Source organism: Xanthomonas theicola (genome assembly GCF_014236795.1).
GTDB classification, from domain to species: Bacteria; Pseudomonadota; Gammaproteobacteria; order Xanthomonadales; family Xanthomonadaceae; genus Xanthomonas_A; species Xanthomonas_A theicola.
Genome location: NZ_CP049017.1, coordinates 2,376,287 through 2,431,727, shown reverse-complemented (window position 1 = coordinate 2,431,727; position 55,441 = coordinate 2,376,287). Strand labels below are relative to the sequence as shown.

At 68.2% G+C, this 55,441-nt stretch carries 51 protein-coding genes and 7 pseudogenes (2 of these 58 cut by a window edge); 36 read left to right on the top strand and 22 right to left on the bottom strand.

The window, feature by feature from the left end:
• The 4 genes from dnaK to G4Q83_RS11290 form a co-directional block, all read left to right on the top strand.
• Window positions 1-1,764, top strand: partial view of a molecular chaperone DnaK gene (gene dnaK / locus G4Q83_RS11305; protein ID WP_128419476.1) — the 3' portion only. Its footprint begins 165 nt before the window's first position; the window shows 1,764 of its 1,929 coding nt (coding positions 166-1,929); the start codon falls outside the window, past its left edge; the stop codon is at window positions 1,762-1,764.
• A 167-nt stretch (window positions 1,765-1,931) separates the two neighbouring features.
• The gene (dnaJ, locus tag G4Q83_RS11300; RefSeq protein ID WP_128419477.1) at window positions 1,932-3,062 is read left to right on the top strand and encodes a molecular chaperone DnaJ; all 1,131 of its coding nucleotides are present in this window, start codon (window positions 1,932-1,934) and stop codon (window positions 3,060-3,062) included.
• A 237-nt stretch (window positions 3,063-3,299) separates the two neighbouring features.
• Window positions 3,300-4,208 (top strand): pyridoxal kinase, encoded by a 909-nt coding sequence (gene pdxY, locus G4Q83_RS11295; protein ID WP_128419478.1) that lies wholly within the window; start codon window positions 3,300-3,302, stop codon window positions 4,206-4,208.
• Entirely contained in the window at window positions 4,205-5,317 is a 1,113-nt protein-coding gene (locus tag G4Q83_RS11290; RefSeq protein ID WP_128419479.1) for a prephenate dehydrogenase, read from the top strand. Before pdxY ends, G4Q83_RS11290 begins: the two co-directional genes overlap by 4 nt.
• A 225-nt stretch (window positions 5,318-5,542) precedes the next feature.
• Here G4Q83_RS11290 and G4Q83_RS11285 read toward each other — a convergent pair whose 3' ends face one another.
• The 5 genes from G4Q83_RS11285 to G4Q83_RS11265 all read right to left on the bottom strand — a co-directional run bounded on the left by G4Q83_RS11285 (window position 5,543) and on the right by G4Q83_RS11265 (window position 9,785).
• Window positions 5,543-5,755 (bottom strand): hypothetical protein, encoded by a 213-nt coding sequence (locus tag G4Q83_RS11285; protein WP_128419480.1) that lies wholly within the window; start codon window positions 5,753-5,755, stop codon window positions 5,543-5,545.
• A 107-nt stretch (window positions 5,756-5,862) separates the two neighbouring features.
• Window positions 5,863-7,629 (bottom strand): ABC transporter transmembrane domain-containing protein, encoded by a 1,767-nt coding sequence (locus tag G4Q83_RS11280; protein ID WP_128419481.1) that lies wholly within the window; start codon window positions 7,627-7,629, stop codon window positions 5,863-5,865.
• Window positions 7,626-8,219, bottom strand: a complete 594-nt coding sequence (locus tag G4Q83_RS11275; RefSeq protein WP_211288266.1) for an IMPACT family protein — start codon at window positions 8,217-8,219, stop codon at window positions 7,626-7,628. The genes G4Q83_RS11280 and G4Q83_RS11275 overlap by 4 nt, the downstream gene beginning before the upstream one ends.
• 91 nt (window positions 8,220-8,310) lie before the next feature.
• Complete coding sequence (locus tag G4Q83_RS11270) at window positions 8,311-9,234, bottom strand: hypothetical protein (protein ID WP_128419483.1); 924 nt, start codon at window positions 9,232-9,234, stop codon at window positions 8,311-8,313.
• Window positions 9,231-9,785: an RNA polymerase sigma factor gene (locus tag G4Q83_RS11265; RefSeq protein WP_128419484.1), complete on the bottom strand. Its 555-nt coding sequence runs from the start codon at window positions 9,783-9,785 to the stop codon at window positions 9,231-9,233. Before G4Q83_RS11265 ends, G4Q83_RS11270 begins: the two co-directional genes overlap by 4 nt.
• Window positions 9,786-10,003: 218 nt before the next feature.
• Here G4Q83_RS11265 and G4Q83_RS11260 point away from each other — a divergent pair, with 218 nt between their 5' ends.
• Window positions 10,004-12,877 (top strand): bifunctional diguanylate cyclase/phosphodiesterase, encoded by a 2,874-nt coding sequence (locus G4Q83_RS11260; protein WP_128419506.1) that lies wholly within the window; start codon window positions 10,004-10,006, stop codon window positions 12,875-12,877.
• A gap of 320 nt (window positions 12,878-13,197) precedes the next feature.
• On the opposite strand, the pseudogene G4Q83_RS11255 reads toward G4Q83_RS11260, so the two are convergent.
• The 5 genes and pseudogenes from G4Q83_RS11255 to G4Q83_RS11240 all read right to left on the bottom strand — a co-directional run.
• Window positions 13,198-13,490, bottom strand: a pseudogene (locus G4Q83_RS11255) (transposase); the annotation flags it as partial.
• Between the two features lie 217 nt (window positions 13,491-13,707).
• On the bottom strand, window positions 13,708-13,962 hold the full coding sequence (locus tag G4Q83_RS11250) for a Txe/YoeB family addiction module toxin (RefSeq protein ID WP_128419485.1): 255 nt from the start codon (window positions 13,960-13,962) through the stop codon (window positions 13,708-13,710).
• Entirely contained in the window at window positions 13,959-14,210 is a 252-nt protein-coding gene (locus tag G4Q83_RS11245) for a type II toxin-antitoxin system Phd/YefM family antitoxin (RefSeq protein WP_128419486.1), read from the bottom strand. Before G4Q83_RS11245 ends, G4Q83_RS11250 begins: the two co-directional genes overlap by 4 nt.
• A gap of 48 nt (window positions 14,211-14,258) precedes the next feature.
• The gene (locus tag G4Q83_RS24630; protein WP_211288267.1) at window positions 14,259-14,438 is read right to left on the bottom strand and encodes a tyrosine-type recombinase/integrase; all 180 of its coding nucleotides are present in this window, start codon (window positions 14,436-14,438) and stop codon (window positions 14,259-14,261) included.
• Window positions 14,372-14,926: a hypothetical protein gene (locus G4Q83_RS11240; protein WP_211288271.1), complete on the bottom strand. Its 555-nt coding sequence runs from the start codon at window positions 14,924-14,926 to the stop codon at window positions 14,372-14,374. Before G4Q83_RS11240 ends, G4Q83_RS24630 begins: the two co-directional genes overlap by 67 nt.
• A 338-nt stretch (window positions 14,927-15,264) precedes the next feature.
• Here G4Q83_RS11240 and G4Q83_RS11235 point away from each other — a divergent pair, with 338 nt between their 5' ends.
• Window positions 15,265-15,807 carry a lipocalin family protein gene (locus tag G4Q83_RS11235; RefSeq protein ID WP_128419487.1) on the top strand — a complete coding sequence of 181 codons (543 nt, stop codon included), beginning with the start codon at window positions 15,265-15,267 and terminating at the stop codon, window positions 15,805-15,807.
• A 46-nt stretch (window positions 15,808-15,853) separates the two neighbouring features.
• On the opposite strand, the gene G4Q83_RS11230 is transcribed toward G4Q83_RS11235, so the two are convergent.
• Genes G4Q83_RS11230 through queG form a run of 3 tightly spaced genes read right to left on the bottom strand, consistent with a single transcriptional unit; the run spans window position 15,854 to window position 18,774 of the window.
• Window positions 15,854-16,255, bottom strand: coding sequence for an antitoxin Xre/MbcA/ParS toxin-binding domain-containing protein (locus G4Q83_RS11230; protein ID WP_128419488.1), 402 nt, complete (start codon window positions 16,253-16,255; stop codon window positions 15,854-15,856).
• A 42-nt stretch (window positions 16,256-16,297) separates the two neighbouring features.
• On the bottom strand, window positions 16,298-17,629 hold the full coding sequence (xseA, locus tag G4Q83_RS11225; protein WP_128419489.1) for an exodeoxyribonuclease VII large subunit: 1,332 nt from the start codon (window positions 17,627-17,629) through the stop codon (window positions 16,298-16,300).
• 8 nt (window positions 17,630-17,637) lie between these two features.
• Window positions 17,638-18,774 carry a tRNA epoxyqueuosine(34) reductase QueG gene (gene queG / locus G4Q83_RS11220; protein WP_128419490.1) on the bottom strand — a complete coding sequence of 379 codons (1,137 nt, stop codon included), beginning with the start codon at window positions 18,772-18,774 and terminating at the stop codon, window positions 17,638-17,640.
• Between the two features lie 22 nt (window positions 18,775-18,796).
• On the opposite strand from queG, the gene G4Q83_RS11215 reads away from it, so the two are divergent.
• The 8 genes from G4Q83_RS11215 (at window position 18,797) to G4Q83_RS11180 (ending at window position 27,464) form a co-directional block, all read left to right on the top strand.
• Window positions 18,797-20,269, top strand: coding sequence for an NAD(P)H-hydrate dehydratase (locus tag G4Q83_RS11215; RefSeq protein WP_128419491.1), 1,473 nt, complete (start codon window positions 18,797-18,799; stop codon window positions 20,267-20,269).
• An 8-nt stretch (window positions 20,270-20,277) separates the two neighbouring features.
• Window positions 20,278-20,757, top strand: coding sequence for a tRNA (adenosine(37)-N6)-threonylcarbamoyltransferase complex ATPase subunit type 1 TsaE (gene tsaE / locus G4Q83_RS11210; RefSeq protein ID WP_128419492.1), 480 nt, complete (start codon window positions 20,278-20,280; stop codon window positions 20,755-20,757).
• Window positions 20,758-20,838: 81 nt separating this feature from the next.
• Entirely contained in the window at window positions 20,839-22,467 is a 1,629-nt protein-coding gene (locus tag G4Q83_RS11205) for an N-acetylmuramoyl-L-alanine amidase (protein ID WP_128419493.1), read from the top strand.
• Window positions 22,468-22,602: 135 nt separating this feature from the next.
• Window positions 22,603-24,453: a DNA mismatch repair endonuclease MutL gene (gene mutL, locus G4Q83_RS11200; RefSeq protein ID WP_128419494.1), complete on the top strand. Its 1,851-nt coding sequence runs from the start codon at window positions 22,603-22,605 to the stop codon at window positions 24,451-24,453.
• Window positions 24,453-25,379: a DUF1684 domain-containing protein gene (locus tag G4Q83_RS11195; RefSeq protein ID WP_128419495.1), complete on the top strand. Its 927-nt coding sequence runs from the start codon at window positions 24,453-24,455 to the stop codon at window positions 25,377-25,379. The genes mutL and G4Q83_RS11195 overlap by 1 nt, the downstream gene beginning before the upstream one ends.
• Window positions 25,380-25,392: 13 nt before the next feature.
• Window positions 25,393-26,355 carry a TraB/GumN family protein gene (locus tag G4Q83_RS11190; RefSeq protein ID WP_128419496.1) on the top strand — a complete coding sequence of 321 codons (963 nt, stop codon included), beginning with the start codon at window positions 25,393-25,395 and terminating at the stop codon, window positions 26,353-26,355.
• A gap of 174 nt (window positions 26,356-26,529) precedes the next feature.
• Entirely contained in the window at window positions 26,530-26,703 is a 174-nt protein-coding gene (locus G4Q83_RS11185) for a hypothetical protein (RefSeq protein ID WP_158254983.1), read from the top strand.
• Window positions 26,703-27,464: an IS5 family transposase gene (locus G4Q83_RS11180; protein ID WP_211288270.1), complete on the top strand. Its 762-nt coding sequence runs from the start codon at window positions 26,703-26,705 to the stop codon at window positions 27,462-27,464. Before G4Q83_RS11185 ends, G4Q83_RS11180 begins: the two co-directional genes overlap by 1 nt.
• Window positions 27,465-27,791: 327 nt before the next feature.
• Here G4Q83_RS11180 and phaR read toward each other — a convergent pair whose 3' ends face one another.
• Window positions 27,792-28,304, bottom strand: coding sequence for a polyhydroxyalkanoate synthesis repressor PhaR (gene phaR, locus G4Q83_RS11175; protein ID WP_128419497.1), 513 nt, complete (start codon window positions 28,302-28,304; stop codon window positions 27,792-27,794).
• A gap of 33 nt (window positions 28,305-28,337) precedes the next feature.
• Between phaR and G4Q83_RS11170 the strand changes: the two genes are divergently transcribed.
• On the top strand, window positions 28,338-28,502 hold the full coding sequence (locus tag G4Q83_RS11170; protein ID WP_158254984.1) for a hypothetical protein: 165 nt from the start codon (window positions 28,338-28,340) through the stop codon (window positions 28,500-28,502).
• Window positions 28,503-28,531: 29 nt separating this feature from the next.
• Here the strand turns inward: G4Q83_RS11170 and phbB are convergent, their stop codons facing one another.
• A complete protein-coding gene (gene phbB, locus G4Q83_RS11165) occupies window positions 28,532-29,272 on the bottom strand; it encodes an acetoacetyl-CoA reductase (protein ID WP_128419498.1) in 741 nt (246 codons plus the stop codon).
• 59 nt (window positions 29,273-29,331) lie between these two features.
• Window positions 29,332-30,240: a tRNA glutamyl-Q(34) synthetase GluQRS gene (gene gluQRS / locus G4Q83_RS11160; protein WP_128419499.1), complete on the bottom strand. Its 909-nt coding sequence runs from the start codon at window positions 30,238-30,240 to the stop codon at window positions 29,332-29,334.
• A gap of 103 nt (window positions 30,241-30,343) precedes the next feature.
• On the opposite strand from gluQRS, the gene htpX reads away from it, so the two are divergent.
• On the top strand, window positions 30,344-31,228 hold the full coding sequence (gene htpX / locus G4Q83_RS11155; RefSeq protein ID WP_128419500.1) for a protease HtpX: 885 nt from the start codon (window positions 30,344-30,346) through the stop codon (window positions 31,226-31,228).
• 111 nt (window positions 31,229-31,339) lie between these two features.
• Here the strand turns inward: htpX and G4Q83_RS11150 are convergent, their stop codons facing one another.
• From G4Q83_RS11150 to G4Q83_RS11140, 3 genes are all read right to left on the bottom strand, one after another.
• Window positions 31,340-33,412 carry an EAL domain-containing response regulator gene (locus G4Q83_RS11150; RefSeq protein ID WP_128419501.1) on the bottom strand — a complete coding sequence of 691 codons (2,073 nt, stop codon included), beginning with the start codon at window positions 33,410-33,412 and terminating at the stop codon, window positions 31,340-31,342.
• Between the two features lie 176 nt (window positions 33,413-33,588).
• Window positions 33,589-34,785 (bottom strand): BaiN/RdsA family NAD(P)/FAD-dependent oxidoreductase, encoded by a 1,197-nt coding sequence (locus tag G4Q83_RS11145; protein ID WP_128419502.1) that lies wholly within the window; start codon window positions 34,783-34,785, stop codon window positions 33,589-33,591.
• Entirely contained in the window at window positions 34,782-35,327 is a 546-nt protein-coding gene (locus tag G4Q83_RS11140) for a YaeQ family protein (protein WP_128419503.1), read from the bottom strand. The genes G4Q83_RS11145 and G4Q83_RS11140 overlap by 4 nt, the downstream gene beginning before the upstream one ends.
• 32 nt (window positions 35,328-35,359) lie before the next feature.
• Between G4Q83_RS11140 and G4Q83_RS11135 the strand changes: the two are divergent.
• From G4Q83_RS11135 to G4Q83_RS11125, 3 genes and pseudogenes are all read left to right on the top strand, one after another.
• Window positions 35,360-35,814, top strand: a pseudogene (locus G4Q83_RS11135) (pseudouridine synthase); the annotation flags it as partial.
• An 866-nt stretch (window positions 35,815-36,680) separates the two neighbouring features.
• A complete protein-coding gene (locus tag G4Q83_RS11130; RefSeq protein WP_003472086.1) occupies window positions 36,681-36,890 on the top strand; it encodes a cold-shock protein in 210 nt (69 codons plus the stop codon).
• Window positions 36,891-37,090: 200 nt separating this feature from the next.
• The gene (locus G4Q83_RS11125) at window positions 37,091-37,777 is read left to right on the top strand and encodes a glutathione S-transferase family protein (protein WP_128419504.1); all 687 of its coding nucleotides are present in this window, start codon (window positions 37,091-37,093) and stop codon (window positions 37,775-37,777) included.
• 56 nt (window positions 37,778-37,833) lie between these two features.
• Here G4Q83_RS11125 and G4Q83_RS11120 read toward each other — a convergent pair whose 3' ends face one another.
• Window positions 37,834-38,730 carry an alpha/beta hydrolase gene (locus tag G4Q83_RS11120; RefSeq protein ID WP_128419505.1) on the bottom strand — a complete coding sequence of 299 codons (897 nt, stop codon included), beginning with the start codon at window positions 38,728-38,730 and terminating at the stop codon, window positions 37,834-37,836.
• A 453-nt stretch (window positions 38,731-39,183) separates the two neighbouring features.
• On the opposite strand from G4Q83_RS11120, the gene G4Q83_RS24625 reads away from it, so the two are divergent.
• The 4 genes and pseudogenes from G4Q83_RS24625 to G4Q83_RS11105 all read left to right on the top strand — a co-directional run.
• Window positions 39,184-39,441 carry a helix-turn-helix domain-containing protein gene (locus tag G4Q83_RS24625; protein ID WP_211288268.1) on the top strand — a complete coding sequence of 86 codons (258 nt, stop codon included), beginning with the start codon at window positions 39,184-39,186 and terminating at the stop codon, window positions 39,439-39,441.
• On the top strand, window positions 39,414-39,815 hold the full coding sequence (locus G4Q83_RS24620) for a hypothetical protein (protein ID WP_211288269.1): 402 nt from the start codon (window positions 39,414-39,416) through the stop codon (window positions 39,813-39,815). Before G4Q83_RS24625 ends, G4Q83_RS24620 begins: the two co-directional genes overlap by 28 nt.
• Window positions 39,748-40,867 (top strand): annotated as a pseudogene (locus G4Q83_RS11110) (hypothetical protein); the annotation flags it as partial. The gene G4Q83_RS24620 and the pseudogene G4Q83_RS11110, both read left to right, overlap by 68 nt.
• Before the next feature lie 64 nt (window positions 40,868-40,931).
• Window positions 40,932-41,404, top strand: a pseudogene (locus G4Q83_RS11105) (transposase); the annotation flags it as partial.
• A 112-nt stretch (window positions 41,405-41,516) separates the two neighbouring features.
• Here G4Q83_RS11105 and G4Q83_RS11100 read toward each other — a convergent pair.
• Window positions 41,517-42,500: an IS5 family transposase gene (locus G4Q83_RS11100; protein WP_185817191.1), complete on the bottom strand. Its 984-nt coding sequence runs from the start codon at window positions 42,498-42,500 to the stop codon at window positions 41,517-41,519.
• A 55-nt stretch (window positions 42,501-42,555) separates the two neighbouring features.
• On the opposite strand from G4Q83_RS11100, the pseudogene G4Q83_RS11095 reads away from it, so the two are divergent.
• The 13 genes and pseudogenes from G4Q83_RS11095 to G4Q83_RS11035 form a co-directional block, all read left to right on the top strand.
• Window positions 42,556-43,253, top strand: a pseudogene (locus G4Q83_RS11095) (IS3 family transposase); the annotation flags it as partial.
• A gap of 20 nt (window positions 43,254-43,273) precedes the next feature.
• Window positions 43,274-43,702, top strand: a pseudogene (locus tag G4Q83_RS11090) (transposase); the annotation flags it as partial.
• 14 nt (window positions 43,703-43,716) lie between these two features.
• The gene (locus tag G4Q83_RS11085; protein WP_128421516.1) at window positions 43,717-43,935 is read left to right on the top strand and encodes a hypothetical protein; all 219 of its coding nucleotides are present in this window, start codon (window positions 43,717-43,719) and stop codon (window positions 43,933-43,935) included.
• Between the two features lie 447 nt (window positions 43,936-44,382).
• Window positions 44,383-45,009: a guanylate kinase gene (gene gmk, locus G4Q83_RS11080; RefSeq protein WP_128421515.1), complete on the top strand. Its 627-nt coding sequence runs from the start codon at window positions 44,383-44,385 to the stop codon at window positions 45,007-45,009.
• Between the two features lie 112 nt (window positions 45,010-45,121).
• Window positions 45,122-45,421 (top strand): DNA-directed RNA polymerase subunit omega, encoded by a 300-nt coding sequence (rpoZ, locus tag G4Q83_RS11075; protein ID WP_010343101.1) that lies wholly within the window; start codon window positions 45,122-45,124, stop codon window positions 45,419-45,421.
• A 91-nt stretch (window positions 45,422-45,512) separates the two neighbouring features.
• Window positions 45,513-47,681, top strand: coding sequence for a RelA/SpoT family protein (locus tag G4Q83_RS11070; RefSeq protein ID WP_128421514.1), 2,169 nt, complete (start codon window positions 45,513-45,515; stop codon window positions 47,679-47,681).
• A gap of 290 nt (window positions 47,682-47,971) precedes the next feature.
• On the top strand, window positions 47,972-48,355 hold the full coding sequence (locus tag G4Q83_RS11065) for a RidA family protein (protein WP_128421513.1): 384 nt from the start codon (window positions 47,972-47,974) through the stop codon (window positions 48,353-48,355).
• A gap of 9 nt (window positions 48,356-48,364) precedes the next feature.
• Window positions 48,365-50,518, top strand: a complete 2,154-nt coding sequence (gene recG / locus G4Q83_RS11060; protein ID WP_128421512.1) for an ATP-dependent DNA helicase RecG — start codon at window positions 48,365-48,367, stop codon at window positions 50,516-50,518.
• Between the two features lie 119 nt (window positions 50,519-50,637).
• Window positions 50,638-51,576, top strand: a complete 939-nt coding sequence (locus tag G4Q83_RS11055; RefSeq protein WP_128421511.1) for a nucleoside hydrolase — start codon at window positions 50,638-50,640, stop codon at window positions 51,574-51,576.
• A gap of 113 nt (window positions 51,577-51,689) precedes the next feature.
• Window positions 51,690-51,932 carry a type B 50S ribosomal protein L31 gene (locus G4Q83_RS11050; RefSeq protein ID WP_128421510.1) on the top strand — a complete coding sequence of 81 codons (243 nt, stop codon included), beginning with the start codon at window positions 51,690-51,692 and terminating at the stop codon, window positions 51,930-51,932.
• Between the two features lie 293 nt (window positions 51,933-52,225).
• Complete coding sequence (locus tag G4Q83_RS11045) at window positions 52,226-53,515, top strand: citrate synthase (protein ID WP_128421509.1); 1,290 nt, start codon at window positions 52,226-52,228, stop codon at window positions 53,513-53,515.
• Between the two features lie 334 nt (window positions 53,516-53,849).
• A pseudogene (gene tnpA, locus G4Q83_RS11040) lies at window positions 53,850-54,281 on the top strand (IS200/IS605 family transposase).
• 69 nt (window positions 54,282-54,350) lie between these two features.
• Window positions 54,351-55,120, top strand: a protein-coding gene (locus G4Q83_RS11035) for an IS5 family transposase (protein ID WP_246432384.1) whose coding sequence is annotated in 2 segments (ribosomal slippage) — window positions 54,351-54,672 and window positions 54,672-55,120 — 771 coding nt in all. Because the reading frame shifts where the segments join, the coding sequence is not laid out codon by codon here.
• Here G4Q83_RS11035 and G4Q83_RS11030 read toward each other — a convergent pair.
• A protein-coding gene (locus tag G4Q83_RS11030) for a hypothetical protein (RefSeq protein ID WP_128421451.1) crosses the window boundary here: on the bottom strand, window positions 55,080-55,441 show its 3' portion. The gene runs 310 nt beyond the window's last position; the window shows 362 of its 672 coding nt (coding positions 311-672); its start codon lies off the right edge, out of view — the gene reads right to left on this strand; it ends in the stop codon at window positions 55,080-55,082. The two genes, G4Q83_RS11035 and G4Q83_RS11030, sit on opposite strands and share 41 nt — an antisense overlap.

The following is a 55,441-nucleotide window of genomic DNA, read 5'->3' as shown; positions in this document are numbered from 1 at the left end:
CGCCAGGCGGTCACCAATCCGAAGAACACCTTCTACGCGGTGAAGCGGCTGATCGGCCGCAAGTTCACCGACGCCGAGGTGCAGAAGGACATCGGCCTGGTCCCGTACGGCATCGTCCAGCACGACAACGGCGATGCGTGGGTGGCCACCGCCGACGGCCGCAAGCTGGCCTCGCAGGAGATCTCCGCGCAGGTGCTGGAGAAGATGAAGAAGACCGCCGAGGCGTTCCTGGGCGAGGCGGTCACCGAGGCGGTCATCACCGTGCCGGCGTACTTCAACGACAGCCAGCGCCAGGCGACCAAGGACGCCGGCCGCATCGCCGGTCTGGACGTCAAGCGCATCATCAACGAGCCGACCGCCGCGGCGCTGGCCTACGGCCTGGACAAGGGCCAGGGCGGCGACCGCAAGATCGCGGTGTACGACCTGGGCGGCGGCACCTTCGACGTGTCGATCATCGAGATCGCCAATGTCGACGGCGAGAAGCAGTTCGAGGTGCTGGCCACCAACGGCGACACCTTCCTGGGCGGCGAAGACTTCGACAAGCGCGTCATCGACTACCTGGTCGAGGAATTCAACAAGGACCAGGGCATCGACCTGCGCAAGGATCCGCTGGCGCTGCAGCGCCTGAAGGATGCGGCCGAGCGCGCCAAGATCGAGCTGTCGTCCTCGCAGCAGACCGAAGTCAACCTGCCGTACGTGACCGCCGACGCGTCGGGCCCCAAGCACCTCAACATCAAGCTGACCCGGGCCAAGCTCGAGGCGCTGGTCGAGGACCTGGTCAAGCGCACCATCGAGCCGTGTCGCACCGCGCTCAACGACGCCGGCCTGCGCGCCAGCGACGTGACCGAGGTGATCCTGGTCGGCGGCCAGACCCGCATGCCCAAGGTGCAGCAGGCGGTGGCCGAGTTCTTCGGCAAGGAACCGCGCAAGGACGTCAACCCCGACGAGGCCGTGGCGCTGGGCGCCGCGATCCAGGGCGGGGTGCTGGCCGGCGACGTCAAGGACGTGCTGCTGCTCGACGTGACCCCGCTGAGCCTGGGCATCGAGACCCTGGGCGGGGTGTTCACCAAGATCATCGAGAAGAACACCACGATCCCGACCAAGGCCTCGCAGACCTTCTCCACCGCCGAGGACAACCAGTCCGCGGTGACCGTGCACGTGCTGCAGGGCGAGCGCGAGCAGGCCCGCTACAACAAGTCGCTGGCCAAGTTCGACCTGTCCGGCATCGAGCCGGCGCCGCGCGGCCTGCCGCAGGTGGAGGTGTCCTTCGACATCGACGCCAACGGCATCCTGCACGTCTCGGCCAAGGACAAGAAGACCAACAAGCAGCAGAAGGTCGAGATCAAGGCCGGTTCCGGCCTGTCGGACGACGAGATCCAGCGGATGGTCGCCGACGCCGAAGCCAACCGCGAGGAAGACAAGAAGTTCCACGAGCTGGTGCAGGCGCGCAACCAGGCCGACGGCCTGATCCACGCCACCCGCAGCGCGATCACCGAGCACGGCAGCAAGGTCGGCGGCGACGTGATCGGCAAGGTCGAGTCGGCGCTGGCGGACCTGGAGACGGCGATGAAGGGCGACGACAAGAGCCAGATCGAGGCCAGGACCAAGGCGCTGGAAGAAGTGGGGCAGTCGCTGTATGCGGCCGCGGCCGCCGGCGGCGAGCCGCCACAACCGGGCGCGGCCCCGGCGGGCGGCGCACAGGCCGCGGCCGGCGACGACGTGGTCGATGCCGAGTTCACCGAAGTCAAGGACGATAAGAAGTAAGGCCGGGACCCGGGACCCGGGACTCGGCAAGGCGACTTGCCGGGTCCCGCTGTTTTCCGGTCCGACGCTGTTTTCCGGTCCTGCCATTGCGCATCGCCTGGAGTAGCTGCTTTGAATCACTCCCATTTCCTGCCGGGTCCCGAGTCCCGAGTCCCGAGTCCCGATCAATGAGCAAACGCGACTACTACGATGTGCTGGGCGTGGCCCGCACCGCCGGCGACGACGAACTCAAGAAGGCGTATCGCCGCTGCGCAATGAAGCACCATCCCGACCGCAATCCGGGCGACCATGCGGCCGAAGCGGCGTTCAAGGAATGCAAAGAAGCCTACGAGGTGCTGTCCGACGGCAACAAGCGGCGCCTGTACGACGCGCACGGCCATGCCGCGTTCGCACACGGCATTGGCGGTCCGGGCGGCGGCGGTCCGGGCGGCCCGGACATGGGCGACATCTTCGGCGACATCTTCGGCAACATCTTCGGCGGTGCCGGCGGCGGCCGTTCGGCGCGGCGCGGCGCCGACATCGGCTACGTGCTGGAGCTGGACCTGGAAGAGGCGGTGGCCGGGATCGAGCGGCGCATCGAGATTCCGACCCTGGGCGAATGCGCGCACTGCCATGGCAGCGGTTCGGAAGACGGCAAGGTCGAGATCTGCGGCACCTGCCAGGGCCGCGGCCAGGTCCGGATCCAGCGCGGCATCTTCGCGATGCAGCAGAGTTGCCCGCATTGCGCCGGCCGCGGCCAGATCGTGCAGAACCCGTGCGGTATCTGCCATGGCGCCGGCCGCGTCGAGGAAGCCAAGGTGCTGTCGGTCAAGATCCCGCCCGGCGTGGACAGCGGCGACCGCATCCGCCTGTCCGGCGAGGGCGAGGCCGGTCCGGCCGGTACCCCGGCCGGCGACCTGTACGTGGAAGTGCGAGTGCGCGAGCACGCGATCTTCCAGCGCGACGGCGACGACCTGCATTGCGAAGTGCCGATCCGCATCTCCCAGGCCGCGCTCGGCGATACCGTGCGCGTGGCCACGCTGGGCGGCGAGGCGGAGATCCGCATTCCCGCCGAGACCCAGACCGGCAAGCTGTTCCGGCTGCGCGGCAAGGGCGTGCGCTCGGTACGCAGCCGCAGCGAGGGCGATCTGTACTGCCGCGTGGTGGTGGAAACGCCGGTCAACCTCACCGCCGATCAACGCAAGCTGCTGGAGCAGTTCGAATCCACCTTCACCGGCGAGGACGCGCGCAAGCATTCGCCGAAGTCGGCCACCTTCATCGATGGCGTCAAGGGCTTCTGGGACCGGATGACGTCGTGAGTGTGGTTCGGTTCGGGACTCGGGACCGGGGGGATGGTCGCCAGTGCGCGGCATCGTCGCTTTTCTGTAGGAGGGGCTAAAGCCTCTCCTACAGAAAAGCGGTTGGGCTGAAGTTGCGAAAAATCCGCTTTTTTTCTTCAAATATCTCGCGCTTTTTTTCATCAAATCGCTCGACAGCGATTTGCGCCGAGACATCATTCTGCCGTCCCGAGTCCCGCCAAGCCTTAGACTACGGCGATGATTCCATTCGCCGAAAGCCACCTGATCCACGGCCGTCGCCAGCGCCCCGATGGGCCGGTTCCGGTCGACGTCGTTTCCGTGCAGTCGCAATTGGTCTACGGCCACGCCGGCAACAGCGCGGCGGTCCCGCCGCTGCGAGCGCTGGGCCTGCGCGTGGCCGAGATTCCAACCACGTTGCTGAGCAATGCGCCGTTCTACGCGACGCTGCGCGGCAAGGTGCTGCCCTGCGACTGGTTCGCCGACCTGCTGCTCGGCGCCAGCGAGCGCGGCCTGCCGCAGCGCGCGCGCATGCTGGTGTCCGGCTACTTCGGCAGCGTCGGCAACGGCGCTGCGTTCGCCGACTGGCTCGACGCCACCCTGCCGCAGTGCCCGGCGCTGCGCTATTGCCTGGATCCAGTGATCGGCGATACGCATACCGGGCCCTACGTCGAGCCGGGGCTGGAGACCGTGTTCGCCGAACGCCTGCTGCCGCATGCGTGGCTGGTCGCGCCGAACGCGTTCGAGCTCGGCCGCCTGACCGGGCTGCCGGCGCTGGCCCAGGACGATGCCGTCGTCGCGGCGCGGGCGCTGCTCGCGCGTGGGCCGCAGTGGGTGTTGGCGCACAGCGTCGGCGGCGACGAAGGGCAACTGCTGACGCTGGCGGTGAGCCGCGAGGCGGTCTACTGCTGGCGCTCGCCGCTGCTGCCGGTGGACGTGGCCGGCACCGGCGACGTGCTGATGTCGCTGCTGGTCGCGTTCCTGTTGCGCGGCGACGCGTTCGAGCTGGCGATCGGCCGCGCCATCGCCGGCGTGCACGCGGCGCTGGAAGCGACCCTGGCCGCGGGCTACGAGGAACTGGACGTGCTCGCCGCCGCGCCGGCGGCGCTGGCCACGCCGCTGCGCTTCGCCGTCGAGCGCCTGGCGTGAGCCTGCGCCCGGTGGTCGGCATCGTCGGCAGCGCCGGCGCCTACGGCTGCTGGCTCAGCCGGTTCTTCCACGAGCGCATGCAACTGCATGTGGTCGGGCACGATCCGGCCGATCCGCAGTCGCTGGATCCGGACGCGTTGCTGCACCGCGCGCAGGTGCTGATCTTCTCCGCGCCGATCCGGCACACGCCGGCGTTGATCGGCGACTACGTGCGCCGCGCCGGCGGCCGCGAATCCGGGCAGCTGTGGCTGGACGTGACCTCGGTCAAGCGCGAGCCGGTGGCGGCGATGCTGGCCTCGCAGGCGGAGGTGGCCGGCCTGCACCCGATGACCGCGCCGCCGAAATCGCCCACCCTGAAGGGCCGCGTGCTGGTGGTGTGCGAGGCGCGGCTGGCGCACTGGCGCGCGTGGCTGCAGCAGCTGTGCGCGGCGCTGGAGGCCGAATGCGTGCGCAGCACGCCCGACCACCACGACCGGGTGATGGCGCTGGTGCAGGCGATGGTGCATGGCAGCCATCTGGCCCAGGCCGGCGTGCTGCGCGAGCATGCGCCGACGCTGGGATCGCTGGAGGCGCTGATGCCGTACCGTTCGGCCTCGTTCGAACTGGACACCGCGATCATCGCGCGCATCTTGGCGTTGAACCCGGCCATCTACGAGGACATCCAGTTCGGCAACCCGCATGTCGGCGGCGTGCTCGACGGATTGATCGCGCAACTGTCGCGGTTGCGCGATCAGGTCGGCCGTGGCGACGACGCGGCGCGCGCGCAGTTCCGCGCCGAGTTCCTCGACGCCAATCGCCAGGCGCTGGGCGAGACCGCGATCGCGCACGGCAACTACCGCTACGAACGGGTCGGCTACCTGCTCGCCGATCTGACCGAGCAGCTGACCCTCAGCGTGTATCTGCCCGAGGACCGCGCCGGTTCGCTGCGCGCCTTGCTGTACGTGTTCGAACGCCACGGCGTCAGCCTGGCCTCGATCCATTCCTCGCGCACGCCGGCCGGTGAGCTGCATTTCCGCATCGGTTTCGATCACGCCATCGTCGCGTCGGCGCTGGATGCGGCCGCCGCCGAGATCGACGCCAGTGGCATCGGCCGGGTATTGCCGTGCTAACCGGTTGTAGGAGCGGCTCCATCGGCTGCGACCGGAAACGCGACTGCGCGTCATCCACAGGTGGTGTGGATGGAATGCGCGCAAACATGTGGATAAGTGCCTGCGCGCCTTGATGGGCGGACGTGTCAAGAGGCTTGGCCAATCATTGACCACTTGCGCCGTGCACTGTCGCACAGGAGGCCGACGCAGCGCGTCGTCTCCTTTGCGCGCATCGCGCATGCGCGCTCACACCGCGGTCAGGGTCAGCTCGCCGCCGGTGGTGGTGAATTGCTGGCCGCGGCGGATCAGCTTGCGGCCATCGGCCAGTTCGTAGCGCAGCGCCGGTCCGCAGGGCGCATCGTGCTGCGCCTGCTGCTGATGCTGAGCTTCGTCCTGGAACTCTGTGATCAGATAGGCCTCGCCGTCGGGACCGAGGGCGGGCAGTTGGCGAAAGGACATGGCGTGTCTCCTGTCGAATGCGACTCATCGCGCTGGAGTGCGCCGCCGGCGATGTCGGCGCCGGGGCGCAGCGGGACCGTAGTCCCGCCAACGTTAGCGCAGCGTGCTCAGTCGATGAATTGCAGCCGTGCCAGTTCTGCGTACAGGCCGCCCTGCGCCAGCAGTTGGGCATGGGTGCCCTGGGCGACGATGCGGCCATGGTCCATCACCACGATGCGGTCGGCCTTGAGCACCGTCGCCAGGCGGTGCGCGATCACCAGCGTGGTGCGCCCGGCCATCAGCCGTTCCAGCGCCTGCTGCACGGCGTATTCGCTCTGGGCGTCCAGCGCACTGGTGGCTTCGTCCAGCAGCAGGATCGGCGCGTCCTTGAGCAGGGCGCGGGCGATGGCGATGCGCTGCTGCTGGCCGCCGGACAGGCGCGCGCCGCGCTCGCCCAGCTCGCTGGCGTAGCCGTGCGGCAATTGGCGGATGAACGTGTCGGCCTCGGCCGCCTGCGCCGCGGCCTCGACCTCGGCGTCGCTGGCCTCGAGCCGGCCGTAGCGGATGTTGTCGGCGGCGCTGGCCGCGAACAGGGTCGGATGCTGCGGCACCAGGCCGATGCGTTCGCGCAGCGCCGCCGGGTCCAGCTCGCGCAGCGCGGCGCCGTCCACCCGCAGTGTGCCCGACTGTGGATCGTGGAAGCGCAGCAGCAGCGACAGCACGGTGCTCTTGCCGGCACCGGAGGGGCCGACCAGGGCCACGCTCTCGCCGGGCCGCACATGCAGATCGAAGCCGTCCAGCGCGGGATGGTCGGGGCGCTGCGGATAGCGGAACACCACGTCCTCGAAGCGCACTTCGCCGTGCAGCGGCTGCGGCAGCGCGCGCGGCAGCGCCGGCGCCACCACCTCGGGGCGTTCGTCGAACAGCTCGGCGATGCGGCCCATGCCGCCGGCCGCGCGCTGCAGGTCGTTCCAGACTTCGGCCAGCGAAGCCACCGAGCCGCCGCCGAACATCGCGTACAGCACGAACTGGCCGAGCGCGCCGGCGCTCAGTTCGCCGGCCGCCACCTCGTGCGCGCCGGACCACAGCACCAGGACGATCGCGCCGAACACCAGCACGATCGCTGCGGCGGTGATCAGCGCCTGCGCGCCGACCCGTCTGCGCGCCACGTCCACCGACAGCGCCAGCGCCTGGCCGAAGCGGCCGCGCTCGTAGGGTTCGCGCGCATGCGCCTGCACCGTGCGCACCGCCCCCAGGGTTTCGGCGGCCAGGGTGTTGGCGTCGGCGACGCGATCCTGGCTGGCACGCGAGATCTTCTGCAGACGCCGCGCGCCGAGCACGATCGGCAGTACCGCCAGCGGGATGCCGAGCAGCGCGTAGGCGGCCAGGTGCGGGCTGGTCGCGAACAGCATCACGACGCTGCCGATCACCGTCACCATGCTGCGCAGCGCCACCGACATGGTGCTGCCGATCACCCCGCGCAGCAGTTCACTGTCGGCCGACAGCCGCGAGACCAACTCGCCGCTGCGGTTGCGGTCGTGGAAGCCGGCGTGCAATCCGAGCAGGTGCGCGTACAGGCGCCCGCGCAGGTCGGCGATCACTCTTTCGCCGAGCAAGGACACGAAATAGAAGCGCATTGCGGTGGCGATCGCCAGCACCACCGCCACCGCGAACAGCAACGCGAAGGACTGGTTGATCTTGTCGCCGTCGCTGAAGCCGTGGTCGATCATCTGCCGCACCGCCACCGGCAGACTCAGCGTCGCGCTGGAGGAGACCGCCAGCGCGGCCAGCCACGCGCCGAACAGGCCGCGTTGGCGCCGCACGAACGGCCACAACGTGCGCAGGCTGCCAAGCTTGCGCAGCGACTTGGCCTGGTCGGCCGACGGATCGTTCATGCGGGGGAGGTTTCCGAGCAGCGGACCCTGTTCCGTGTGGCGTCGCGCAGCCGTGTTTTCAAGGCAGGCAGGCGATCGCTGGGCAGGCGCAGGCGCAGTTCGGCGCCGTGCGCATCGAAGCGTTCGCCGAGTTTCTCCGCGGCGCAGGCGGCCAGTGCCGCGTGCACCGCGCCGAGGTCGTCGAAGCCGCAATGCAGCGTCAACAGGCTCAACGCCAGCAGCGGCTGCCGCGGCGCCAGCCGCAGGCACTCGGCGGCGGTGCCGCCGTAGGCGCGGACCAGGCCGCCGGCGCCGAGCTTGATGCCGCCGTACCAGCGCGCGACCACCACCACGACGCGGTCCAAGCCCTGCCCATCGATCGCCGCCAGGATCGGGCGACCGGCGGTGCCGGACGGTTCGCCGTCGTCGCTGGAGCGGTACTCGTCGCCGTGGCGGTAGGCCCAGCAGTTGTGGGTGGCATCGGCCGCCGCGACCTGTTGCACGAACGCCAGCGCCGCGCCGGCATCGGCGATCGGCGCGGCGTGGGCCAGGAAGCGGCTGTGCTTGATGTCCACGCTGTGGCTGACGGGGCGGGGAAGTGTATCTGGCATCGGCGCCATTCTAGATGAGGCGCAGCGGGCGATCGCGGCTGCGGGTGCAGCAGTGCGACGCCGGCTGCGCCTGGACGACCGGGTGCGTGCGTCAGTCGTTCAGCAGGTCACGCAGATCCTCGGGGATGCGCGCATGCGGATGCTCGCGTTGGAAGCGTTGCAGGCTGGCGCGCGCGGCCGCCGGCGCGCCCGCGTCGCGGCGCGCGCGGATGCGCTCGAGCCAGCGTCGCCGCGACAGCCGGGCGTCGGCCTGGGCGATGGCCGCAAGCGCCGGATCGGCGCCGGCAAGGTGCGCGGAGGGCGACGCTGGGGCCGCGTCCGCCGCGCTCGGCACCGCCGCTGCAGGTGCTGCCGCGATGCCGCCTTGCATGCGCGCGACGGACGCGGGTGCCTGCCGCGCGTGCGCGTCCGCTGCGTCGCTGTCGGCGCGCTCGCCCAAGACCTGGCGGCGTTCCCACAGCATGCGCTGTTGTTGGCGCTGCACTGCGTGCACTTGCGGCGCGCGCGCGGCGGTCTTCGCCAGGGTTGCGTCCGCGTCCGCGGGAGGCGCGGGTGCGGCCGGCGGCGGCGCCACTGGGGACGGCGCGGCGATCGGTACCGGCCCGGGCATGGCGGGTGCATGTGCAGCCGATAGCGGTGCTGCAGGGACCGCGCGCAGCGACCGCGGTGCGCTGCCGGCGGCGGGCGCCGGCGCCGGCAGGCGCACCTGCCAGGCGATGCCGACCGCCAGCGCCAGTGCTGCCGCCAGCCCGGTCAAGGCCGGCCAGCGCATGCCGTGGCGCGGTCTTGCGCTGGAACCGGCATCGTCCGGCGGCAATGGCGCCGTGGCGATCGGCGCCGGCGCGGCATCGGTGGCGTGCAACGGCGGCATGGATGCCAGCCCCGCCGCGACCGCGGCGCGCGCTGCGGCCAGGATCGATGCGTCCAGCGCCGCCGACGGTAGCGCCTGGCGGCTCAGCCGCAGGTGTTCGGCAAGGGCGCGTTCCCGCGGGGTCAGCGGCTCGTCGGCAGTCATTCGCCCAGCCTCGCCCGCAGTTTGTCCAGCGCATAGCGCAGTCGCGATTTGACCGTCTCGCGGCCGACCCCGGTGATCTGCCCGATCTCCTCCAGGCTCAGTTCCTGTTGCAGGCGCAGCAACAGCACGTCGCGTTGCTCCTCCGGCAGGTCGTCGAGCGCCAGTTGCAGATGGCGCCGCTGTTCGAACGCGGACAGCCGCCGCTCCGGCGTATCCGGGTCCGGCACGCTGGCGGTGCGCTGTTCGGCGTCGGCCGGCGCGGCCGGGCGGTGCTTGGCCGCGCGCCAGTGGTCGCCGAGCCGATGGTGGGCGATGCGCAGCAGCCAGGTGCTGAATGCCGCCTGCGGCTGCCATCCCCGGCGCGCGGCGATGACCCGCTGCCATACGTCCTGGAACAGTTCCTCGGCCAGCGCCACGTCGCGCAGCTGGCGCAGCAGGTAGTGGTAGAGGCGGCCGCGGTGGCGCGCGTACAGCGTCTCGAACGCACCGGCGTCGCCGGCCGCATAGGCCAGCATCAGGGCTTCGTCGCTGGCTTCGACCAGGGTGTCCACGGCGGCAAGCCTAAGCGTTTGCCGGTCTCGCGCATAGGGTGGCGCGGGCGCTACGCCGGCGCAGCAGGGCAGCAGGGCATCAGGGCGGCGGGCAGCGACGGCAGTGAACGCGTCAGCGACAGGCGCGGGGTCATCGCGTGACCGTTCACGCAACGGGTATGCTGGCGTCTAAGGGGGAGGCGTGGGGCAGGTCCGACGCCATGCAGGAGTTGTTGTCGATGTCGTTCGAGCCGTCTGCGACCGCCCGCAAGGATCAACCCGACGGCCACGCCCCGATACAGACCGCGGCTGCCTTGTGCGGCTTGTTGCCGCCTGGCAGCCACGTCGCCATCGCCTGCGGCGATGGCGCGGTCGGCCCGCTGTTGGGCGCCACGCCGCATGCGCCGGAATGGTTGCCGGCGCTGGTCCGGCGCCGCCTCGCCGAGACCGTGTCGGCGCCTGCGCCTGCGCTGCTGCACGTGCTCGAGGCGCCGGACGGCGCCTGCGTGGCCGTGGCCGTGCAGCTGGCACAGCCGTTGTCCGAGTCGCAGTGCGCGGCGTGGTTCGAGATGGCGGCCGCGTTCGGCCTGGCGCTGCTGGAAGCGGAGCGGATGCGCGCGCGCGCCGAGAACCTGGAGAAGTCCAAGCAGTTGCAGCAGGCGCTGTACGAGATCGCCGACCTGGCCGGCGCGGATCTGGAAATGGGGCAGATGCTGCAGCACGTGCATTCGGTGCTGGACTCGCTGATGTACGCGGAGAGCTGCTACGTCGTCGAGTACGACGAAGAACAGCAAAGCATGCGCTTTCTGTATTTTTCCGACAGGCACGACGACTTCGTCGCCGACCCGGGACAGTTGTATTTCCTGCGCGAGATGCCCAACAGCCTCACCTTCGCCCTGCTGCGCCATGGCCGGGCGGTGCGCGGGTCGTTGGAGCAGGTGCGCGAGCGCCTGCAGGTGCGCTACGACGCCTTGCACGGCCCGCAGAGCAAGGATTGGCTGGGCGTGCCGATGCTGCGCGAAGGCCGCGTCTGCGGCGCCATCGTGGTGCAGAACTACGACCGTGCGATGCGCTATACCGACGCCGACCGCGCGCTGCTGGCGTATGTCGCCCAGCATGTGCTGACCGCGATGGACGGGCGCCATGCGCAGGTGCAGCTGGAGCGGCGCGTGCAGCTGCGCACCCAGGAGCTGCAGCATGCCAACCACGACCTGCAGAACGAGATCCTGGAGCGCAAGCGCGCGGAAACCCTGCAGCTGGCGTTGTTCCGCATCGCCGAGCTGGCGATCCGTTCGGAGAGCCTGCAGCAGTTCTACGCCGAGGTGCATGCCATCGTCGGCGGGCTGATCGATGCGCGCAACCTGTACATCGCGCTGCTGTCCCAAGACGGGAGGATGCTGGAACTGGTCTACTCGGTGGACGAGTACAGCCCACGGCGGCCGCTGCGGCGGCGCGGCAAGGGACTGACCGAGTACGTGATGCGCAAGCGCCGGCCGATGCTGCTGGAACTGGCGGACATCGAGGCGTTGGTGGCGCAGGGCGAGGTGCAGGAATGCGGCATGTGCTCGCACAGCTGGCTCGGCGTGCCGTTGTTCGACGAGGGCGAGGTGGTCGGCGCGATCGTGGTGCAAAGCTACACCACCCAGGTGCGTTTCACCGAGTACGACCAGCGCCTGCTGACCTTCGTCGCGCACAACGTCGGCGGCGGCCTGGCGCGGCAACGCGCGCAGGAGCGGCTGCGGCTGGCGCATGCCGAGTTGGAGCAGCGGGTGGCCGAGCGCACCCGCGAACTGGCCGAGGTCAACCAGCAGTTGCTGTCCCAGATCGCCGAGCGCTGGCGCGCCGAGCAGCGCCTGACCCACCAGGCCCTGCACGACGCGCTGACCGGGCTGCCCAACCGTTCGCACCTGCTCGACCGGCTCGGCGATGCGATCGACCGCGCACGCAACGGCGACGGCATGGCCTTCGCGGTGCTGTTCCTGGACCTGGACCGGTTCAAGCTGGTCAACGACAGCATCGGCCATGCCGCCGGCGACGAGATGCTGGTGGAGGTGGCCAAGCGCATCGTCTCCACGCTCGGCAGCGACGACGTGGTCGCACGCCTGGGCGGCGACGAATTCGCGATCCTGGTGCAGTGCGAGGACGGCCTGGAGGGGGCGCGCCAACTGGCGCAGCGCCTGCTCGGCGTGCTCGGCCAGCCGATGTGGGTGGCCGGCCGCGAGTTGTTCCCGTCCGGCAGCCTGGGCATCGCCGCCTGGCACCCGCGCTACAGCAATGGCGAGGAGCTGCTGCGCGACGCCGACGCGGCGATGTACCGCGCCAAGGCGCAGTCCCGGGACCGCTGCGCGGTGTTCGACGAGGCGATGCGCGAAGCGGCGCTGCGCAGCCTGGACCTGGAGGCGGACCTGCGCCGGGCGATCAACAATCGCGACTTCCTGCCGTTCTACCAGCCGATCGTGCGCCTGGGCGACGGTCAGGTGGTCGGCCACGAAGCGCTGCTGCGCTGGCGCCACGAAAGCCGCGGCCTCCTGACGCCCAGCCAGTTCATGGACCAGGGCGAGGACAGCGGGCTGATCGAGCAGGTGGATTGGCTGCTGTACGCACAGGTGATCCGGTGCCTGGCCCGGGGCGGCAGCGGCTATGTGTCGGTCAACGTCTCGCCGCGGCATTTCCGCTCGCCGGACTTCACCGAACGGCTGTTCGGCCTGATCGACGCCGCCGGCGCCGATCCGCACCGGTTGCGGGTGGAGATCACCGAGGTGGCGCTGCTCGACGACGCACCGCGGACGCTGGCGATCCTGCAGGCGCTGTGCAAGCGCGGTGTGCTGGCGCAGCTGGACGACTTCGGCACCGGTTTCTCGGCGCTGTCGTACCTGCATCGTTTCCCAATCTCGGCGCTGAAGATCGATCAGAGCTTCGTCGCCGGCCTGCACGGCGACACGGGCGCCGGCAGCTATGCGCTGGTGCGCGGCATCCTGGCCCTGGCCGGCACGCTCGGCATCGAGACCATCGGCGAAGGCGTCGAGACCGGGCAGCAACTGGCCACGCTGCGCGAACTGGGTTGCGACTACGGGCAGGGTTACCTGCTGGGGCGACCTGCGCCGCGCGATTGACGGCGCGCGCGTTGGTTCCTGCTCGCGAGGGATTTGGCATGCGTCTGGCATGCGTCGGGGCCAAGGCGGCGTGGATGGCATCCGATGTCTCCATTCGGAGATCTGGCGCCAAGCTTTGCTTCTGCTCCTGTTATTGCTTAAGGCAAGGCTGATCAATCGCCTGCATCGGCCAGACGGCCTGACGAGATGGCTCAACTGGTCCTGGGGAGGCCATTTCTGGCAGTCTCCGCCCCCGTTTTGGCGCTCCGGGCTGGCTTGGCAGCCCCACCGGGCGCCGCTATGCCGCCCACCGGGCACGCGCCAGGGACAGGTTCGCCAGAGCGCACCTGCTCCCGACGAGCCGGTGCGCTCACCACTTTTTTCGCAGGACGTCCTTGATCACCTCGTTCTCGAGCACCTGCTCGGCCAGCAGTTTCTTCAACCGGCCGTTCTCGGTCTCCAGTTCCTTGAGCCGCTTGGCGTCGGGCACGCGCATGCCGCCGAACTTGCTCCGCCACAGGTAGTACGACGCTTCGCTGAAGCCGTGCTTGCGGCACAACTGCTTGACTGGCAATCCGGCCTCCGCCTCACGCAGGAAGCTGATGATCTGTTCTTCGCTGAAACGCTTCTTCACGTCCAATCTCCTTGGCCTGAGGGATTGGACTCCAAATCAGCCTGCTACTCTAAATAGGGGGGGGACGTCGCACCGGCCGCGGCTGTGGAGAAGGAAATCCTCCAATTCAGATCACGTGTTGCACTTGATTCTTGAGACCGCCCAGTTTCAACGGGATGTGGGAACGTTGAGTTCGTCACCAATACATGAAAAGCCTCGCAAATAGCGGGGTTTCTTGTCAGTAGTGGTATCGAGCTTGTGCAATCATCAACACGTCGCCTTCGACCTTGTAGACGATCCGGTGCTCATCGTTGATGCGCCGCGACCAGTAGCCAGCGAGCGCATGGCGCAGCGGCTCGGGCTTGCCGATGCCTTGGAAGGGATCGCGCTGAATCGCCTTGATCAGCTCGTTGATGCGCTTTAGCAGTTTCTTGTCGGCCTGCTGCCAATAGAGGTAATCCTCCCAGGCGTCATCCGAGAATCGCAGGATCACTCGGCCGGTTCCCGTACCTGCCCGTTCCCAGCTTCAAGCTGCGCGATCGAACGCAGCAGGCGTTGTGCGTTCTTCGGGCTGCGAAGCAGGTAGGCGGTTTCCTCCATCGCCTTGTAGTCCTCCAGGGACAACATGACGACCGATTGCTGACTGTTACGGGTGATGATGACCGGCTCATGGTCGTTGATCACGCGGTCCATCGTGTCCGCCAGCGAGGCGCGAGCGGCGGTGTAGGTGATGGTGTCCATGGGACTCTCCGATGTGTACAGAAAATTGTACGCATCGGGCGGAGCGGGTCAAGTTCCCAGTTTGGCGACGGCCTCTGCCAGCTTGTCCGGATCCAGGTGCGCGTATCGTAGGGTCATGCGGATGTCGGAATGTCCCAGCAGCTCCCGCATCGTGTTGAGGTTTACACCGGCCATGACCAGGCGGGAAGCGAACGAGTGCCGCAGATCGTGGAAGCGGAAGTTGGCCAACTCGGCCGATGCGCACAGCTCTCCCAACTGCTGTTGATGTTGTCCATGCGGCCGCCGGTCTTGGGCGAGGGGAATACCAGGCCGGTTCCGCCGCTCTGGCGCTTCCAGCGCGCGAGTACGTCCAGCGCCTCGGCGTTGAGCGGCAGGTGGCGGGCCTTGCGCGACTTCGCGTTGCCTGGATTTGGGGATGTGCCGCTCAAGCGGGCACCGCCGCTGTGGTGATCATCGTCAGATCGATCGGGATTGCCAGTGAACAGCGGTTTGTTGCGTCTATGCGTATATTGGTCGCCACCTGGAGCGCGGCTGCCGCTTCGGCCGCGGCCAAGCCGGATGCGGCCGCCTACCACGATGGCGGCGCCGAGCCGGCCGCACCGTACATCGAGCAGGTCGGCCCGGGGTGCATGATGGTCACTGTATACCTGCGGCAGCGCGACGGCGGCGTCTTCCAGAAGATGGTCCTGCGCGAGCCGGTGGAATGCAGCCGCCATGGCGACAGCCTTGTCGCGTCCGATCCGTCTCGCCAGGGCGGATCGCCCAGTTCCAAGTAGGCCGCATCGCCGGCGGCCGGCGTGGTCGCATGCCGTGCCCGCGCCATCTCGTCCGCGCCATTGGGGGGCCTACGCCCGTGCCGGGATGCGGAGCCAGGGCAAGCTGCAGGACCACGGGTGAACCCCACGGCCCGACCGGCGGTGGGCTGCCGCACGGCCCGGCGGCGCGGCGGCGGCCGGGCTGGGCCGGCCACCGCCGCAGCATCGTGGCGGTAGCGCTTTACATCGTTCCGCAGCTCCTGCATAAGGCTGGTCTTCTCCTTCGCTGGATCGCTCACATGCGTCAATCACCGATCGCGATGCTGCTGACATGTTTGCTGTGCCTGGCGCAGCCGGCGCAGGCCGTGCAGCCGGTGAGGTCCGTCGCCGAGTTCGATCTCGGGCGTTATGCCGGAGAGTGGCACGAAATCGCGCACTTGCCGGTTTCATTCCAGAAGAAGTGCGTTGCCGATATCACCGCCGCGTATGTGCTGCGCGACGACGGTCTGGTCGGCGTGCGCAACGCCTGCCGTACCGGCAAGGGCGACCTGCTGGCCGTCGAGGGCGTGGCGCGGCGGGTGAGCGGCCATCCCGGACGGCTGCAGGTGCGCTTTGCCCCCGAGTGGCTGGGCTGGGTGCCGCTGGTCTGGGCCGATTACTGGGTCATTGCGTTGGATCCGGATTACCAGTGGGTGCTGATCGGCGAGCCGGATCGCAAGTACCTGTGGGTGCTGTCGCGTTCGCCGCGCATGCAGCGCGCGCTGTTCGAGCGGATCGCGGCCAAGGCGGTGGCGATGGGTTACGACCTCGCGCCGCTACTGGTGGTGGCGCCGCTGGAGTGAACGGCCGTGCCGCTCCGCAGGCAAGGGCCGGGGTGGCATGGCGCCGTTAACCGGTGAAGAAGGCGCGGGTGGCCTCGAGAAGTTGCGCGCTGGCGCCGGTCTGCAGCAGCTGGCGCGGGCTGCTGCCGCCGAGTTGCGCATGCTCTCCGATCAGCCATTGCGCCAGCGCCTGCTGATCGCCGCCGCAGCCGTTCCAGGCGATGCAGATCATCTCGCCGATGTCGACCAACTGCTCGTCCCGCAGTTGCGCCAGCGTGTCCGCGTCGCGCGCCAGGTAATCGATCACGCACTGCGCGTCCGCGGCAGAGCCGTAGGCGACGCCGCCGATCAACGACAGCGTGTCGGTCGTGCGCGACAATCGGCCGGCCTTGTTGCGCTCGGCGCGGCGCATGCCCCGCAGCACGGCCTTGATGCGTTGCTCGTTGGATGCTGGTTTCGGCTTGGGCATGCGCTGACGGTAGCAGGATCGGATGGCGATGCGCCGCGGTGTTCACTCGGCGCGCAGTGTCACCTCGCCATCGGCCAGGCGCGCGCGCAGGCGGTCGCCGGCGGTGACCTGTGCGGTCGAGCGCACCAGCGTGCCGTCCTCGACCCGGGTCAGGATCGCGTAGCCGCGCGTCACCGTGGCCAGCGGGCTGACCGTCTCCAGCGCGCGCGCCAGTGCGCGCAGGCGCTGCGCGTCGGCCTGCAGTTGCCTGGCCATCGCCGCTTGCGGGCGCCTGCCGAGCGCCAGCAGGCGCTCGTGCAACGCGGCCAGGCGACGTCGTGGCTGGGCGGCGCGCAGCACGGCGGCGGCATGGCGCAGGCGTGCGCCGCGGCGCTCGTGCTGCTGCCGCCACAGCGCCAGCAAGCGGCGCGCGGCATCCTGCTGGCGGCGCCGCAGCAATTGCAGTTGCGCCTGCGGACTTTGCGCCTGCAGCCGCAGCAAGGCACGATCGGCGCGCTGCATCGCCTGGCGCAGGCGGTGCTGCTGCCACTGCAGCAGCCGCGCGTGCTGGGCGCGCAGGCGTGCGCCGAGGTCGCGTTGGTCGGGGGCGAGCAGTTCCGCGGCGACCGATGGAGTCGGTGCGCGCAGGTCGGCGGCGAAATCGGCCAGTGTCACGTCGGTCTCATGGCCGACCGCCGACACCACCGGCGTGGCCGAAGCAGCGATCGCCCGCGTCAGACGCTCGTCGTTGAATGCCCACAGGTCTTCCAGCGAGCCACCGCCGCGGGTCAGCAGGATCGCGTCGTAGCGCCCGCTGGCGTCGGCGCGCTGCAGCAGCGAGGTGATCTGCGCGGCGGCGCTGTCGCCTTGCACCAGGCTTGGCAGGATATCCACCTGCAGCAGCGGCAGGCGCCGGCCGAGCACGCTCAGCACATCGCGCACCGCCGCGCCGCTGGGCGAGGTGATCACTGCCAGGCGGCGCACGAAGGCGGGCAAGGTGCGCTTGCGCTCGTTGGCGAACAGGCCTTCGGCGGCGAGCCTGGCCTTGAGTTCCTCGAATGCGTGGCGCAACGCGCCTTCGCCGGCTTCCTCCAGGTGATCGAGCACCAACTGGTAGTCGCCGCGTGCCTCGTACAAGGTCAGCCGGCCGCGGGCGAGCACGCGCAGGCCTTCGCGCGGGACGAACTTCAGCCACTGGCTCTTTGGCTTGAACATCGCGCAGCGCACCTGCGCCCGCGCATCCTTCAGGGTGAAGTATAAATGCCCGGACGAGGGCCGGGTGACGTTGCCCAGCTCGCCCTCCACCCAGGCCAGCGGAAACGCGCTTTCCAGCAGGTCGCGCGCCAGCGTGTTGAGCTGGCTGGGGCTGAGGATCTGGTCGTCGCGATCGGGCATGCGGGCGCCTATCCTCGCACGCCGGCGCGATCGGCCGCTGGCGGGCTGCCGCCGTGATCCGCCGCTGCCGCCGTGCCGGCATGCCGCGCCAGCGCCCATTGCACGTGCTCGCGGACCAGCGGCGAGGCATGCTGCGCGCGCGTGCCGAGCGCGGCCAGCACCTGCGGGGTGGTCGGCGCATTACCCAGCGCCACCGCCAGGTTGCGCAGCCAGCGTTCGTGGCCGCTGCGGCGGATCGCGCTGCCTTCGGTGCGGCGCAGGAACTCGTCCTCGTCCCAGGCGAACAGTTGCGCCAGCGTGGCCCGGTCGAGATCGTTGCGGGCGCGGAAGTCGGGTTCGTCGCTGCGCTTGGCGAACTTGTTCCACGGACACACCAGCTGGCAGTCGTCGCAGCCGAAGATGCGATTGCCGATTGCCGGGCGCAGGGCCTCGGGAATCGCGCCGTCATGCTCGATGGTCAGGTAGGCGATGCAGCGGCGCGCATCCAGCCGGTACGGCGCAACGATGGCCTGGGTCGGGCACACGTCGATGCAGCGCGTGCAGGTGCCGCAGTGCGCACTGGCCGGCGGATCGATCGGCAGCGGCAGGTCCACGTAGATCTCGCCGAGGAAGAACCACGAGCCGCCGCTGCGGTCGATCAGGCAGGTGTGCTTGCCGATCCAGCCCAACCCGGCATCGCGCGCCAGCGCGCGTTCCAGCACCGGCGCCGAATCGACGAACACGCGATGGCCGAAGCGGCCGATCTCGGCCTGGATACGCTCGGCCAGCTTCTGCAGGCGGTTGCGCATCAGCTTGTGGTAGTCGCGACCCAGCGCGTAGCGGGCGACGTAGGCGCGCGCGCCGTTGCGCAGCGTGTCCCAGGCCGAATCGTCGTCGTTGCGTCCGTAGTCCAGGCCGACCGAGATCACCCGCAGCGTGCCCGGAATCAGCTCGGCCGGGCGCGTGCGCTTGTCGCCATGCTGCGCCATCCACTGCATCGTGCCGTACAGGCCCTGCGCCAGCCAGTCGCGCAGATGCGCCTCGTCCTCCTGCAGTTCGATCCCGGCGATGCCACAGCGCTGGAAGCCGAACTCGCGCGCCAGCGCACGGATGCGCGCGGCGGCGGCGCGGGGATCGGCCGGAGTGGCGGTGACGGTGGCAGACATGCCGCAAGTATAGAATCCTCGCATGTCCGATTCGTTCGCTCTCTACGCCACCGCCGCCGCGCGGCGCATCGACGCGCAGGCCACCGCCTTGCTCGGCGGCGATGGCTACACGCTGATGCAGCGTGCCGGCCAGGCCGCCTGGCAGGCGTTGCTGCAGCATTGGCCGCAGACGCAGCGCATCCTGGTGGCCTGCGGCACCGGCAACAACGGTGGCGACGGCTACGTGCTGGCGCGGCTCGCGCATTGCGCCGGACGCCGCGTGCGCGTGCTGCATCTGCCCGGACGCGGGCCGCAAACGCCGCAGGCGCAGCGCGCCTGCACCGACTATATCGGCGTCGGTGGCCGCATCGAGGTATTCGATGCCGCGTTGGATCAGGCCGACGTGGTCGTCGATGCACTGCTCGGCATCGGCCTCAATCGCGCGCCCGACGCCGAACTCGCCGTGCTGCTGGGCGCGCTCGCCGGGCTTGGCGCGCCGGTGCTGGCGCTGGACGTGCCCAGCGGCGTGGACGCCGAGCGCGGCAGCGTGCCCGGCACGGCCTTGCCGGCGACGCTGACCGTGCAGTTCATCGCCGCACATGCCGGGCTGCACACCGGTGCGGCGCTGAACCATGTCGGCGACACTGCGTTGGCGACGCTGGACGTGCCGGCGGCCGCGTTCGACGGCTGCGTGCCGCACGCGCAAGCGTGGACGGCCGCGGCGTTGGCCATGCGGCTGGCGCCGCGCCGGCGCGACAGCCACAAGGGCGACTTCGGGCATGTGTTGTGCATCGGCGGCAACCTCGGCAGCGGCGGCGCGGTGATGCTCAGCGCCGAATCGGCGTTGCGCAGCGGCGCCGGTCTGGTCAGCGTGGCCACGCGCGGCGCGCACGTGGCGCCGCTGCTGGCGCGCTGCCCGGAGGCCATGGCGCATGCGGTCGAGGACGGCGCCGCGCTGGCGCCGCTGCTGCACAAGGCCAGCGTGGTCGCGCTCGGTCCCGGGCTGGGCCAGGACGAATGGGCGCAGGGCCTGTGGCGGCTGGCGCTGGCGGCGGACGTGCCGCTGGTGATCGATGCCGATGCGCTGAACCTGCTGGCGCAGGCGCCGCGTGCGTTGCCGGACGCGGTGCTGACGCCGCATCCGGGCGAGGCCGCGCGCCTGCTCGGCATCGCCGCTGCCGAGGTGCAGCGCGACCGGTTCGCCACCGCCGCGGCGCTGGCCGAACGCTACCAGGCGGCAGTGGTCTTGAAGGGTGCCGGCAGCGTCGTCGCCGCGCCGGGTCAGGCGCCGCGCGTCATCGCCGCCGGCAATCCCGGCATGGCGGTCGGCGGCATGGGCGACCTGTTGACCGGGGTGGTGGCGGCACTGCGCGCGCAAGGCCTGGCCGCGTTCGATGCGGCCAGCACCGGCGCGCTGCTGCATGCAGCGGCCGGCGATCGCGCGGCTGCCGCCGGCCAGCGCGGCCTGCTGCCCTCCGACCTGCTGCCGGCGCTGCGCGAGCTGGTCAATCCGTAACCGAGCCGATGATCCGCCTGCACCTCGACGACAGCGACGCCACCGAGCGCCTTGGCCAGGCATTGGCGGCGACGCGGCCGGCACCGGCGACGCTGCACCTGTACGGCGATCTGGGCGCCGGCAAGTCGACCCTGGCGCGGGCGCTGCTGCGCGCGCTGGGCGTGCAGGGCCCGATCCGCAGCCCGACCTACACCCTGGTCGAGCGCTATCGACTGCCCGACGGCGAGGCCTGGCACCTGGACCTGTACCGCATCGGCGTCGCCGGCGAACTGGATTTCCTGGGGCTCGACGAGGCAGCGGCGACGCTGTGGCTGGTGGAATGGCCGGAACGCGGCGGCGACGTGCTGCCGCCGGCCGACCTGGCCGCGACCCTGGCGCTGCACGGCGCCGGACGCGAAGCGTTGCTGCAGGCCCGCACCCCGGCGGGCGATGCCTGGCTGGCGCGCGCAGTGCAGCGGGAGGACTTGCCGGCTATTTTTGCCGGCTGACACTAGGAAGTGAAGCCAGGTTATGGATTATTAAGGGAAAACGGCTTGCCTTTATCGCGCGCTGGTGCTTGAATCGCTGGCATGCGCCTGGGGATCCGTTTTTTCGCCTGTTCCTTCATCGCCGCAGGCTGGTGCCTGGCGGCGCCATCGGCGTTCGCGGGCCAGGTGCAGGCGGTGTCGCTCGGCAACGGCGCCACCGGCACCCGCGCTGAGATCCGCTTGCAGGGCAGTGGCGGCTTCAGCACGCTGACCCTGGCCAACCCCAACCGGCTGGTCGTCGACCTGCCCGAATCCTCCGCCGTGCAGGGCCTGAAGCTGCCTGCCGGCAACGGCGTGGTCACCGCCGTGCGCACCGGCCGTCCGGTACCTGGCACCTTGCGCATCGTGTTCGACTTGAGCAGCCCGGTGGTGGCGTTCAAGCCGCAGATGCAGACCGTCGGCGGCAGTTCGGTGCTGGTGATCGAATGGCCGGGCGATGCGTCCGCGATCAGGCCGGTGGCCAGCGCCGGCGCGGCAGCGCCGGCATCGGAAACGCCGATGCCGCCCGCATCCACCGCGCAAACCGCGGAAGTGGCCGTGGCCAAACCCGCTACCGATCCGCGCCTGGAAGCGGCGCGCGCGACCGCGGCGCTGACCTCGTCGGTGCTGCAGCGCGCTGCGCCTGCACCTGCGCCGCCGGTACCGTCGCCGCCGCCGACCGTGGTGCTCCACCCGGGCATCTCGCAGGCGCCGGCGGCCACGCCAAATAACGCCGCCATCGCGATGGCGCCGCCGGCCTCCGCTTCCGTCGGCGCGGTCGTGCCGGCGCAGCAGGGCGTAGTCGTCGTGGCGGCATCGACGCTGCCCGACGACAGGCCCGAGGCGGACAAGCTCGACGACGCGGCCGCCGCCGCCGAGGCGCGCCCGGTGATGCCGAGCGCGCCATCGCGGGTGGCGATGAAGCCGGGCATGCGTCCGCTGATCGTGGCCATCGATCCCGGCCATGGCGGCCAGGATCCCGGCGCCATGGGGCCGACCGGCAAGCGCGAGAAGGACGTGACCCTGGCGATCGGCCGCGAGCTGGCGCGGCAGATCAATGCCACGCCGGGCATGAAGGCCTACATGACCCGCAACAGCGACGTGTTCATCCCGCTGCCGATGCGCGCGCAGAAGGCGCGCGCGGCCAAGGCCGACATCTTCATTTCGATCCACGCCGATGCTGCCGAGAACCGCAGCGCGACCGGTTCCTCGGTGTACGTGTTGTCGACCAAGGGCGCATCGTCGCAGCGCGCACGCTGGCTCGCGGACAAGGAAAACGCGGCCGACCTGATCGGTGGCGTGCGCCTGCAGAAGACCGACAGCACCCTGGCCAGCGTGTTGCTGGACCTGGCCCAGAGCGGGCACATGAAGGCCTCCGAAGACGCGGCCGGGCATGTGCTGGGCGGGCTCAAGCGAATCGGCAACAACCACAAGCCGGAGCTGGAGCGCGCCAACTTCGCGGTGCTGCGCACCTCGGACATGCCGGCGATGCTGGTCGAGACCGCCTTCATCTCCAACCCGGACGAAGAGCGCCGGCTGACCGATCCGGGCTACCAACGTCGCCTCGCCGGTGCGGTGCTGGACGGCATCAATACCTTCTTCACCCGGCAGCCGCCGCCGGGCACGCTGTTCGCGGCGCGCGCGCAGGCCGAGGCGGAAGCGGCCAGCACCGTGGCCGGCGGCAGCCGCTGAGGCGCTCGGCTATCATCGCCGGCTGATCCTCATGACGGCGTCCGCGCCGTGAGCCGTGCCGATGTCCCGTCCCCGTTGCCGTCCTCCCGTTTCCGAATCAGGCGCGATCGCGCCGCGCCGTGCGCGGGAGGCGGCATGAGCATCCGCCAATTGCCCGAGATCCTGATCAACCAGATCGCCGCGGGTGAAGTGGTCGAGCGTCCGGCCTCGGTGGTCAAGGAACTGGTCGAGAACGCGCTGGATGCCGGCGCGCGCCGCGTGGACATCGACCTGGAAGAGGGCGGTGTGCGCCTGATCCGGATCCGCGACGACGGCGGCGGCATTCCGCCCGAGGAACTGCCGCTGGCGGTGTCGCGGCACGCGACCAGCAAGATCGCCTCGCTCGACGACCTGGAATCGGTCGGCACGCTCGGGTTCCGCGGCGAAGCGCTGCCGTCGATCGCCTCGGTCAGCCGTTTCACCCTGGTCTCGCGGCGTCCCGGCGACGAACACGGCGCCGCGCTGCAGGTCGACGGCGGCAAGGTCGGGCAGGTGCAGCCGCGCGCGCAGGCGCCGGGCACCACGGTCGAGGTGCGCGAGCTGTTCTACAACGTGCCGGCGCGGCGCAAGTTCCTGCGCGCCGAACGCACCGAGCTGGGCCACATCGAGGAATGGCTGCGCTCGCTGGCGCTGGCGCGCCCGGACGTGGAGCTGCGCGTGTCGCACAACGGCAAGCCGTCGCGGCGCTACAAGCCCGGCGATCTGTACTCGGATGCGCGGCTGGGCCAGACTCTGGGCGAGGAGTTCGCGCGCCAGGCGTTGCGCGTGGACCACAGCGGCGCCGGGCTGCGCCTGCACGGCTGGATCGCGCAGCCGCATTATTCGCGCGCCAGCGCAGACCAGCAGTACCTGTACGTCAACGGCCGTTCGGTGCGCGACCGCAGCGTCGCGCATGCGGTGAAGATGGCCTACGGCGACGTGCTGTTCCATGGCCGGCAGCCGGCCTACGTGCTGTTCCTGGAACTGGAGCCGTCGCGGGTCGACGTCAACGTGCACCCGGCCAAGCACGAGGTGCGCTTTCGCGATGCGCGGCTGATCCACGACTTCGTCTATCGCACGCTGCAGGATGCGCTGGCGCAGACCCGCGCCGGCAGCACGCCGGGCGTGGCCGGCGATGCCGTGCAGGCGCCGCCAGCGTATGCCGGCGCTGCGCTGCCGATGTCCGGCGCTGGTGGTAGCGGCGGTTATGGCGCGCAATGGCGCCCGGCGCAATCGCCGCTCGGCCTGCGGGTCAACGACGCTCCGGCCGCCTATGCGGCGCTGTACGCCGCGCCAGCGGGCGCCGCCGACGCCGCAGCGAACATGCCGCTGCAGGCGCAGGCTGCGGCCGGCGGCCTGCCGCCGACCGCAGCCGACAGCGGCGTGCCGCCGCTGGGCTATGCGATCGCGCAGCTGCACGGCATCTACATCCTGGCCGAGAACGCCGAAGGCCTGATCGTGGTGGACATGCACGCCGCGCACGAGCGCATCGGCTACGAGCGGCTGAAGAGCGCGCACGACGGCATCGGCCTGCATGCGCAGCCGCTGCTGGTGCCGATCACCCTGGCGGTGAGCGAGCGCGACGCCGACACCGCCGAACGCGAGGCGGAGACGCTGGCCGCGCTCGGCTTCGTGGTCACCCGCAGCGGTCCGCAGTCGCTGCACGTGCGCAGCATCCCGGCGCTGCTGGCCCAGGCCGAACCGGAAGCCCTGCTGCGCGACGTGCTGACCGACCTACGCGAGCACGGCCACAGCCGGCGTGTCGCCGGCGCGCGCGACGAACTGCTGTCGACGATGGCCTGCCACGGCGCGGTACGCGCCAACCGGCGCCTCACCGTGCCGGAAATGAACGCGCTGCTGCGCGACATGGAAGCCACCGAGCGGTCCGGGCAGTGCAATCATGGACGCCCGACCTGGGCGCGCTTCTCGCTGGGCGAGATCGATCGCTGGTTCTTACGGGGACGCTGATGGGCATGTGGGGAAGGACGGCGGCGCTGGCAGCGTTGTTCGCGTTGGCCGCATGCGGCAAGCAGGCGCCGGCGCCGGCCGCGCCGGCGGTCGCCGACAAGGCATTCCTGGCCGACCAGCAGCGTTGGCGCGAGCAGCGCAAGCATGAGCTGCAGGCCGCCGACGGCTGGACCAGCCTGGTCGGCCTGCACTGGCTGGAACTGAAGCAGCACTACATCGGCAGCGGCCCCGGCAGCGGCATCCGCCTGGCGGTCGGGCCGGCGCGGATGGCGCTGGTGTCGCAGACGGACGGACAGGTGTTCCTGACCCCCGAACCCGGCGCCGCGCTGAGCGTGGACGGCACGCCGCTGCTGCGAGGCACGCGCCTGTACAGCGACCACGACGCGACGCCGACCGTGATCGATTTCGATGGCGGCAAGGGCAAGCTGAGCCTGATCGAGCGCGGCGGCCGCCATGCGCTGCGGGTCAAGCACGCCGATGCGCCGACCCGGCTCGGCTTCGCCGGGCTGCGCTATTGGCCGGTGGCCGAATCCTGGCGCGTCCGCGGCCGTTTCGTGCCCAATCCGCTGGGCAAGACCCTGCCGATCGTCGACATCATCGGCCTCACCACCGAATCGCCCAACGCCGGCGCGTTGGAGTTCGAGCGCGACGGCAAGCGGTTCCACCTGGAAGCGATCGGCGAACCCGGACGCCCGCTGTTCGTGGTGTTCGCCGACCGTACCAGCGGCCGCGGCAGCTATCCGGCCGGGCGTTTCCTGGACGTGCCGGCGCCCAATGCCGACGGCAGCGTGGTGCTGGACTTCAACCGCGCCTACAACCCGCCGTGCGCGTTCACCCCGTTCGCGACCTGTCCGCTGCCGCCGCCGGAGAACCGCTTGGACCTGGCGGTGGACGCCGGCGAAAAAGCCTACGCCGCCGCCCATTGAACCGAGACTCCCGATGACGCCGATCCAGCGCCTGCTGCGCAGCCTGTTGTTGTGCCTGACCCTGTTCGCCGCCGCGCCGGTGCCGGCGCGCGCGCCGCCTCCCGCCGCCGCGCCCGGTGCGGCGCCGCCGACGCCGTTGCTGTGGAAGGTCGATGGGCCGAGCGGCGCGTTGTACCTGCTGGGCTCGTTCCATCTGCTCAAGCCGCATGACTATCCGTTGGCGCATGAGGTGGATGCGGCGTACGCGGCGTCGCCGCGGCTGCTGTTCGAACTGTCGCCGCAGGATGTGGAATCGCCGCAGTTGGGCGCACAGATGCTGCAGGCCGCGCAGCGCCAGGACGGCAAGCGCCTGCAGGACGACCTGGACGCGGCCACCTGGCAGCGCCTGCGCCGCTACGCCGCCGGCCATGGCCTGCCGCTGGAGCAAATGGGCGGCTTCGAACCCTGGTTCGTCGGCCTGAGCATCAGCATGGCCGAGATGAAGGCGCAGGGCCTGCAGGCGGATGTCGGCCTGGACCGGCATTTCATGGACAAGGCCACGCAGGCCGGCAAGGCCGTCGAGGGCTTGGAAACCGCACAGGCGCAGATCGCGCTGCTCGACGGCATGGACCCGGTCGAACAGCGGCAGATGCTGACTGAGGCGCTGGACGACGCCGAACAGGGCGCGACGCAGACGCAACGCATGCACGCTGCCTGGCGCCGCGGTGACGAGCACCTGCTGTGGCGGGAGATCGGCGTGAAGATGAAACGTGACTATCCGCGCCTGTACCAGCGCATTAACGTCGAGCGCAACCAGGCGTGGGTGCCGCGGCTGGAACAGCGCCTGCGCGACGGCCAGGGCGACACGCTGGTGGTGGTCGGCGCGCTGCATCTGCTCGGCCCGGACGGCGTGGTCCAGGCACTGCGCGCGCGTGGCTATACGGTCGAGCGGCTCTGCTCCGGCTGCCGGCCGGCGCAATCGCCGCGCTCGCGCTGAGCCGAGGGCGCAGCGTCTGCATCGCAGAGCCGATGCAGGGGCGGCGGCCGATGGCGGCCAGCTGCAGTGTCTGGTTGTAGGTGGTGGCATTTGTGGAGCGACTTCCGGGAATCTCTAAAAACCCCCCGATCCTTGGCGCATCATAGTTCCCCAGCCAACCAGGGTCAGAAGCCGATGAACAGTCTGTTTGCCGGAGCCGAACGCGAAGCCAAGCGCCAGCCATTGAGCGATCCGCTTGAGCAGTCGTTGCGGCACATCGACTTCGCCGCGATCGCAGCGGTGATCGATGGCCGACTTCGCCTGGGCGCGGGCGCTCAGGGCGGCCCCCGGCGCGGCCGACGGAGCTGATGATCCGGCTGCTGCTGTTGCTGGAGTTGTACAACCTGTCCGACGAGGCACTGGAGTACCAAGTGCTGGACCGTTGCAGCTTCCGGCGCTTTCTCGGACTGGAGTACAGCGGCAAGGCGCCGGACGCCAAGACGGTCTGGGTGTGGCGTGAGCGGCTCAAGAAGCAGGATCTGATCGGGGACACCAGCGCGGCGCTGAGCGGGCAACTGCCGCTGGCCGGATTCATTGCCCGGGGCGGACAGATCATCGATGCGAGCATCGTCAGCGCACCGATGCAGCGCAACACGCGCGAAGAGAACGCCCGGATCAAGCAGGGCAAGGTTCCACAGGACGGGAGCCCGGCCAAGCGGCGGCAGAAGGACGTGCAGGCGCGCTGGACGCTCAAGCACGGCAACGCCCATTATGGCGACAAGCTGCACGCCAACACGGATCGGCGCTGGGGGGGGGGCATCCGGCGGTACGAGGTGAGCGCGGCCAACGTGCACGACAGCCGGCGCTTGGAGACGCTGCTCGATCCGGCCAACACCGGGCGCATGGTACGGGCCGACAGCGCCTATGCCCGCCAGGCGCGGGAAACCGAACTCAGGCGAGAAGGCGACCGCGCGGACATCCAACACAAGGGTCGGGCGGACAAGCCGCTGCGTGCGGCCCAGCAGCGTCGGAACCATCGCATCGCCAAGGATCGGGCGTTCGGCGAGCACCCGTTTGCCCGACTCGCAAATGCCTGCGCACGATTGGCCTGGCGCGTGCCCGGGTGGTGATCGGCTTGAAGGGTGCCGCACACAACCTGATGCGACTGGCGCGGCTGCAGAACCAGGGGATCGTGCCGGCATGACCGGAAACAGCGGCTGGCGGGCCGCAATCCGAGTTTGAAATGACATGGATCGGCTTTTCGCGCCCCTTCGACCGGGAGGCATGGCGATGCCTGTCGCCTTGCCGAACAGCTCAAACGGAAGAATCGAGGTTGTTCGAGGCGCCCTTCAGTCGCGAGGAGCTTTACCGGTGAAGCCTGTCGCGACCGATGGCCCGAGGCCACGTAGAGCCGCTCCTACAGGGTTGCAAGCGGCTGAAGAAGGTTGCCGCGCGGCTCAGCGCGGCCGCGACTTCGGTGCGGCGCCGCCGGCCGGCGGCTCGCTTGGCTTGGCGCTGGACGCGGCGCGGCCGAAACCGGCGCCAAGGTTGCGCTGGAATTCCTGCCACAACTCCAGGTTGCGCTCGGTCAACTGGTTCATCATGGTCCACGGCGTCTGTCCGAGCAGGTTGCCCATCTGCTGGCGGAACTGCTGCTGCTGGTCCAGGAACACCTGCATGCTGCGCTCCAGGTAGTTGCCCATGAAGCCCTGCAGCGAATCGCCGTAGAAGCGGATGATCTGGCTGAGCAACTGGGTGGACAGCATCGGTTCGCCGTCCTGCTCCTGGTCGGCGATGATCTGCAGCAGGACCGCGCGGCTGAGGTCTTCGCCGGTCTTGGCGTCGCGGATCTCGAATTCCTCGCCGTCGATGATCAGCTGGCGTACGTCTTCGATGGTGATGTAACTGGAGATTTCGGTGTCGTAGAGGCGGCGATTGGGATACTTCTTGATGATGCGGATCTCAGCCATGAAGCGTTCGCTCTGTGACGGGAGACGCGCAGCATGGCGCAGCGCAACAGGGCTTGCAACAGCCGCAAGTCCCTGAATCCCGGCATCGGGGCAAAAAAAATGCTGCGCAGCATGGGCGCAGCAAGGATGCAGCATGCGCCGCGCCAGTTGCAGCATAGCGGTGGTAACGCAACCTCGTGGCAGCCGCCTGCATGCTGAGCGGTTCAGCACCCGCTACCAGCCCATCGCTACCAGCCCATATGGTGGCCGCCATTGATGTCGAGGTTGGAGCCGGTGATCCAGGCCGCTTCTTCGGCGACCAGAAACGCCACCGCATAGGCGATCTCCTCCGGCTTGCCGAGACGCCCGGTGGGGATGTCGGCGATGATCTTGGCGCGCACCTCTTCCGGAACCGCCATCACCATGTCGGTGGCCACATAGCCCGGCGACACCGTGTTGACGGTGATGCCGTAGCCGGCGTTCTCGCGCGCCAGGGAGATGGTGAAGCCGTGCATGCCGGCCTTGGCCGCGGCGTAGTTGGCTTGGCCGTACTGGCCCTTCAGGCCGTTGATCGAACTGATCTGGATGACCCGGCCCCAACGCTGTCGGCGCATGCCTTCGATCACCGGGCGGGTGACGTTGAACACGGAGTTGAGATTGGTGTTGATGACCTCGTGCCACTGCTCGGCGGTCATCTTGTGGAAAGTGGTGTCGCGGGTGATGCCGGCGTTGTTGACCAGCACTTCGACCGGACCGAATTGCCGTTCCACCTCCTCTACCAGCGCCTGCGCCTGCGCAGGCGAGGCGACGTCGCCGGCGACCAGGGCGATGTCGTGGCCGCGCTGGCGCAGGCGCTGCTGCCAAGCGCGAGCCTTGCCTTCGTCGCGGTAGTTGCTGGTTACGCGGTGGCCCTGCGCGGCCAGCCGCTCGCAGATCGCGGTCCCGATGCCGCCGGTACCGCCAGTGACCAGCGCAACGCGTGATGTCATGGATTCGCTCCGGATGGATGACGAGGGAGAGGGCCGGGTTGCGGCCGACACTCCCGATTCTAGTCAGCCTTGGTGTCGCTGGGGATGGCGGTGGCGTTCGGCAGTGCCCGATCCTGCGCCGGCAGCCGCGCCGGCTCGAACATGCGCAACGCCGCCGCCAGCAGCGCGGCCACCGACCCGGCCCCGGCCAGCGCCGCCGGCGCCTGGCCCAGCAGCGCCCAGGCCAGGCGCAGCGCGGGCAGCGGATCGGTGTCGTCCAGCGGCAGCGCCGCATGCGACTTGGACAGCTTGCGGCCGTCGGCGCCGAGTAGCAGCGGCAGATGCAGGTAGTGGGGCGTCGGCAGGCCCAGCGCGCGCTGCAGCAGAATCTGCCGCGGCGTGGAATCGAGCAGGTCGGCGCCGCGCACCACGTGGCTGATGCCCTGCGCGGCGTCGTCGACCACCACCGCCAACTGGTAGGCCCAGCCACCGTCGGCGCGCAGCAGCACGAAATCGCCGACCTCGGCGTACACGTCCTGGGCGACGGCGCCGCGCACGCCGTCGCGAAACGCGACCACGCTGCCCGGCGCCACTCGCAGGCGCAGCGCCGGCCGCGGCCGCGCCTGCGCGGCCACGCAGCGATGGTGCACGCCGCCCTGCGCGGCCAGTTCGCTGCGGCTGCAACTGCAGGCGAACGCCTGGCCGGCCTGCAGCAGCCGCTGCGCCGCGGCGTGGTAGGCCGCGCCGCGCTCGCTCTGGCGCGACACCGGTCCATCCGCGTCCAGACCGTGGGCGCGCAGGCTGGCGAGTTGGCGCTCGACCGCGCCGGCCGCGCTGCGCGGCCGGTCCACGTCCTCGATGCGCAGCAGCCATTGGCCGCCGGCATGGCGCGCGTGCAACCAGCTACCGAAGGCGGCGAGCAGCGAGCCCAGGTGCAGCGGGCCGCTGGGCGAGGGCGCGAAACGGCCGCGGTAGGGAGGCGAAGACATGGGCAAGCTGAATCGTCGGTCAGATAAGCGCTTGAATTCAAGCGGTCTGTGCCGCAGATTCAGGCAAATCCCTCATTTTTCCTGGTGCGGAGTCCACGTCGACATGCTCAATCGAATCGCCCTGTTCCTCATCACCAATCTGGCGGTGCTGGCGCTGGCCGGCATCGTCATGTCCGTATTCGGGGTCAATCCCAACCAGATGGGCGGCCTGCTGGTGATGGCCGCGCTGTTCGGCTTCGGCGGCTCGCTGGTGTCGCTGCTACTGTCCAAGTTCATGGCCAAGCGCGCCACCGGCGCGCAGGTCATCACCGAGCCGCGCGACCGGACCGAGCGCTGGCTGCTGCAGACGGTGCAGCGGCAGGCGCAGGCCGCGGGCATCGGCATGCCCGAAGTGGCGGTCTACGACGGACCGGAGATCAACGCCTTCGCCACCGGCGCCAACCGCAACAACGCATTGGTGGCGGTGTCCACCGGCTTGTTGCAGAACATGACCGAGGACGAGGCCGAGGCGGTGCTCGGCCACGAGATCAGTCATATCGCCAATGGCGACATGGTGACCATGGCCCTGCTGCAGGGCGTACTGAACACCTTCGTGATCGTGCTGGCGCGGGTGGTCGGCGGGGTGGTGGACAGCTACCTGTCCGGCAACCGCGACGGCCGCCGCGGCCTGGCCTACTACGCGATCGTGATGGTGCTGGAGATGGTGTTCGGCCTGTTTGCGACGATGATCGCGATGTGGTTCTCGCGCTACCGCGAGTTCCGCGCCGATGCCGGCGGCGCCAGCCTGGCCGGGCGCAGCAAGATGATCGCGGCGCTGCAGCGGCTGGAACTCAACCACGGGCAGAGCACGCTGCCGGCGCAAGTGCAGGCGTTCGGCATCGCCGGCGGCCTGGGCCACGGCCTGCGCAGATTGTTCATGAGCCACCCGCCGCTGTCCGAGCGCATCGCCACGCTGCGTGTTTCGCACAGCAGTGCGATAGTGAGTTGAGGGGGCCCGAACCGAGCGGGGCGGGAATCGTCCTCGCATCCTGCCCCGCGGCATCGCCGCGTCGATCCGTGCTTTTCCGAGTCCCCGGTTCCGACTCCCGAGTCCCGGCCTTCAGGCGAAATCGAAGGTCATCCCCGGTCCCGGGAGGGCGACGAATTCGCCCTGCACGTAGTCGACGCCAGCGCTGAACAGCAGGCTCATCGAGCCGGCGTCGGCGACGAATTCGGCGATGGTGCGGATCCGGGCCAATTGCGCACGCTCGGTGATCTCGCGGACCTTCTCCTGATGCTCGCGGGTCTGCGTCAGATCCTTGGTGAAGCCGCGATCCAGCTTCAGGAACGAGGGCTGGAAGTGCGCCAGCAACTGGAACGAGTCCAGGCCCGAGCCGAACTGCTCCAGTCCGACCTTGCAGCCCAGGATGGTGGTATCGGCGAGGAATTGCTGCGCGTTGCGCAGGTGGGTGAACACCTTGGCCTCCGCCGTCTGCAGCCACAGGCGTTCGCCGGGCACGCCCTGCGCGGCCAGTTCGCGCCGGATCAGTTCGACCATCTTCAGGTCGGCGAAGGCGTCCGGGCTGATCTTGACCATCAGGCTGGTGGCATGGCCGGCACGCTGGCGCTCGCCGATCACCGCGATCGCGCGCGACACCACCCAGCGGTCGATCTCGGCCATCAGCCCGTGCTCGGCGGCGATGCCGAGAATGGTGGTCGGCCCGATGATCTCGTCGTTGCGCTCCAGGTGCAGGTAGGCCTCGTACAGTTCGTGCGGCTCCCCCTGCAGGTTAAGCACCGGCTGGTAGTGCAGCAGGAAGCCGTCGCCGGCCAGCGCCTCGCGCAGGTGCTGCACCCAGCGCTGGATGCGCTCCTCCTCGATGCGGTCGGCGGCGCCGGGGTCGAAGATCTTGCAGGCGTTGCCTCCCAGCTCGACCATGGCCTGCACGTTCTCGCTGGCCCGCGCCAGGACCTGGCCGACGGTGGCGATCTTCTCGCCGATCTGCACCCCGCCGATGCTGGCGGTGACCGTGGCCGAGCGCTCGCCGACACTGAACACGTGCGCCGCGTAGGCGTCGAGCAGGCGCTTGGCCTGCGCCGAGGTGCGCGCGTAGTCGCCCTGCAGCAACAGCGCAAAGGTGTGCTCGCCGAAGCGCGCCGCCTGCACGTCGCCGTCGATCGCCGCGACCAGGTGCTGGGCCACCGTCGCCACCAGCGCATCGGCCGAGTCCAGGCCGATGTCGGCCAGCAGCCGCGTGTAGTGGTCCGGCTCGACCAGCAGGAAACCGTAGTGGCCGTCGCCGCGGCCGACCTGCGCCACCGCGTTCTCCAGCGCCAGCATGAAGGTCGGGCGGTTGAGCAGGCCGGTGACCTGGTCGCGCTGGCGCAGGTCCTCGACCTCGCGCGCCAGTTCCGGATCGAGTTCCTCGCGGCGGCGGAACACCACCTGCACGCAGGCCTCGCCTTCGTAGCTGGCGGTGGCGAACTCCATGGTCGCCGGGAAGCTCTCGCCTTCCATGGTGCGCGCGTCGACCTGGTACTGCGCCGGTGGCGGCTCGCCCTTGCCCAGCGACTTCAACAGCTGCTTGAACTCCTCCACGTGCTGCGGCGCGACCATGTCCAGCAGCGAAACGCCCTCGACATCCTCGAACGAGGCGAAGCCGAACTTCTCCAGGTAGGCCTCGTTGGCGCGGATGTGCATGCCTTCGTGGATGTAGGCGATCGGGTCGCGCGAGGACGCGATCAGCGCGTCGCAGCGGCGCTCGGTCTCGCGCATCTGCGCCTCGATCCGGCGCAGCCCGCGGCGCGCGTGCAGGTCGGCCCAGGTGTTGCGCAGCACCGACAGCAGATGTTCGGGGCGCTGCCGCAGGGCGATCGCGCGGGCGCCGCCGGCCACCGCCTCGACCCATTCGTTCTCGTCGATGCTGTCGGCGAGCAGGATCACCGGGATGTCCTTGCCGCTGGCGCCCACGCGCTGCAACACCTGCGACAGCGGGATCGCCTGCGACGGCGCGCTCAGCACCAGATCGATCGGCTGTGCGGCCAGCATGGCGTCCAGTTCCTCTGCGTGCTGCGGCCGCGACGGCCGCACGGCGATACCGCTGTTGCGCAGGCTGCTGACGATCGTCTCGGCGTTTTCACCACTGTCGTCGACGATCATCAGGCGCAGGGTGGTGTCTTTGCCTATCTGCATGAAGCCTCCCGGAGACGGGGTTTTAATACACGATGCCTGCGGCGGCGTCCATGTGTTGGCGGAGATTGGGGAGTCGGGATTGGGGATTGGCAAAACGGTTCATGCCGGCTGAGCGTTCCGGGGTGAGGCGAAGTGCGAACGGCGCGCAGCGCCGTACCGAATCCCCCATCCCGGTTTTAAACCACTCCGCCAGCGGCATGGCCCGACGCCCAGGCCCACTGGAAGTTGTAGCCACCCAGCCAACCGCTGACGTCGAGCACCTCGCCGACGAAGTACAGCCCGGGCATTCGCCGCGACTCCATCGTCGACGACGACACCTGGCCGGTGTCCACGCCTCCCAGTGTGACTTCGGCGGTGCGGTAGCCCTCGGTACCGCTGGCCACCAGCGGCCAGGCGCCGAGCAGGGCGGCGGCGGCGCGCAGTTGCGGTTCGTCCAGCTGGCGCACCGGCTTGTCCGGCAGCCACGCCTCGCACAGCCGCTGCGCGAAGCGGCGCGGCATCGCCTCGGCGAGCACCGTGCGCAGCTCGGCGCCGCCTCGCAGACGCTTGCGCGCGCGCAGCCAGGCGTCCGCGTCGTGCCCGGGCAGCAGGTCCAGGCGCAGGTCGTCGCCCGGCTGCCAGTACGAGGAGATCTGCAGGATCGCCGGGCCGCTGATGCCGCGGTGGGTGATCAGCATGGAATTGCGGAAGCTGGCGCCGTTGCAACTGGCTTCGACCGGCAGCGCCAGTCCGGACAGGTCCTGCAGCCGCTCCTGGTGCTTGCCGCTGAGGGTCAGTGGTACCAGCCCGGCGCGGGTCGGCAGCACTGCATGGCCGAACTGGCGGGCCAGTTCGTAGCCGAAGCCGCTGGCGCCCAGGCTGGGGATGGACAGTCCGCCGCTGGCCACGACCAGCGAGGCGGCGTGCACCGGGCCGTCGTCGCTGTCGATGCGGAAACCCTCGCTGCCGCGTTCCACGCCGCGCACGCTGCATTGGGCGCGGATCGTCACCCCGGCCGCCTCGCACTCGTCCACCAGCATGCGCACGATCTGCTTGGAGGAGATGTCGCAGAACAACTGGCCCAGTTCCTTTTCGTGGTAGGCGATGGCATGGCGCTCGACCATCCCGACGAAATCGGCCGGGCGGTAGCGCGCCAGCGCCGACTTGCAGAAGTGCGGGTTGGCGGACAGGAAGTTGTCCGGACCGGTGCCGGTGTTGGTGAAGTTGCAGCGCCCGCCGCCGGACATCAGGATCTTCTTGCCGACCTTGTTGGCGTGCTCGATCACCCGCACGCTGCGCCCGCGGCGGCCGGCGGTCAGCGCACACATCAGCCCGGCGGCGCCGGCGCCGATGACCGCGACGTCGACGCGGAAGGGCTCGGCGCGCGCGCTCATGCCGCGGCTTTGCGCACCGTCGGGGTGAAGACGACGCTGCCGTCGTCGCCGAGCAGCTGCACTTCGCCGTCCTGGATCACCACGTCGAAGCGCATGCTGCGCTGGATCAGCTCGGCGGCCGCGGCGACTGCGTCGCCGGGCAGGTCGATCACCTGCAGCGGCCTGAGCTTGAGCAGCGCGGAAGCGTTCTTTTCCCACCACAGGTCCGCGGCGCGGCCGCCGTAGTTGGCCACGATCACCGCGCGGGCGCGGCCGCAGGCCTTGCGGATGCGCGATTCGTCGGGTTGGCCGACCTCGATCCACTGCTCGATTGCGCCGGTGTAGTCCATCCGCCACAGGTCCGGCTCGTCGTCGCTGCTCAGGCCCTTGCCGAACAGCAGGCGCTCCTCGGCGTACAGGGCGAAGGTCAGCAGCCGCGCCATCAGCCGCTGGTCGGTCTCGGACGGGTGCTGGGCCAGGGTCAGCGCATGCGCCGCGTAGTAGCCGCGGTCCATGTCGGAAATCTGCAGCTCGGCCTTGCGGAGGGTGGCGGTGAGGGCCATGCGGCTACCCGGATCAAAGGGCGGCCATGATAATGCGTGGCGATGTCCGATCCCCGCCCCCCCCTTCTGCGTTCGTTCCGGCCCCGAGCCGCTGGCAGTTGTCGCCGGGGCCGTGGCCGACGCTGCTGGACGGATTGCGCGCGCGCTTCCCGCAGGTGTCGCGGGCGCAATGGCAGGACCGTTGCGTGCGCGGCCGCGTGCAGGACCTGCGCGGGCAACCGCTGCCGGCGTCGTTGCCATACCGGGTCGGGCTGGAGGTGCGTTACTTCCGCGAGGTCGTCGACGAGGCGCCGGTCGCCGGGGAGGAGCGGATCGTCCATGCCGATGCGCATCTGCTGGTGGCCGACAAACCGCACGAGCTGCCGGTGATCCGTCCGGGCGCTACGTCAGCGAGACCTTGCTGGCACGGCTGGTGGCGCGGCTGGGCAACCCGGCGCTGGTGCCGCTGCACCGCCTGGACCGCGCGACCGCCGGACTGGTGCTGTTCATCGATCCGCTGCCGTGCCGCGCGCAGGACAAGACGTTCGTCTGCGGCGGCTTCACGGAATACAAGCTGTCCGGGAAGGAGGTCCAGTGGGCCGCCTACCAGAACGATCTGGTCGACTCCCAGCCGTCCGCAGCGGCATGCACCGCGCCGGACTATCGCAACAAGGTCGAGAAGGCATACCGGACCACCTCCCTGAATGGGCTCGTCCTGCGCGATCTGGTGCATGGCCAGAGCCAGGACTGGCGCGAAGAGCTGTCCGGCGACGTCACCTCGATGGGGCAGGTGTTCGAAATGCAGCGTAAGGCGGTCGTCGACCTGCAAACTTTCGTGGCCGCCGACGGCAACTGTCGGTCTTCGATCCGCAAGGCCTGGACGCCGACAAGAAGTTCTCCACCTGCTGGTCCCAGGCGCTGATCATTTTTCGGTGATCTCATCGCCAAGGATGGATGAGCGGGCAGGGCGTCCGGCGGGCGGGCTCGGGCAGTACGGAGAGGCAGCCGGGGTGGTCATGCCCGGGGTGCGTCCTGCGCATCGCCGCCATTGCGCTGGGCGAGGATCCGGCCGATCTGCGCAATTGTCGCTGCAACTAAGGGTCAGTGGCCGCGCCAGCCGGAACTTTATGGCTAGGTTCAGCTTCTTTGTGGGTGATCCTGGTTTGTCTACACAAACCTGTCGCTTTTTGGGAGTGACCCGCGTATGGTGCATCCCACTGTGTTTGCTAGGGTCACCGTGAATCGTGGCCTGGTGCAGTTGATCTCGCGATCCGCTTCATCGTTCCGCTTTACCAACGCCTGCAACTCAGTCTCGGCCCCGATACCCGGTGGCTGCGATTTTTTCTTCAATACAAATGTTTCAGGAGTTAGTAAATGTCTGATCGTCAATGCGGTACCGTGAAGTGGTTCAACGATGCCAAGGGCTTCGGCTTCATCACCCCGGAAAGCGGCCCCGACCTGTTCGTTCACTTCCGCGCGATCCAGGGCACCGGCTTCAAGTCGCTGCAGGAAGGCCAGAAGGTGACCTTCGTCGCCGTCCAGGGCCAGAAGGGCATGCAGGCCGACCAGGTGCAGGCCGTCTGAATCCAGACGCCCGCTACTGCTAAAGTCGCCAACGCCGGAAGCGCAAGCTTCCGGCGTTTTCGTTCGTGCGTCGTCCGCCATCAAGGCCAGCCCGGCCCGCATCGGCGGCAGGTGCCGATGGCGCTGCCGACGCGGCGCATGCACGCCCATCGCCTGGTCCCGGCTACCATCGGCGGCCCCGCGCTCCCGGAACCGCTGTCATGATCACCGTCCATCACCTCAACCAGTCCCGTTCCCAGCGCGTGCTGTGGCTGTTGGAGGAACTGGCGCTGCCCTACCAGGTGACCAAGTACCAGCGCGACCGCAAGACCATGCTGGCGCCACCGGAGCTGCACGCGATCCATCCGCTGGGCAAGTCGCCGGTGCTGGTCGACGATGGCCATGTGCTGGCCGAATCCGGCGCGATCCTCGATTATCTGGTGGAGCGCTACGACACCGAGCGCGCGCTGTCGCCGTCGCCGCAGCCGCTGGATGCGCCTGAACGCCTGCGCTACCGCTACTGGATGCATTACGCCGAGGGCTCGGCGATGCCACCGCTGCTGATGAGCCTGGTGTTCGGGCGGATCCGCTCGGCGAAGATGCCGTTCTTCGCGCGGCCGATCGCTCGCGCCATCGTCGACCAGGCGATGAAGGGCTTCGTCGGCCCGCAACTGAAATTGCACCTGGATTGGATGGAGTGCGAACTGGCGGCCAGCGGCTGGTTCGCCGGCGACCGTTTCACCGCTGCCGATGTGCAGATGAGCTTCCCGGTCCAGGCTGCCGCGGCGCGCGCCGGCCTGCAGGCCTATCCGAACCTGGCCGGGTTCGTACAGCGCATTGAGCAGCGCCCGGCCTACCAGCGCGCGCTGCAGCAGGGCGGCCCGTTCGAACTGCTCGGCAGCCGCTAGGCCGACTAGGCGCGGCCAGTCCGCGGGACAGGCGATCCGCCGTGGGCCGCGCCGGCTCAGGGCGGCGCCGCGCGTGCCGGGCACTGGCGCACGAAGGCGATGCTGTCGGCCATGACCGGCAGCGCCGGGGCGTCCTTGCGCAGCGCCAGGACCAGGCGCAGGTGGCCGACCCCGGGATAGGTCTTCAGTTCGGCGGGCACGCCGGCGCGTTGCAACGCGGCCTGCAGCGACCGGCTGTTGCGCGGCTCGACCACGCGGTCGGCGTCGCCGTGCAGCAGCAGCGCCGGCGGTTCGTCTCCGTCGACGAACGCCACCGGCTGCGAGTGCCGCTGCTGCGTCGGGTCGCGGCCGAACATGCCGATCAGGTCGGGATCGGTCAGCGGCAGGAAGTCGTAAGGACCGGCCAGGCCGACCAGGCCGCACAGCTGCCGTGGCGACAGGCCCTGCGTCTGCAGCCAGCGGCCGTCGGTGGCCAGCAGCGCGGCCATGTGCGCACCGGCGGAGTGGCCCATCAGCACCAGCCGGCGCGGGTCGCCGCCGTGTTCGGCGGCATGGCGCCGGCTCCAGGCCACCGCGGCGGCGGCGTCGCGCATGAAGCCGTCCAGGGTCGCCTGCGGGTATTTGCGGTAATCCGGCACGATCGCGACCACGCCATGCCGCGCCAGCGCTTCGCCGGCCCAGCGGTACCGCTGGCGGTTGCCGGTCTTCCAGGTGCCACCGTGGAAGAACACCACCACCGGCGCGTCGTGCGCTGCGGCCGGGCGGTAGACATCCAACTGCAAGCCGTGCGCGGCATCGAACACGATGCCGCGCTGTTCGCTCACTCCGTGGCGCGCGGAACCGGCGTTGAGGCCGCTGAAGAACACGCTGCTGCACGCGGAGACCAGCAGCGAGGACAGCGCGACCAGCAGGCGGCTGGGCCAGCGAGGTGGCAATGGCGAAGGGCCGGACATGGGCGGTACCTGCGAAAAGAGCGGGGAGCATGCCGCATGGACATGTCGGCAACGGGTGCATGACGCTGGTGGCGCCGCCGGCAACTGCGCATGTACGCATGGGCCGCCGCCGTGGATGCGCCGTCCCGATCCGCGGTTCACCGCGGCTGCACCCAGGGCTTGCCGACGCTGTCGCGAGAGCCGCGGCGGGACTGCGGCATGCGTCGCAAACAGGAACGAGGACGCGCGTCGGCAATCGGGCGGTTGACGACGCCAGCCGTGTGCATCCGCGCGCGACTGTCGGTGTGCCGTATGCGGCGCGCGTGCAGTCGGGCGGCCTGGACCGGCCCCCGGCGGCAACGCGGCCGGGGGCCGATCGGAGAACATCCGATTGCCCCTTAGTGTTCTGTCCCTCAAGAAACTTATCATCAATTTTTGGGTCTTGTAGATATCGTCATGGCCATAGGAGATCTCATGGCCCATCCCGGCATCGGCATAGCGCCTTCCCAACAGGAGCGCGTCCAACTGCAATCGATGAGCCGTTCGCGCTTGCTGCCACATTCGCTGGTACGGCGCGCGCGCATCGTCTTGCTAGCTGCCGAGGGAACTACCAATGCGCAGATCGCCCAGCAGTGCGGCATCAGCGCGCCCATGGTCGCGCATTGGAAGAAACGCTTCGCCGAGCATGGGATGGCGATGAAGCCGTGGCGGCTTTGCTCAATCAGGTTCTGAGTAGTCCGCCCGAGGCGGCCACGCATTGGAGCGTGCGTGCCGCCTCACGCGTCAGCGGTATTTCCAAGAGCCAGGTGGCGCGCTACTTCAACCTCTTTGGCTTACAGCCGCATCGCAGCAAGCGTTTCAAGCTCTCCAACGATCCGTACTTCGTGGAGAAGGTGTGCGATATCGTCGGGCTGTACCTGAGTCCTCCAACCAACGCCCTGGTGCTGTGCGTGGATGAAAAAAGCCAGTGCCAAGCGCTGCAGCGAACCCAACCGGTCTTGCCCATGGGACTGGGTTATGTCGAAGGCATCACCCATGACTATGTCCGCCATGGCACTACAGGGCAACACCATGGCCGCGCAGTCGGAGGTTCAGCACGCCATTGAGCGCAACGCGGGCGGCTGGGCCGGCAGTGCGTCCACGGCGGCCGCGCTGGGCAGCAGCAGTGGGTTTGTGCCCGCGGCTTTGGTGGTCGGCGACGCTGTCTTGATGAGCAAAGCCTTCGACAAGGCCGTTGACCTCAAAAAAACCGCGACATCTTCCACCAGACCGACAAGGCGGGGGTGGAGTGGCAGTTCAATGGGCGGGATTGGGAGCGCCAAGGCGCGTTCGAACGTGCGTCCGATGGACGCGACACCCCCCACAGGCGCCTGTGGGAGCCAGCTGCATCAAGTCTCAGGAGCTGGGCGCCATGGCGAATGCCAAGGCCGCCGAGTTCGCGCTGGGCAACGCGCCCCCGCCGCAGGATCCGTTCAACCTCCCGGCCGAGGCCGATGACCGGACGGGCCTCGACAATCATAACTGGCATCGCAATCCGACAACCGAGTCCTGGGAGCGCCAGGTTAAGACCAGCGTGACCGGCGCCAACGACCAAGGGGCCTACACACCGCAGATCGCTACCCCAGAGCAGACGCAGCGCCTGAACCAGGAAGCCCTGGCGCGCATCGAGAACAACATCGCCACCGGCAGCGAGGCCATTGCCCAGGCCTACCTGGAGAGCCATGCCGCCCAGCGCGGGCAGGACTACGGCGTGGGGGTGCCGGCCGCGGTCGAGAATGCTTGGGCCAAGCCTGACCAAGTGCAAGGCCATGACGGCCAGGTCTACCAGCGGAACGAGGCTGGGCAATGGGCCGGGAAGGACGGGGTGGCCACTGGCAACCTGGCGGTGGAACTGGAACTCACCAACCAGATGCGCCAGCCGTCTCTGGAGCGCGCCCAGGAAACCCTGGCGGCCATTGAGGCTCGCCCCGCACCGACGGCGGCGCAGATGGAGCATAACGAGCTTTTGCACCGCTACCGGGCTGCGGGCATCGACCTCAACGCCCAGGAGAACAACTTGCAGGCGGTGGAACTCGCCACCCAGCGGACAAAGGAGGCTGAAGGCCTCACCGGTCCGACGATGCAGCAGCTGAGGCCGAACGAGCAGGGGCAATACGGCTAGGGTTCTACCCCGTTATCACGGACACTGACGAGAAGGCCGATGCGGCCGATGAGGAGTGTTCATGTCGAAGCGAAGAAAGTTCAGTGTGGAGTTCAAGCGTGGTGCGCTTGAACAAGCTAGCCAGCCGGGCGTCAGTTGTGCACAGGTGGCTCGGGAGCTGGGTATCCGTGACAACCTGTTGACCCGCTGGAAGCGTGAGGCCACAAGCCGAGGCAACGGTGCCTTTGCTGGCGCGGGCACACCACGCGATGAGGAGCTGGTGCGTCTGAAGCGTGAACTGGCGCGGGTGAAGAAGGAACGGGATTTTTTGCGCGAAGCGGCGACGTTCTTTGCCAAGGGATCATCCTGAGGTATCAGGTGATCGAACGTTGCCGCCATGCGTTTCCGATCCGGCTGATGTGCCGTTGCCTGCGGGTGTCGGCCAGTGGTTATTACGGTTGGAGCCGGCGCTTGCCGAGTGCCCGCCAGCGCGAGAACGAGCGCCTATCATGCCGCATCCGTGAACTGCACGAGGATAGCCGGTGCACGCTAGGGATAGTCTGATCAACGCGGTCGGAGGATGAGGCAAGCCATATCGACCACGCCCACGGCGCTCAGACCCTCGGTTTTTCGCCGTTTCCGGCGCATTTCCGGGGTATTTCCCGGATTACAGGCACACCCTCCCCACGACAGGCAGCAACTGCTTTCGCTTCAGCCACAGGTTCGACAGCGCAAACAGCGTCAGCACTTGCGCCGTGTTCTTCGCCAGGCCGCGATAGCGCACCTTGACGTAGCCAAACTGGCGCTTGATCACCCGGAACGGATGCTCCACCTTCGCCCTCAGGCTGGCCTTGGCGTGCTCCCAGCGCTGTGCCCACTTCAATTCGCGCTTGCTCTTGATCTGCTTCAGCTTCGAGGGCTTCTCCGCGATCAGATAGCGCAGCTTGCGCTTGCTCGCCATCTCCTCGCGCTTGGCCAGCCCGGTGTAGCCGCTGTCGCCGCATACCGTGTCTTCCTTGCCGTGCAGCAGCTTGTGCGCCTGGGTGATATCTGCGGCGTTGGCCGCCGTGCATTCCAAGTGGTGCACCAGCCCGGACTCATCGTCCACGCCGATGTGCGCTTTCATCCCGAAGTAGTACTGATTGCCCTTCTTGGTCTGGTGCATTTCCGGGTCGCGCTCGCCGTTCTTGTTCTTGGTCGAGCTGGGCGCGGCAATGATCGTGGCGTCCACGATGGTGCCGCCGCGCAGGCTCTGGCCCTTGCGCGATAGGTGCGCGTTGACCCGGTTGAACAGCGTGCGCGCCAGATCGTGCGTCTCCAGCAACCGGCGGAAGTTGAGGATCGTGGTCTCGTCCGGCACCTCATCCAACCCGCCGATCCTGGCGAAACGGCGCATCGACGCCGTGTCGTACAAGGCTTCTTCCGCGCCCGGGTCGCTCAGTGCGTACCACTGCTGCAGAAAGTGGATGCGCAGCATTGTCTCCAGCGGGTACGGCTGACGGCCCGGATGGCCCGACTTCGGATAGTGCGGCGCGATCAGCGCCAGCAGGTCTTTCCACGGCACCACCTGATCCATCTCGGCCAGCAACCTTTCGCGCCGCGTCTGCTTGCGCTTGCCGTTGTACTCCGCGTCGCCGAAAGACAATTGCATCGTCGTTGTCCTGTTGGGCTTTGTACGATTGTCGCAGGATCAGAGGGAGTTGTTCAGACCATCCCTAGGTGCTGGTCGAATGCACGAAGACCTGGCCGATGAAGGCCAGCGGGTCGGCTTGAACCGTGTGGCTCGGTTGATGGCCGTTGATGGCTTGCAAGGTTGGCCCGCCCGAAGCGTCGGGGGATGCGAGCCCGGCCGGCACTCACTCCGCCGGGCGTGCGCAACCGGCTGGAACGGGACTTCACCGCTCTGGAGCCGGATAGCAAATGGGTCACCGACATCACCGAGATCAAGACCGGGGAAGGCAAGCTCTATCTATGCGTTGTCTTGGACCTGTTCGACCATCGGGTGGTGGGCTGGTCCATGCATCATCGGCAAGATCGGCAGATGGTGATCCGGGCCGTGCAGACGGCTGTATGGCAGCGACAGGGCGACGAACCGGTGATCTTGCATTCGGATAGAGGCAGTCAGTTTCGAAGCGGTGACTATCAGACGTATTTGCTGACCAACACCCTGGTGTGCTCGATGAGCGCCGTGGGTCACTGCGCAGACAACGCCGCATGCGAGGGCTTCTTTGGCCTGCTCAAGCGCGAACGGATCTACCGCATGACCTATCCGACACTCGATGCGGCAAGAGCCGATGTGTTCCAATACATCGAGCGGCGCCACAACCCAAGGATGCGGCGAAGGATTGACAGAGAGGATTTGAAGTTTTCCACCCTTTCACGACCGGCCGTGATTTCGGGGTAGAACCCGTGATAACGGGGTAGAACCCGGCCGATGTGACGCAGTCGGAGAAGTTGCTGCACGGCAAGGAGCGCGAGGTCTACGCCGATGCGGGGTAGACCGGGGCGGACAAGCGCGAGGAACTGAAGGGTAAGCGCGTGTGCTGGAACATTGCCGAGCGGCGGAGCCGGATCAGGGCGCTGGCGGAGGGCGAGTTGAAGACTCTCAGCGAACTCGTCGAGCACCTGATCGCCAAGGTGCGGGCGCGGGTGGAGCATCCGTTCAGGGTGATCAAGCGGCAGTTCGGTCACCGGAAGGTGCGTTATCGGGGGCTGGCCAAGAACGATGCGCAGTTGAACGTGCTGTTTGCGTTGTCGAACCTATGGATGGCGCGCAGGCAGTTGTTGGCGATGACGGGGAAGGTGTGCCTGCGAACTGGAAAGGATGGGGTGTTTCCGCAGGTTACGGCCTGAAATGGCCTGAATGAGTGAAATATGCGTATCCATTTGCCGGTCAATCAGCCGCATCCGATCACGCCGCTTGGATCGGTGGCTTGTTCAGACCTTCCTTAGCCGATCTTAGACAAAACGATCCGCATCTGCAGTTGATCCGGGAAGAGGCGGCAATGGTGATGAAACTTGAGGAAATTCATGGCGATGTGAATGCTTTCATAGATAAGCTCAAGGTGATGGCGAGCCCATGTTAATTGATTTGCTGATCAGCCCTGAGTCTCAGCCAGCTTTCAGGCATGGGCCGCTTGCGGTGCGACTTGTCCGAAGCTTCCTGTCGTTTCAGCCTCAGGCTCTGCCTGCACGAAGTGCTGGCGCGACTTCCCGCAGCCGTGATGCGCTTCCAGCTTTGATTATGGCCAGTTCTGCGAGGGGCTCGCAATTTCTGCGGCTGAGGATCAGGGATAATCAGGATTAATTTTGCATTCGGTGGATTTTCACGATTACAGGGAATATGCGGTGAATGCGGGTATAGTGTAGATGATGTTCGGCTAGACCTTTCTTCTGCAGAAGTGGGGTAGGCTTGGATATCCTCATACATTTGGGAGCGCGGTATGAGATGGGTTACGGCTCCAGGCTGGTTACTGAGGCCCTAGGCTGCTATCGTGCGCCGCCCGACTTCCATCGACGCCGAGACCTGAGCGATGCGTGGCACTCTCTACATCGTCGCGGCGCCTTCCGGCGCCGGCAAAAGCAGCATCGTCAACGCCACCCTGGCGCGCGATCCGCAGATTGCGCTGTCGATCTCGTTCACCTCGCGCGCGCCGCGGCCGGGCGAACGCCACGCCGAGCACTACCACTTCGTGGCGGCCGAGCAATTCCAGCGCATGATCGATGCCGGCGACTTCTTCGAGTACGCCCGCGTCCACGGTGACTGGAAGGGCACGGCGCGGCAGTCGGTGGAGCCGCAGCTGGCGGCCGGCCGCGATGTGCTGCTGGAGATCGACTGGCAGGGCGCGCGCCAGGTGCGCGCCAAGGTTCCTGATGTGGTCAGCGTGTTCATCCTGCCGCCGTCGCGGGCGGCGCTGGAGCAGCGCATGCGCAAGCGCGGCCAGGACAGCGAGGCGGTGATCGCACAGCGGCTGGCCGCGGCGCGCGAGGAGATGTCGCATTACGCCGATTTCGACTACGTGATCGTCAACGAGGATTTCGGCACCGCGGTGGACGAGATGTGCGCGATCTTCGTCGCCAGCCGGTTGCGCCGCCTGCCGCAGCAACAGCGCCACGCCGGGCTGATCGCGGGATTGCTCCGGCAGCAGCCAACTGGCTGATTGCAAAGGAAACAGGACACAGCCGGGTTGATTTTGGCCGGTTCTCATCCTACAATCGCCGCCCTTTCCCTCATTCGAGCGCGCGGCCGTCGCCGGCCCGCCGGGAGCCCGCATGGCCCGCATCACTGTAGAAGACTGCCTGGAAGTCGTTAACAACCGTTTCGAACTGGTCATGATGGCGTCCAAGCGCGCCCGCCAGCTGGCCAATGGTGTGCAGGCCACCCTCGACAACACCGAATCGGCCGACAAGCCGACGGTGCTGGCGCTGCGCGAGATCGCGGCGCGCAAGATCGACAACGCGCTGATCGACGAGGTCGAGAAGGCCGAGCGCGAGCGCGCCGAGCGCGAAGCGCTGGAGTGGGCAGCGGCCGAGGTCGTCGCCGACGAGGACATGTCCAAGAACGACGACTGATCGCGTCCGGCCGCGCCGAACAGCCCGCATCCGCGGGCTGTTTCGCGTTTGGCGGTTTGCCGTCCTTGCGCTGCTGGCATAGTCTTCCCGCATGAACCCAGGCCCTTCCGCCCCGGTCGTCACCGCCGCACTGTCGCCGGCCAGCGGGGCGATCCCCGACTACGTCCTGCAACTCGAGCGCAGCGCCAGCTATCTGCCGGCCGAGCAGATCCCGCTGCTGCGCCGTGCCTGGGAAGTCGGCGCCGCCGCGCATGCCGGGCAGACGCGCAAGTCGGGCGAGCCGTACATCACCCATCCGGTGGCGGTGGCCGGGCTGCTGGCCGAACTCGGCCTGGACGTGGAAGCGCTGATCGCGGCGATCCTGCACGACACCATCGAGGACACGCCGCTGACCCGTGCCGAACTGGCCGCCGAATTCGGCGAGGCGGTCGCCGAACTGGTGGACGGCGTCACCAAGCTGGACAAGCTGAAGTTCCGCGACCGCCAGGAAGCGGCCGCCGAAAGCTTCCGCAAGATGCTGCTGGCGATGTCGCGCGACCTGCGCGTGATCATGATCAAGCTCGCCGACCGCCTGCACAACATGCGCACGCTCGGCGCGCAGAGCGCCGAGGCGCGCAGTCGCATCGCCCGCGAGACGCTGGAGATCTACGCGCCGATCGCGCAGCGCCTGGGCATGAGCCTGATGAAGTCCGAGCTGCAGAACCTCGGCTTCCGCGCGTTGCACCCATGGCGCCACGCGATCATCGAAAAGCACATCCGCAGCCAGCCAGTGGTGCGTCGCGAGTCGATGGCGCAGGTAGAGGTACGGCTGTCGCAGCGGCTGGCCAAGGAAGGGCTGGCGCACCGCCTGGTCAGCCGGATCAAGACCCCGTGGAGCATCTACAACAAGATGCGCGACGAGAACAAATCCTTCGACCAGGTGATGGACGTGTTCGGCTTCCGCCTGGCGGTACGCGCGGTGCCGGACTGTTACCACGCGCTGGGTGCGGTGCACGCCACCTTCAAGCCGTTGGACGCGCGCTTCCGTGACTTCATCGCCATCCCCAAGGCCAACGGCTACCAGTCGCTGCACACGGTGCTGTTCGGCCCCTACGGCTCGCCGATCGAGGTGCAGATCCGCACCGAGGAAATGGATCTGATCGCCGAGCGCGGCGTGGCCGCGCACTGGACCTACAAGTTCGGCGGCGACTCGCCCAACAGCGCGCAGAGCCGCGCGCATGCCTGGATCGTGGAACTGATCGAGTCGCAGCGCGCCGCCGGCTCGTCGCTGGAATTCCTGGACAACGTCAAGGTCGACCTGTTCCCGGACGAGGTCTACCTGTTCACGCCGAAAGGCAAGATCCTGGCGTTGCCGCGCAACTCCACCGCGCTGGACTTCGCCTACGCGGTGCATACCGACGTCGGCAACCGCGCGGTGGCCTCGCGGGTGGACAAGCGGCTGGTGCCGCTGCGCACCAAGCTGGTCAGCGGGCAGACCGTGGAAGTGATCACCGCGCGCTCGGCCACGCCCAAGCCGCAATGGCTGGAGTTCGTGGTCAGTAGCAAGGCGCGCACCGCGATCCGCCACCAGCTCAAGCAACTCGAGCACGAAGACGCGGTGCAACTGGGCCATCGCATGCTCGACCGCGCGCTGGAGGCGATGGACAGCGCGCTGGAAAGGCTGCCGAAGGGGCGCCTGGACGCGTTCCTCAGCGAACACCGCTATCCGCGCCTGGAGGCACTGCTGGCCGACATCGCGCTGGGCAACTGGATGCCGAACCAGGCCGCGCAGGCGCTGATGGCCTATGCGGAACTGCGCGGCGGCCATTCCAGGTACTCCCAGGAAAAGATCCTGATCAACGGCACCGAGCGCGGCGTGGTCAGCTTCGCCAATTGTTGCCAGCCGATTCCCGGCGACGAGATCATGGGCTACCACACCGCCGGCAAGGGCATCGTCGTGCACCGGTTGGACTGCCCGAACCTGGCCGAGCTGCGCAAGTCGCCCGAACGTTGGGTGCCGATCGGCTGGGACGCCAGCGTCATCGGCGACTACGACACCGCGCTGGTGGTGGACGTGGAAAACCGCACTGGTGTGCTGGCGCAACTGGCCGCGGCGATCGCACAGAGCCAATCCAACATCGAGCGGGTGGATTACCTGGACCGCGACTTCAACGCGGCGGTGCTGCGCTTCAGCATCCAGGTGCGCGACCGCAACCACCTGGCCGAGGTGATGCGCCGGCTGCGGCGCCTGACCGCGGTGCAGAGCGTGCGCCGGCAGTGAGACCGGGACTCGGGACTCGGGATTTTTGCGAGTACGCCGCATTTCTGCGTTTCTGCAGGAAGGGCTTCAGCCCCGACGCCTCACCGGTAAAGCGTCGGGGCTGAAGCCCTTCCTGCAGAAAAGCGGTTGGTGTGGAGTCGCAAAAAGCCGCTTTTTTCCTTCAAATAATGCGGCGATTTTTTCATCGAATCGCTTGACGGCGGTTTGCGCCGGGACATCATCCTGCCGTCCCGAGTCCCGAGTCCCGAGTCCCGAGTAAAATACCTCCTCACTCTTCCGTTGGAGCCGCCATGTCCCGCCACATCATCCACACCGAGCAGGCGCCGGCCGCGATCGGCCCGTACTCGCAGGCCGTGCGCGCCGGTAACACGGTGTACTTCTCCGGCCAGATCCCGCTGGATCCGGCGACCGGCGAGATCGTGCCCGGCGATATCGCCGCGCAAGCGCGGCGTGCGCTCGACAACCTCAAGGCGGTGGCCGAGGCGGCCGGCGGTTCGCTCGACCGGATCGTGCGGCTGGGCCTGTATCTGACCGATCTGGCGCAGTTCGGCCAGGTCAATGCGGTGATGCAGGACTACTTCCAGGCGCCGTTCCCGGCGCGCTCCACCATCGAAGTGTCCGGGCTGCCGAAAGGCGCCGGTTTCGAGGTCGATGCGGTCATGGTGCTCGACTGAGCGTCGGCCGTGCCGCACGTGCAGGTCCCGGCGCCGACGCTGTCGGCAGCAGGCGAGGCGCCGTTGTCGGCGCTGCCGGGCGTCGGCCCGAGGGTCGCGGAGAAGTTCGCCGCGCGCGGTCTGCTGACCCTGCAGGACCTGTGGCTGCACCTGCCGCTGCGCTATGAGGACCGCACCCGGCTGACCGCGGTGGCGGCGTTGCAGCCGGGCATCCCGGCGCAGGTCGAAGTGCGCGTGGAGGCGGTGGATCGCGGCTTCCGCTACCGGCCGACGCTGCGCGTGGTGGTGGCCGACGACTCGCGCGGCACGCTGGTGCTGCGCTTCTTCCAGTTCCGCGCTGCGCAGGTGGCGCAGTTCGCGGTCGGCGCGCGGCTGCGCGCGTTCGGCACGCCCAAGCCGGGACAGCACGGCCTGGAGATCGTGCACCCGAGCTACCAGATCCTCGGTGCCGCCGCTGCGGGGTTGGACGACCGCCTGGACCCGGTGTATCCGGCGGTCGAGGGCATCGGCCCGGCGACGCTGCGCAAGCTGATCGGGCAAGCGCTGGACCGGCTGCCCGACGACGCGTCGCTGGAGCTGCTGCCGGCGGCGATGTTGGCCGAACTGGGCCTGCCGTCGCTGCGCAGCGCACTGCTGGTCGCGCACCGGCCGCCGCCGCAGGCCGACCTGGGCGCGCTCGCCGCCGGCCTGCACCCGGCGCAGCAGCGGCTGGCGCTGGAAGAACTGCTGGCGCACCATCTGAGCCTGCGCCGGCAGCGCATCGCCCTGCAGCGCCAGCGTTCGCCGTCGCTGCGCGGCCGCGGCCTGCTGACCAGGCGTCTGCAGCAGTCGCTGCCGTTCCAGCTCACCGGCGCGCAGCAACGGGTGTTCGCGCAGATCCGCGCCGACTTGGAAAAGCCGTCGCCGATGCTGCGCCTGGTGCAGGGCGATGTCGGCAGCGGCAAGACCGTGGTCGCGGCGCTGGCGGCGATGCTGGCGGTGGACAAGGGCAAGCAGGCGGCGCTGGCGGCGCCGACCGAACTGCTCGCCGAGCAGCATCTGGCCAACCTGCGCGCGTGGCTGGAACCGCTGGGCATCCGCGTCGCCTGGCTGGCCGGCAAGGTCACCGGCAAGGCGCGCGCCGCGGTGCTGGCGCAGATCGCCTCGGGCGAGGCGCAGGTGGTGGTTGGCACGCACGCGCTGATGCAGGCCGCGGTGGCGTTCCACGACCTGGCCCTGGCCATCGTCGACGAGCAGCACCGCTTCGGCGTGCACCAGCGCCTGGCGCTGCGCGACAAGGGCGCCTCCGGCGCGGGCGTGCCGCACCAACTGGTGATGACCGCCACCCCGATCCCGCGCACGCTGGCGATGGCCGCCTATGCCGACCTGGACGTGTCGGCAATCGATGAACTGCCGCCCGGGCGGACCCCGGTGCAGACCATCGTGCTCAGCGCCGAGCGCCGCCCGGAGCTGGTGCAGCGCATCCGCGCGGCCTGCGCCGAGGGCCGTCAGGCGTACTGGGTGTGCACCCTGATCGACGAAACCGAGGACAGCGACAGGCCCGCGCAGGGGCGCGGCGGCGCGGCGGGCGACCGCATCGACGCCACCGCGGCGCAGGCCACGTTCGAGGCGCTGTCGGCGCAGTTGCCGGAACTGAAGGTGGGCCTGGCGCACGGGCGCATGAGGGGCGCCGAGAAGCAGGCGGCGATGCGCGCATTCAAGCAGGGCGCAATCGACCTGCTGGTCGCCACCACTGTGATCGAGGTCGGCGTCGACGTGCCGAATGCCTCGCTGATGATCATCGAGAACGCCGAACGCCTGGGCCTGGCGCAATTGCACCAGTTGCGCGGCCGGGTCGGGCGCGGCGCAGCCGCATCCAGTTGCGTGCTGATGTACCAGGCGCCGCTGTCGGCGATGGCACGGCAGCGGCTGCAAACCATGCGCCAGACCAGCGACGGCTTCGTCATCGCCGAGAAGGACCTGGAACTGCGCGGCCCCGGCGAGTTGCTCGGCACCCGCCAGACCGGCCTGGCCGCGTTCCGCGTCGCCGACCTGGCGCGCGACGCCGGCATGCTGCCGCGGGTGCATGCGCTGGCCGAACGGCTGCTGGCCGAGGCGCCGGCGCTCGCCGATCGCATCGTCGCGCGCTGGGTCGGCGGCGCGGCGCGCTACGCGGCAGCGTAGCCGCTGGGATTGGGGATCCGCCAGGGCCGCGATTGTTTGCCGATTCCCAATCTCGGCTTTCCACCGCCCTGCCGCGATGCCAGACTCGACCGCCGAACGGACCAATGAAAAATCACGGCATGAACGACAAGATTCCCCTGCTGATCGACACCGATCCCGGCGTGGACGACGCCCTGGCCCTGCTGATGGCCTTCGCCGACGCGCGCCACGAGGTGGTCGGGCTGACCATCGCCGCCGGCAACGTCGGCCTGCAGTACACCGTGCGCAATGCGCTGAAGCTGTGCGAAGTGGCCGGGCGCGAGGACGTGCCGGTGTTCGCCGGCTGCGCCGATCCGCTGCTGCACACGGCGGTGGACGCCGCCCATGTGCACGGCCTGGACGGCTTCGGCGACGTCGGCACGGCGCCGGCGGCGCGCGCGGCCGAGGCCGAGCATGCCGTACTGGCGATCCTGCGTCTATCGCACCGGTACGCCGGCGCCCTGCTGCTGGTCGCGCTGGGGCCGCTGACCAACATCGCGCTGGCGCTGAAGCTGGACCCGACCCTGCCGCAGCGCGTGCGCCGCTTCGTGGTGATGGGCGGGGCGATCACCTGCCACGGCAACATCACCCCGGCGGCCGAGTTCAACATCGCCTTCGACCCGGAGGCGGCGCACATCGTGTTTTCCGCATTCCCGCACATCGACGTCGCCGACTGGGAGGCCACCGTGGCCCACGGTCTGCCGCACCGCGAGGTCGCACAATGGCTGGCGGCCGACGCCGACAAGGCGCGCTTCTACGACGCGATCTCGCGCAAGACCCGGTTGTGGTCGGAGGATTCGCGCGGCGAGTACTGGTATGCCGCCGACGCGCTGGCGATGGCCTGGGCGCTGCAGCCCGACGCCGCGCTGGAGGTGCAGTCGCGGCCACTGCAGGTCGAGCTGGCCGGGGTCCACAGCCGCGGTGCCACCCTGGTCGACTGGAACCGCCAGCTCGGCCTGGCCGACAACGCGGCCATGTTGATCCGCTACGACCAGACGCGGTTTCAGGCGCTGGTGCGCGCGGCGGTCGGCGCCGGTTGAGCCGGCCGCGCCGCCCCCCGGAACGTGAATCGGGACAACGTTGCCCTTGCACGAACGTCGAGGGAGTTGGTATGATTTGCCTCTTGTCCAGCAGCCCCCTACGGTGCGAGCCCATGAAGGCCGACATCCATCCGCAGTACCGCGACGTCGTGTTCCACGATGTCACCTCCGATTTCAAGATCCTGACCCGGTCGACCATGTCCTCAAAAGAGGCGGTCAAGTGGGAGGATGGCGAACAATACCCGCTGATCAAGGTCGAAATCTCCTCAGCCTCGCACCCGTTCTACACGGGCAAGCACAAGGTCATCGACACCAGCGGCCGCATCGACAAGTTCCAGAAGCGCTACGCGCGCTGATCGGACCCATCGAAGTGGCAGAAGACGGCCGCGCCCTGCGCGGCCGTCTTTTTTTGGCTTCTCCGATGCGCGATTCCCGGCAAGCCGCCGCCGGCGTCATCCTTCCGTCCTGGCGGCGGCGGGGGTGCAACGCTGTGTCGCGCCGCAGGCCCTCGCGCTACGACTCGAGTACGAGCGACGACGCAAATGTCGCTGTGCGATAATGGCGCGATCCGTGGTAATTGCCGTGGACTTCCTTCACTCGTCTGTTCGCAAAGCTTCGGACAGGCGTCTTCCACTGAGGAGCGCACACTGTGTCCGATCTTGATCAGGTCACGCTGAACGCCGGCGACAAATCTGTCGTACTGCCGGTACTCGAACCCACCTTAGGCAACGCTTGCGTCGACATTTCCAAGTTGACCAAGGAGACCGGTCTGTTCACCTACGACTCGGGCTTCACAGCGACCGCCAGCTGCAAGTCGGCCATCACCTACATCGATGGCGACAACGGCGTGCTGCTGTACCGCGGCTATCCGATCGAGCAACTGGCCGAGAAGTCCAACTTCCTGGAAGTGGCCTACCTGCTGATGAACGGCGAGCTGCCCAGCGCCGACGAATTTAAGAAGTTCGACCACGAAGTGACGCATCACACGATGATGCACGAGTCATTGAAGAACTTCCTCGGCGGCTTCCGCCACGACGCGCACCCGATGGCGATGATGGCCGGCACCGTGGCCTCGCTGTCGGCGTTCTACCACGACACCCTGGACTTGAACGATCCGGAGCAGCGGCGCCTGGCCGCGATCCGCCTGATCGCCAAGGTGCCGACCATCGCCGCCGCGGCGCACCGCTATTCGATCGGCTGGCCGATCCGCTACCCGCGCAACAACCTCGGCTACGTCGGGCGCTTCCTGCACATGATGTTCGAAGTGCCGAGCGAGCAGCTGGAGATGAACCCGGTTGTGGCCAAGGCGCTGGACCTGCTTTTCATCCTGCACGCCGACCACGAGCAGAACGCCTCCACCTCGACGGTGCGCCTGGTCGGCTCCACCGGCGCCAACCCGTACGCCTCGGTCGCCGCCGGCATCACCGCGCTATGGGGCCCGGCGCACGGCGGCGCCAACGAGGCCGTGCTGAAGATGCTGGAGGAGATCGGCACCGCCGACAACGTCGAGAGCGCCGTGGCCAAGGCCAAGGACAAGAACTCCAGCTTCCGCCTGATGGGCTTCGGTCATCGCGTATACAAGAACTTCGACCCGCGCGCCAAGATCATCCGCGAGATGACCCACAAGGTACTGGGCGAACTGGGCGTCAACGATCCGCTGCTGGAAGTGGCCCTGAAGCTGGAAGAGGCCGCGTTGAAGGACGACTACTTCGTGCAGCGCAAACTGTACCCGAACGTGGACTTCTATTCGGGTATCATCTACAAGGCGCTGAACATCCCGGTGGAGATGTTCACCGTGATGTTCGCCATCGCGCGCACCGCCGGCTGGGTGTCGCATTGGCTGGAGCAGCAGGTCGATCCGGAACTGAAGATCGGCCGTCCACGCCAGATCTACACCGGCCACGACAAGCGTGACTACAAGAGCGACGGCCAGCATTGATCGCTGCCGTTTGTTCGTCGCAGGAACGCCCCGCTTTGCGGGGCGTTTTTATGGGGTGGACGCTATTTGGTAGCAAATGCCCAAAGACCTGTCTCGACCTATCCGTAGCATTTTGGCTGCCGATCGACCTTCTGGAGGAGCATTGGATACGAGTCGCTGGCGATGGTGTGAATAGGCGACTGATCACAGCTGCATCTTTTCTTATGAGGCGCTAAACCAACCTGAGAGTTCCCCCGGCTCTGCCGGGGAGGCAGTAGAAGTTTGACGTATCCGGGAGTCCATCCCGGAGACTCCGCAACGTGAGCGGCCAAGCACACGAGACGGAGAAACCGAGATGGATGAGTTTGAGAGCTTAAGTCACACCAGGTGGGAGTGTCTGTACCACGTTGTGTTCATACCGAAGTGTCGCCGTAAGACACTGTATGTGGGTCTGAGGAAGCATCTAGGAGAGGTGTTCCGGCGATTGGCCGAGCAGAAGGAGAGCCGGGTCGAGGAGGGCCATCTGATGCCAGATCACGTCCATATGCTGTTGAAGATTCCGCCGAAGTAGGCGGTGTCGCAGGTGGTGGGCTATATCAAGGGCAAGAGCGCCATCCACCTAGCGCGGGTGTATGGGGAGCGGAAGCGGAACTTTGTAGGGCAGAGCTTCTGGGCGCGAGGTTACTTCGTTACGAGGGTAGGTCGGGATGAAGGGTTGATCGGGGCATACATCCAGAACCAAGAGGCGGAAGATCGGCGCTTGGACCAATTGCAGTTGCTGAGGTAGTCGGCCACCTTCAGGTGGCCCTAACAAGGGAGGCGCGTAGCGCTCCCGCAGCCGCTTTGAGCGGCTCACATCTCTAAAGCCCCCGGCTTTGCCGGGGGATATTTACTCGAACACTGCCTGCCGGCACAGCGCGGCAATGTCAGCATGACCAACCTGCAAGTGGTCAACGCCATCCTTTACGTTGCCGAGCATGGCTGCAAATGGCGCGGCCTGCCCAAGCGCTTTGGCAACTGGCACACGGTGTACACACGCATGAACCGCTGGGCCAAGGCGGGTGTGCTGGACCGGATGTTGGCCCAATTGCAGAAGTCCCAGATCGTGCGCATCAAAATCGAAGCAATCTCGCTGGACTCCACCAGCATCAAGGTGCATCCCGATGGCACGGGCGCATTAAAAAAAACGGTCCGCAGGCCGTCGGCAAGTCCCGCGGTGGATGGAACACCAAGATTCATATGGTTGCCGCAGATGCTCGAACAGCCATCACCTTTGGATTGACGCCTGGTAACGTGCATGACGCACCTGCAGGCCGCACGTTGCTTGAACACCTGGGGCCAGTGGAGCGGCCGATTCATTTGTTGATGGACCGTGCCTACGAAGGCAACCAAACCCGCCAGTTGGCGCTCGATCTTGGCTTCGTGCCGGTGGTCCCGCCGAAATCCAATCGGGTCGAGCCTTGGGAATACAACCGGGAGATGTACAAGCGGCGCAACGAAGTGGAGAGACTGTTCCGTCGCCTGAAAGGCTACCGCCGGATTTTCTCGCGCTTCGAGAAGCTGGATGCCATGTTCCTTGGATTCCTCAGCTTCGTCCTGGTCGTTGATGGGCTTCGGATGTGTTAACAGGCCCTAGTTGAGGCATCAGCGCAACCGTGAGTTGAATGCCGAAGCGCTGACACCAGGGGGCCAGCTCTTCGGCCAGTACGCTGCAGAAACGTGCCGTGTCCCGCGGAGTAGGTAACTGTTGAGCCTGGTGCTTGTTCTGGGCAAACGGCAGGTTGAACGTCAGGGTATCGACAATCACCTGAAGGTCGCGTGCGCCCAGTCCGTACAGGCGAGCGACCCAGGCATCGACGTCCTCCCAAGACACCTGTCCCTCGCGTAGCCGTTCAAATAGTTGAACGACTTCGGTGCGCTGAGAGGGCGCGAGTGCGTCGAAGTCGG

Bases quoted from the DNA above. Each gene is read 5' to 3' on its own strand.
- G4Q83_RS11120 (WP_128419505.1), bottom strand. From the start codon at position 38,730: ATGTCCGGCCCTTCGCCATTGCCACCTCGCTGGCCCAGCCGCCTGCTG.
- G4Q83_RS11195 (WP_128419495.1), top strand. From the start codon at position 24,453: ATGGGCATGTGGGGAAGGACGGCGGCGCTGGCAGCGTTGTTCGCGTTG.
- G4Q83_RS11280 (WP_128419481.1), bottom strand. From the start codon at position 7,629: ATGAACGATCCGTCGGCCGACCAGGCCAAGTCGCTGCGCAAGCTTGGC.
- phbB (WP_128419498.1), bottom strand. From the start codon at position 29,272: ATGACATCACGCGTTGCGCTGGTCACTGGCGGTACCGGCGGCATCGGG.
- G4Q83_RS11070 (WP_128421514.1), top strand. From the start codon at position 45,513: ATGAACCCAGGCCCTTCCGCCCCGGTCGTCACCGCCGCACTGTCGCCG.
- G4Q83_RS11145 (WP_128419502.1), bottom strand. From the start codon at position 34,785: ATGAGCGCGCGCGCCGAGCCCTTCCGCGTCGACGTCGCGGTCATCGGC.
- G4Q83_RS11235 (WP_128419487.1), top strand. From the start codon at position 15,265: ATGCGTCAATCACCGATCGCGATGCTGCTGACATGTTTGCTGTGCCTG.
- G4Q83_RS11140 (WP_128419503.1), bottom strand. From the start codon at position 35,327: ATGGCCCTCACCGCCACCCTCCGCAAGGCCGAGCTGCAGATTTCCGAC.
- G4Q83_RS11240 (WP_211288271.1), bottom strand. From the start codon at position 14,926: ATGGCGGCTGCATTCCACCGGCTCGCGCAGGACCATCTTCTGGAAGAC.
- G4Q83_RS11190 (WP_128419496.1), top strand. From the start codon at position 25,393: ATGACGCCGATCCAGCGCCTGCTGCGCAGCCTGTTGTTGTGCCTGACC.
- G4Q83_RS11205 (WP_128419493.1), top strand. From the start codon at position 20,839: ATGCGCCTGGGGATCCGTTTTTTCGCCTGTTCCTTCATCGCCGCAGGC.
- G4Q83_RS11050 (WP_128421510.1), top strand. From the start codon at position 51,690: ATGAAGGCCGACATCCATCCGCAGTACCGCGACGTCGTGTTCCACGAT.
- gmk (WP_128421515.1), top strand. From the start codon at position 44,383: ATGCGTGGCACTCTCTACATCGTCGCGGCGCCTTCCGGCGCCGGCAAA.
- pdxY (WP_128419478.1), top strand. From the start codon at position 3,300: ATGATTCCATTCGCCGAAAGCCACCTGATCCACGGCCGTCGCCAGCGC.
- mutL (WP_128419494.1), top strand. From the start codon at position 22,603: ATGAGCATCCGCCAATTGCCCGAGATCCTGATCAACCAGATCGCCGCG.
- G4Q83_RS11170 (WP_158254984.1), top strand. From the start codon at position 28,338: ATGGCGCAGCGCAACAGGGCTTGCAACAGCCGCAAGTCCCTGAATCCC.
- G4Q83_RS11275 (WP_211288266.1), bottom strand. From the start codon at position 8,219: ATGCCAGATACACTTCCCCGCCCCGTCAGCCACAGCGTGGACATCAAG.
- phaR (WP_128419497.1), bottom strand. From the start codon at position 28,304: ATGGCTGAGATCCGCATCATCAAGAAGTATCCCAATCGCCGCCTCTAC.
- G4Q83_RS11245 (WP_128419486.1), bottom strand. From the start codon at position 14,210: ATGGACACCATCACCTACACCGCCGCTCGCGCCTCGCTGGCGGACACG.
- G4Q83_RS24625 (WP_211288268.1), top strand. From the start codon at position 39,184: ATGGCCCATCCCGGCATCGGCATAGCGCCTTCCCAACAGGAGCGCGTC.
- G4Q83_RS11215 (WP_128419491.1), top strand. From the start codon at position 18,797: ATGTCCGATTCGTTCGCTCTCTACGCCACCGCCGCCGCGCGGCGCATC.
- G4Q83_RS11055 (WP_128421511.1), top strand. From the start codon at position 50,638: ATGAACGACAAGATTCCCCTGCTGATCGACACCGATCCCGGCGTGGAC.
- G4Q83_RS11285 (WP_128419480.1), bottom strand. From the start codon at position 5,755: ATGTCCTTTCGCCAACTGCCCGCCCTCGGTCCCGACGGCGAGGCCTAT.
- gluQRS (WP_128419499.1), bottom strand. From the start codon at position 30,240: ATGTCTTCGCCTCCCTACCGCGGCCGTTTCGCGCCCTCGCCCAGCGGC.
- G4Q83_RS11065 (WP_128421513.1), top strand. From the start codon at position 47,972: ATGTCCCGCCACATCATCCACACCGAGCAGGCGCCGGCCGCGATCGGC.
- tsaE (WP_128419492.1), top strand. From the start codon at position 20,278: ATGATCCGCCTGCACCTCGACGACAGCGACGCCACCGAGCGCCTTGGC.
- G4Q83_RS11180 (WP_211288270.1), top strand. From the start codon at position 26,703: ATGATCCGGCTGCTGCTGTTGCTGGAGTTGTACAACCTGTCCGACGAG.
- G4Q83_RS11125 (WP_128419504.1), top strand. From the start codon at position 37,091: ATGATCACCGTCCATCACCTCAACCAGTCCCGTTCCCAGCGCGTGCTG.
- G4Q83_RS11150 (WP_128419501.1), bottom strand. From the start codon at position 33,412: ATGCAGATAGGCAAAGACACCACCCTGCGCCTGATGATCGTCGACGAC.
- dnaJ (WP_128419477.1), top strand. From the start codon at position 1,932: ATGAGCAAACGCGACTACTACGATGTGCTGGGCGTGGCCCGCACCGCC.
- htpX (WP_128419500.1), top strand. From the start codon at position 30,344: ATGCTCAATCGAATCGCCCTGTTCCTCATCACCAATCTGGCGGTGCTG.
- G4Q83_RS11185 (WP_158254983.1), top strand. From the start codon at position 26,530: ATGAACAGTCTGTTTGCCGGAGCCGAACGCGAAGCCAAGCGCCAGCCA.
- G4Q83_RS11230 (WP_128419488.1), bottom strand. From the start codon at position 16,255: ATGCCCAAGCCGAAACCAGCATCCAACGAGCAACGCATCAAGGCCGTG.
- G4Q83_RS11100 (WP_185817191.1), bottom strand. From the start codon at position 42,500: ATGCAATTGTCTTTCGGCGACGCGGAGTACAACGGCAAGCGCAAGCAG.
- G4Q83_RS11260 (WP_128419506.1), top strand. From the start codon at position 10,004: ATGTCGTTCGAGCCGTCTGCGACCGCCCGCAAGGATCAACCCGACGGC.
- G4Q83_RS11130 (WP_003472086.1), top strand. From the start codon at position 36,681: ATGTCTGATCGTCAATGCGGTACCGTGAAGTGGTTCAACGATGCCAAG.
- xseA (WP_128419489.1), bottom strand. From the start codon at position 17,629: ATGCCCGATCGCGACGACCAGATCCTCAGCCCCAGCCAGCTCAACACG.
- rpoZ (WP_010343101.1), top strand. From the start codon at position 45,122: ATGGCCCGCATCACTGTAGAAGACTGCCTGGAAGTCGTTAACAACCGT.
- queG (WP_128419490.1), bottom strand. From the start codon at position 18,774: ATGTCTGCCACCGTCACCGCCACTCCGGCCGATCCCCGCGCCGCCGCC.
- G4Q83_RS11270 (WP_128419483.1), bottom strand. From the start codon at position 9,234: ATGACTGCCGACGAGCCGCTGACCCCGCGGGAACGCGCCCTTGCCGAA.